Origin of the sequence: Sphingomonas hylomeconis (assembly GCF_025370105.1) — a bacterium.
GTDB classification, from domain to species: domain Bacteria; phylum Pseudomonadota; class Alphaproteobacteria; order Sphingomonadales; family Sphingomonadaceae; genus Sphingomonas; species Sphingomonas hylomeconis.
Window position 1 is genome coordinate 1 of record NZ_JANQBK010000014.1, and the last position, 57671, is coordinate 57671.

The 57671-nt window shown below is 65.1% G+C and carries 54 protein-coding genes (1 of these 54 running past the window's edge); 31 read left to right on the forward strand and 23 right to left on the reverse strand.

The annotated features are described in order from the left end of the window. Positions 1–235: 235 nt before the first annotated feature. Positions 236–2641: a TonB-dependent receptor gene (locus tag NV401_RS14315; RefSeq protein WP_315369617.1), complete on the reverse strand. Its 2406-nt coding sequence runs from the start codon at positions 2639–2641 to the stop codon at positions 236–238. Between the two features lie 421 nt (positions 2642–3062). Here NV401_RS14315 and NV401_RS14320 point away from each other — a divergent pair, with 421 nt between their 5' ends. From NV401_RS14320 to NV401_RS14370, 11 genes are all read left to right on the forward strand, one after another. After that, positions 3063–4388: a glycoside hydrolase family 1 protein gene (locus NV401_RS14320; RefSeq protein ID WP_261295271.1), complete on the forward strand. Its 1326-nt coding sequence runs from the start codon at positions 3063–3065 to the stop codon at positions 4386–4388. 108 nt (positions 4389–4496) lie between these two features. Continuing rightward, a complete protein-coding gene (locus tag NV401_RS14325) occupies positions 4497–5285 on the forward strand; it encodes a FadR/GntR family transcriptional regulator (protein ID WP_261295125.1) in 789 nt (262 codons plus the stop codon). 178 nt (positions 5286–5463) lie between these two features. Beyond that, positions 5464–8118: a glycoside hydrolase family 2 TIM barrel-domain containing protein gene (locus tag NV401_RS14330; RefSeq protein ID WP_261295126.1), complete on the forward strand. Its 2655-nt coding sequence runs from the start codon at positions 5464–5466 to the stop codon at positions 8116–8118. 25 nt (positions 8119–8143) lie between these two features. Beyond that, entirely contained in the window at positions 8144–9433 is a 1290-nt protein-coding gene (locus NV401_RS14335) for an MFS transporter (protein WP_261295127.1), read from the forward strand. 11 nt (positions 9434–9444) lie between these two features. After that, positions 9445–10614: a mannonate dehydratase gene (uxuA, locus tag NV401_RS14340; RefSeq protein WP_261295128.1), complete on the forward strand. Its 1170-nt coding sequence runs from the start codon at positions 9445–9447 to the stop codon at positions 10612–10614. Continuing rightward, positions 10611–12023 carry a glucuronate isomerase gene (uxaC, locus tag NV401_RS14345; protein WP_261295129.1) on the forward strand — a complete coding sequence of 471 codons (1413 nt, stop codon included), beginning with the start codon at positions 10611–10613 and terminating at the stop codon, positions 12021–12023. Before uxuA ends, uxaC begins: the two co-directional genes overlap by 4 nt. Further along, on the forward strand, positions 12020–13477 hold the full coding sequence (locus tag NV401_RS14350) for a mannitol dehydrogenase family protein (RefSeq protein WP_261295130.1): 1458 nt from the start codon (positions 12020–12022) through the stop codon (positions 13475–13477). The genes uxaC and NV401_RS14350 overlap by 4 nt, the downstream gene beginning before the upstream one ends. Next, positions 13474–14478 carry a sugar kinase gene (locus NV401_RS14355; protein WP_261295131.1) on the forward strand — a complete coding sequence of 335 codons (1005 nt, stop codon included), beginning with the start codon at positions 13474–13476 and terminating at the stop codon, positions 14476–14478. Before NV401_RS14350 ends, NV401_RS14355 begins: the two co-directional genes overlap by 4 nt. 77 nt (positions 14479–14555) lie before the next feature. Then, on the forward strand, positions 14556–15596 hold the full coding sequence (locus tag NV401_RS14360; RefSeq protein WP_261295132.1) for an amidohydrolase family protein: 1041 nt from the start codon (positions 14556–14558) through the stop codon (positions 15594–15596). A 103-nt stretch (positions 15597–15699) separates the two neighbouring features. Beyond that, positions 15700–18036 (forward strand): TonB-dependent receptor, encoded by a 2337-nt coding sequence (locus NV401_RS14365; RefSeq protein WP_261295133.1) that lies wholly within the window; start codon positions 15700–15702, stop codon positions 18034–18036. After that, on the forward strand, positions 18036–19238 hold the full coding sequence (locus tag NV401_RS14370; protein WP_261295134.1) for an MFS transporter: 1203 nt from the start codon (positions 18036–18038) through the stop codon (positions 19236–19238). The genes NV401_RS14365 and NV401_RS14370 overlap by 1 nt, the downstream gene beginning before the upstream one ends. On the opposite strand, the gene NV401_RS14375 is transcribed toward NV401_RS14370, so the two are convergent. Continuing rightward, positions 19235–20149 (reverse strand): LysR family transcriptional regulator, encoded by a 915-nt coding sequence (locus tag NV401_RS14375; protein WP_261295135.1) that lies wholly within the window; start codon positions 20147–20149, stop codon positions 19235–19237. The genes NV401_RS14370 and NV401_RS14375 overlap by 4 nt on opposite strands. 195 nt (positions 20150–20344) lie before the next feature. Between NV401_RS14375 and NV401_RS14380 the strand changes: the two genes are divergently transcribed. Continuing rightward, positions 20345–21523, forward strand: a complete 1179-nt coding sequence (locus NV401_RS14380; protein ID WP_261295136.1) for an MFS transporter — start codon at positions 20345–20347, stop codon at positions 21521–21523. A 10-nt stretch (positions 21524–21533) separates the two neighbouring features. Here NV401_RS14380 and NV401_RS14385 read toward each other — a convergent pair whose 3' ends face one another. Genes NV401_RS14385 through NV401_RS14405 form a run of 5 tightly spaced genes read right to left on the reverse strand, consistent with a single transcriptional unit; the run spans position 21534 to position 26459 of the window. Continuing rightward, positions 21534–22478 (reverse strand): fumarylacetoacetate hydrolase family protein, encoded by a 945-nt coding sequence (locus NV401_RS14385; protein WP_261295137.1) that lies wholly within the window; start codon positions 22476–22478, stop codon positions 21534–21536. Between the two features lie 4 nt (positions 22479–22482). After that, positions 22483–23262, reverse strand: a complete 780-nt coding sequence (locus NV401_RS14390; RefSeq protein WP_261295138.1) for a cyclase family protein — start codon at positions 23260–23262, stop codon at positions 22483–22485. Continuing rightward, the gene (locus tag NV401_RS14395) at positions 23259–24416 is read right to left on the reverse strand and encodes an alpha/beta hydrolase family protein (protein WP_261295139.1); all 1158 of its coding nucleotides are present in this window, start codon (positions 24414–24416) and stop codon (positions 23259–23261) included. The genes NV401_RS14390 and NV401_RS14395 overlap by 4 nt, the downstream gene beginning before the upstream one ends. A 2-nt stretch (positions 24417–24418) precedes the next feature. Next, positions 24419–25321: a VOC family protein gene (locus tag NV401_RS14400; RefSeq protein WP_261295140.1), complete on the reverse strand. Its 903-nt coding sequence runs from the start codon at positions 25319–25321 to the stop codon at positions 24419–24421. A gap of 22 nt (positions 25322–25343) precedes the next feature. Then, positions 25344–26459 (reverse strand): FAD-dependent oxidoreductase, encoded by a 1116-nt coding sequence (locus NV401_RS14405; RefSeq protein ID WP_261295141.1) that lies wholly within the window; start codon positions 26457–26459, stop codon positions 25344–25346. Positions 26460–26781: 322 nt separating this feature from the next. Here NV401_RS14405 and NV401_RS14410 point away from each other — a divergent pair, with 322 nt between their 5' ends. The 6 genes from NV401_RS14410 (at position 26782) to NV401_RS14435 (ending at position 30724) form a co-directional block, all read left to right on the forward strand. Beyond that, the gene (locus NV401_RS14410; protein WP_261295142.1) at positions 26782–27915 is read left to right on the forward strand and encodes a cobalamin-independent methionine synthase II family protein; all 1134 of its coding nucleotides are present in this window, start codon (positions 26782–26784) and stop codon (positions 27913–27915) included. A gap of 163 nt (positions 27916–28078) precedes the next feature. Further along, a complete protein-coding gene (locus NV401_RS14415) occupies positions 28079–28267 on the forward strand; it encodes a hypothetical protein (protein WP_261295143.1) in 189 nt (62 codons plus the stop codon). A gap of 10 nt (positions 28268–28277) precedes the next feature. Next, the gene (gene ligA, locus NV401_RS14420) at positions 28278–28691 is read left to right on the forward strand and encodes a protocatechuate 4,5-dioxygenase subunit alpha (RefSeq protein WP_261295144.1); all 414 of its coding nucleotides are present in this window, start codon (positions 28278–28280) and stop codon (positions 28689–28691) included. 1 nt (position 28692) lies between these two features. Then, entirely contained in the window at positions 28693–29532 is an 840-nt protein-coding gene (locus NV401_RS14425) for a class III extradiol dioxygenase subunit beta (protein WP_261295145.1), read from the forward strand. Further along, positions 29529–29939 carry a nuclear transport factor 2 family protein gene (locus tag NV401_RS14430; RefSeq protein ID WP_261295146.1) on the forward strand — a complete coding sequence of 137 codons (411 nt, stop codon included), beginning with the start codon at positions 29529–29531 and terminating at the stop codon, positions 29937–29939. The genes NV401_RS14425 and NV401_RS14430 overlap by 4 nt, the downstream gene beginning before the upstream one ends. Positions 29940–29974: 35 nt before the next feature. Further along, on the forward strand, positions 29975–30724 hold the full coding sequence (locus NV401_RS14435) for an IclR family transcriptional regulator (RefSeq protein ID WP_261295147.1): 750 nt from the start codon (positions 29975–29977) through the stop codon (positions 30722–30724). Between the two features lie 53 nt (positions 30725–30777). Here the strand turns inward: NV401_RS14435 and desA are convergent, their stop codons facing one another. Both desA and NV401_RS14445 read right to left on the reverse strand, forming a co-directional pair. Then, positions 30778–32175, reverse strand: a complete 1398-nt coding sequence (desA, locus tag NV401_RS14440) for a syringate O-demethylase (RefSeq protein ID WP_261295148.1) — start codon at positions 32173–32175, stop codon at positions 30778–30780. 28 nt (positions 32176–32203) lie between these two features. Next, positions 32204–32935, reverse strand: coding sequence for an alpha/beta fold hydrolase (locus NV401_RS14445; RefSeq protein WP_261295149.1), 732 nt, complete (start codon positions 32933–32935; stop codon positions 32204–32206). Positions 32936–33060: 125 nt separating this feature from the next. Here NV401_RS14445 and NV401_RS14450 point away from each other — a divergent pair, with 125 nt between their 5' ends. Genes NV401_RS14450 through NV401_RS14460 form a run of 3 tightly spaced genes read left to right on the forward strand, consistent with a single transcriptional unit; the run spans position 33061 to position 35312 of the window. Beyond that, a complete protein-coding gene (locus tag NV401_RS14450) occupies positions 33061–33942 on the forward strand; it encodes a methylenetetrahydrofolate reductase (protein ID WP_261295150.1) in 882 nt (293 codons plus the stop codon). Positions 33943–33975: 33 nt separating this feature from the next. Next, positions 33976–34836: a formyltetrahydrofolate deformylase gene (gene purU / locus NV401_RS14455; RefSeq protein WP_261295151.1), complete on the forward strand. Its 861-nt coding sequence runs from the start codon at positions 33976–33978 to the stop codon at positions 34834–34836. Positions 34837–34841: 5 nt separating this feature from the next. Next, the gene (locus NV401_RS14460; RefSeq protein WP_261295152.1) at positions 34842–35312 is read left to right on the forward strand and encodes a dihydroneopterin aldolase; all 471 of its coding nucleotides are present in this window, start codon (positions 34842–34844) and stop codon (positions 35310–35312) included. A gap of 193 nt (positions 35313–35505) precedes the next feature. On the opposite strand, the gene NV401_RS14465 is transcribed toward NV401_RS14460, so the two are convergent. The 6 genes from NV401_RS14465 to NV401_RS14490 form a co-directional block, all read right to left on the reverse strand. After that, positions 35506–35946: a Csu type fimbrial protein gene (locus NV401_RS14465; RefSeq protein ID WP_261295153.1), complete on the reverse strand. Its 441-nt coding sequence runs from the start codon at positions 35944–35946 to the stop codon at positions 35506–35508. Then, entirely contained in the window at positions 35943–38177 is a 2235-nt protein-coding gene (locus NV401_RS14470) for a fimbria/pilus outer membrane usher protein (protein ID WP_261295154.1), read from the reverse strand. Before NV401_RS14470 ends, NV401_RS14465 begins: the two co-directional genes overlap by 4 nt. A 27-nt stretch (positions 38178–38204) precedes the next feature. Continuing rightward, on the reverse strand, positions 38205–38969 hold the full coding sequence (locus NV401_RS14475) for a fimbrial biogenesis chaperone (protein ID WP_261295155.1): 765 nt from the start codon (positions 38967–38969) through the stop codon (positions 38205–38207). Positions 38970–38971: 2 nt separating this feature from the next. Beyond that, entirely contained in the window at positions 38972–39496 is a 525-nt protein-coding gene (locus NV401_RS14480; protein ID WP_261295156.1) for a Csu type fimbrial protein, read from the reverse strand. Between the two features lie 187 nt (positions 39497–39683). Further along, positions 39684–41288: a PAS domain-containing sensor histidine kinase gene (locus NV401_RS14485; protein ID WP_261295157.1), complete on the reverse strand. Its 1605-nt coding sequence runs from the start codon at positions 41286–41288 to the stop codon at positions 39684–39686. Next, positions 41273–42115 (reverse strand): response regulator transcription factor, encoded by an 843-nt coding sequence (locus NV401_RS14490; protein ID WP_261295158.1) that lies wholly within the window; start codon positions 42113–42115, stop codon positions 41273–41275. The genes NV401_RS14485 and NV401_RS14490 overlap by 16 nt, the downstream gene beginning before the upstream one ends. A gap of 272 nt (positions 42116–42387) precedes the next feature. Here NV401_RS14490 and NV401_RS14495 point away from each other — a divergent pair, with 272 nt between their 5' ends. Both NV401_RS14495 and NV401_RS14500 read left to right on the forward strand, forming a co-directional pair. Beyond that, positions 42388–43020, forward strand: a complete 633-nt coding sequence (locus NV401_RS14495; RefSeq protein ID WP_261295159.1) for a response regulator transcription factor — start codon at positions 42388–42390, stop codon at positions 43018–43020. A 199-nt stretch (positions 43021–43219) separates the two neighbouring features. Further along, on the forward strand, positions 43220–43852 hold the full coding sequence (locus tag NV401_RS14500) for a PilZ domain-containing protein (RefSeq protein ID WP_261295160.1): 633 nt from the start codon (positions 43220–43222) through the stop codon (positions 43850–43852). A gap of 55 nt (positions 43853–43907) precedes the next feature. On the opposite strand, the gene NV401_RS14505 is transcribed toward NV401_RS14500, so the two are convergent. The 3 genes from NV401_RS14505 to NV401_RS14515 form a co-directional block, all read right to left on the reverse strand. Beyond that, positions 43908–44075 (reverse strand): hypothetical protein, encoded by a 168-nt coding sequence (locus tag NV401_RS14505; RefSeq protein WP_261295161.1) that lies wholly within the window; start codon positions 44073–44075, stop codon positions 43908–43910. A gap of 115 nt (positions 44076–44190) precedes the next feature. Then, positions 44191–44964, reverse strand: coding sequence for a glutaminyl-peptide cyclotransferase (locus tag NV401_RS14510; protein WP_380815863.1), 774 nt, complete (start codon positions 44962–44964; stop codon positions 44191–44193). Beyond that, positions 44961–45539, reverse strand: a complete 579-nt coding sequence (locus NV401_RS14515) for a helix-turn-helix domain-containing protein (protein WP_261295162.1) — start codon at positions 45537–45539, stop codon at positions 44961–44963. The genes NV401_RS14510 and NV401_RS14515 overlap by 4 nt, the downstream gene beginning before the upstream one ends. Before the next feature lie 89 nt (positions 45540–45628). Here NV401_RS14515 and NV401_RS14520 point away from each other — a divergent pair, with 89 nt between their 5' ends. Both NV401_RS14520 and NV401_RS14525 read left to right on the forward strand, forming a co-directional pair. Beyond that, entirely contained in the window at positions 45629–46066 is a 438-nt protein-coding gene (locus tag NV401_RS14520; protein WP_261295163.1) for a DUF6456 domain-containing protein, read from the forward strand. Positions 46067–46113: 47 nt separating this feature from the next. After that, positions 46114–46659, forward strand: a complete 546-nt coding sequence (locus NV401_RS14525; protein WP_261295164.1) for an MOSC domain-containing protein — start codon at positions 46114–46116, stop codon at positions 46657–46659. Between the two features lie 22 nt (positions 46660–46681). On the opposite strand, the gene NV401_RS14530 is transcribed toward NV401_RS14525, so the two are convergent. Then, the gene (locus NV401_RS14530) at positions 46682–47572 is read right to left on the reverse strand and encodes a prephenate dehydratase (RefSeq protein WP_261295273.1); all 891 of its coding nucleotides are present in this window, start codon (positions 47570–47572) and stop codon (positions 46682–46684) included. 86 nt (positions 47573–47658) lie between these two features. Between NV401_RS14530 and NV401_RS14535 the strand changes: the two genes are divergently transcribed. After that, complete coding sequence (locus NV401_RS14535; protein ID WP_261295165.1) at positions 47659–48375, forward strand: c-type cytochrome; 717 nt, start codon at positions 47659–47661, stop codon at positions 48373–48375. Between the two features lie 45 nt (positions 48376–48420). On the opposite strand, the gene NV401_RS14540 is transcribed toward NV401_RS14535, so the two are convergent. Next, entirely contained in the window at positions 48421–49323 is a 903-nt protein-coding gene (locus NV401_RS14540) for an LOG family protein (RefSeq protein ID WP_261295166.1), read from the reverse strand. 183 nt (positions 49324–49506) lie between these two features. Next, positions 49507–50169 carry an extensin family protein gene (locus NV401_RS14545; protein WP_261295167.1) on the reverse strand — a complete coding sequence of 221 codons (663 nt, stop codon included), beginning with the start codon at positions 50167–50169 and terminating at the stop codon, positions 49507–49509. 182 nt (positions 50170–50351) lie between these two features. Between NV401_RS14545 and NV401_RS14550 the strand changes: the two genes are divergently transcribed. The 5 genes from NV401_RS14550 (at position 50352) to NV401_RS14570 (ending at position 56206) form a co-directional block, all read left to right on the forward strand. Beyond that, a complete protein-coding gene (locus NV401_RS14550; RefSeq protein WP_261295168.1) occupies positions 50352–51485 on the forward strand; it encodes a phosphoserine transaminase in 1134 nt (377 codons plus the stop codon). Positions 51486–51622: 137 nt separating this feature from the next. After that, positions 51623–53200 carry a phosphoglycerate dehydrogenase gene (serA, locus tag NV401_RS14555; RefSeq protein ID WP_261295169.1) on the forward strand — a complete coding sequence of 526 codons (1578 nt, stop codon included), beginning with the start codon at positions 51623–51625 and terminating at the stop codon, positions 53198–53200. Positions 53201–53260: 60 nt separating this feature from the next. Beyond that, complete coding sequence (locus tag NV401_RS14560) at positions 53261–53632, forward strand: endonuclease domain-containing protein (RefSeq protein ID WP_315369642.1); 372 nt, start codon at positions 53261–53263, stop codon at positions 53630–53632. 68 nt (positions 53633–53700) lie between these two features. Then, a complete protein-coding gene (locus NV401_RS14565; protein ID WP_261295170.1) occupies positions 53701–54807 on the forward strand; it encodes an ATP phosphoribosyltransferase regulatory subunit in 1107 nt (368 codons plus the stop codon). A gap of 109 nt (positions 54808–54916) precedes the next feature. Next, positions 54917–56206: an adenylosuccinate synthase gene (locus tag NV401_RS14570; protein ID WP_261295171.1), complete on the forward strand. Its 1290-nt coding sequence runs from the start codon at positions 54917–54919 to the stop codon at positions 56204–56206. Between the two features lie 47 nt (positions 56207–56253). Here the strand turns inward: NV401_RS14570 and NV401_RS14575 are convergent, their stop codons facing one another. Together NV401_RS14575 and aroC are read right to left on the reverse strand one after the other, a co-directional pair. Further along, positions 56254–56571, reverse strand: coding sequence for a hypothetical protein (locus tag NV401_RS14575; protein WP_261295172.1), 318 nt, complete (start codon positions 56569–56571; stop codon positions 56254–56256). Positions 56572–56680: 109 nt separating this feature from the next. After that, positions 56681–57671, reverse strand: the 3' portion of a protein-coding gene (gene aroC, locus NV401_RS14580; RefSeq protein ID WP_261295173.1) for a chorismate synthase. Its footprint extends 86 nt past the window's final position; the window shows 991 of its 1077 coding nt (coding positions 87–1077); its start codon lies beyond the right edge, outside the window; its stop codon occupies positions 56681–56683.

Genomic DNA, 57671 nt, shown 5'->3' on the forward strand with positions numbered 1-57671 from the left:
TCCCGCCGTTTCAGGCGGCCGCCGGCCGCGTCGCCGGCTTGCAAAACCAGCGCAAAACAGCCGCTTCTTCCGTTGCGAGCCGCATCAACCCTGTCGTGGCGAGCTTGCACCGATGAGCATGGCCCGGCGATCGATCGGTAACCGCGTCACGGGCATATCCCCCTTGGTACGTACATAACGCGTATCGTTGACGTTAGGCGGCACGGCTGATGCGCCGTGCCGCCTGTCGCGGTAACTAGAAGCGGAACTGTGCGGACAGGCCAATCGTCCGCACCGAATCCAGCCCGAACTGCTGGGTGTAGGACAGCATCGGTGTCGCCTGCCCGCGCGCGTTGCGAGCATTCGCGTCACCCGAATCCACGCCGATGGAGTTCGGCGTGATCTTGTTCGTGCAGTTCTTGCAGAACAACGCCAGCCGCAGTGCCGTACCGACCTTCGCCCCGACGCTGCCGCCGAAGATATCGACGGCACCGACGGTAGCGCCGGGCGCCTGGTTCACCACATAGTTGATGCTCGAGCGGTGATACCAGTTTCCTTCGATGAACGGCGCGACCGGGCCGTCGGTGGGGAGTTCGTACATCGCCTGGAAGCTGGAGGTGAAGGCTGGCGCGGCGGGGAGCCGGAGGCCGGACGCGTCGAACGTCTGAACCGTGGCCGAGCAACCGCGCGTGGTCTGCGTCGGATAGCATTGCGCGCCGGTGAAATCGTCGAACCTGGACGACAGGAACGATGCGCTTTCATTGATGCTGAATCCGGGGAACGGACGCAGGCCGACGGTAACTTCGACACCCTTCGAGGTGACCTTGGCCGCATTCTGCACGAGAAACGCCACCGTCGTGGGATTGAACGACTGGACCTGGAAATTGTCGAACTTCGTATAGAAGCCCGAGACGTTCACCGTCAGCCGTCGATCAAAGAAGCTCGTCTTGACGCCGATTTCGCCGGTGTTCGACGTTTCGCCGCGCACGATCACGTCGGATGTCGCGGTCGGGAAGGTATCGTTGAAGCCGGGCCCCTTATAGCCGCGGCCGTAGAAGCCGTACGCCATGATCACCGGGGTGACCTGATATTGCGCGCCAGCCTTCCAGCTGAAATCGGTGTTTTCATAGCTTGCGCCGAACGTGCCCCGCGGGCCTGCAAGCCGTGAGAAATAGTTCAGCTGGTTCTGGACGGTATCGATATCGATTTCGTCACGCGTGACGCGGCCGCCGGCAAAGGCGGTCAGACCATCGGTGATGGCGTAGGTTAGCTGACCGAAAGCGGCGTAGCTCTTGGTCTTCAGGACGTAATTGATATCGCTGCCGATCTGGGCGACGTTGCTGATCGTGCAACCTGGCGTCGTGCCGACAACTGCGCCAACGCAGAACGGCGCACCACGCACGACCGAATCGGGCGTGTAGCTGTTACCGGCCTGGTTGCGACGTAGCCCCAAATTCGATTGGAAATAGTACAGCCCGGCCTGCCCGCTCAGCGGGCCATCCGATGGCAGCGACAAGCGCAATTCATTGGAATATTGATTGTACTTTGCATGCGTTTCATTGCGGTTCAGGCCGTTCGACGACAGATAATCCGTGTCGATATTCTGGTCCTGCTTGTAATAGCGCCACGCGAAGATGTTGCTCAGTTCCCATCCGCCGGCGAAGCCGTAGGTCGCCTTGGCTTGTGCGCCCCCGGTCTCGAGGTCGCGATACTGATCGGCATCGCCACCGAACTTGAGATTTTCGGCGCCCGCGACGATCGCGTTATTGGCGAGCGGCGTATTGTTCAGGCTGTTCGTCGCAACCTGCCGATACGTATTGTCGCCGAGACCGGCAATGCCGTGGTTCTCGTTGTAATCGCCGATCAGGTAGAAGGACAGCGCGTCGGTCGGCTCCCAGAGATACTTGCCCTTGAACGAAAAAGATCGGGCATTGATGTCATGCCGCGTGCCTGCGCGCGGCGTGCCGACATAGGTCGTGCCGGGCTCCTGGTAGGAATAGAGCATGTTCAGGCGCAGCGCCGAGGTTGCGCTGACCGGAATATTGAGCGTCTCGCGCGCGATGATGCCCGGCGCATTGCGGTCCGCACCCGGCGTATCGCGCGAGGCGAATTCCAGATCCGTCGTGCTCGACAGTGCACCGATCACCGGCTGCGCGGTGACGATGTTGATCAACCCGGCAGAGGCGTTCTTGCCGAACAGCAGCCCCTGCGGACCGTTCAGTACTTCGACCCGCGCCAGATCGTTCAGCAATGGCGTATTGAGGATCGGGCGCCCGAGGTTCACTTCGTCGATCGCGGTGGCGACGCTGCTGTCGATCGTGCCGGCAAACGCGAGCGTTCCGACACCGCGTACCGAGAAGGTATTGTCGATGCCGACTTGCAGCGTCGGGGCGGCGCGGGAAATCTGTGTGAGGTCGTTCAGGTTGCGCGAGGTGAGCGTCTCCGCCGAAAGCGCCGTCAAGCTCACGGGTACGCGCTGGATGCTTTCGCTGCGGCGCTGCGCGGTAACGATGATGTCGTCGATGCCCGTAGCAGCCGTGTCGTCAACGGGTGCGTTCTCGGAGGTCGAGCCAGCCCGGGGCGTCTGAACAACGTCCTGCGCGAATGCCGGGTTTGCGACGACCGGCATCGCAGCGAGCAACAATGCTGCCTTGAGTCTCATGACCTCTCCTGTAATAGCCAATTTTTCTTAAATTAGCCGGTAACTGGTCAGGCCAGCGCGCTCAAATTGATTGTTCTTCTCGCTACCCATCAGTTTTATTTGTCCGTGGGGATAGCAGGAAGGAATAATACCCGTCCTGTGGCGTCCGGGCGGTGCCCTGCACAAGCCGTTCCGAGCGCTGATGCAGGGGAATGATCCGCCGCTGGTGCAGGGCGGCGACCGGACCTATTCGTAAAATCCATTGGTGACGATCCGCAACTTGAATTTCACCGAAATGCGAAAGCGGCCTACGCCGCCAGCTGTAGCGAGAGGCGGGCCGGCCATATTGGTCTGATCGGTTGCGGGGCGTTGAACGATCTGGCCCTGGCAAAGCCTCTCCCTGCTCGGTGAACACATTCGATATCGGAACCCGTATATGCCAATCCTCGATCGCCGAGACCTACTGGTACGCGGATCGGCTATTCCGGTCGCCGCCGTTGGGGCAGCACTGCTCGCCGATCCGCTCGGCGCCACCCCGCTGCGCAAACGTTTCGCAAAGGACTTCCTGTGGGGGGCCGCGACCGCCGCGTATCAGGTGGAGGGCAACAATATCGCGAGTGACGTCTGGACCGTTGAGCATGTAAAGCCGACCGCATTCCGCGAGCCGTCGGGCGACGCGAGCGACAGCTTCCATCGCTGGCCGCTAGACCTGGATATCGCGCGCAGCCTCCATCTTAACTGCTATCGCTTCTCGCTCGAATGGGCGCGGATCGAGCCGGAGCCGGGGCAGTTCTCGATTGCGATGCTCGATCACTACCGCGCGATGATCGACGGCTGCCGCGCGCGCGGGTTGAAAGCGGTGGTGACCTTCAACCACTTCACTTGCCCGCGCTGGTTCGCGATGCGCGGCGGTTGGACCAATCCGGAAGCGCCGCAGCTTTTTGCGCGCTTCTGCGATCGTGCCGCGCGCCATCTTGCGGCGGGGATGCACGCCGCGGCGACGCTCAACGAACCCAATCTGATGCGCTTGCTGCGCTACAAGCTGCCCCCCCAGGCACTCGCCGGTAGCGAAGCCGTCCAGGCCGCGGCCGCTGCTGCATCCGGATCGGATCGCTTCGTCGCGATGCTGATCGAAACGGCCGCGCAGACAGAAAAGGTGCTGCCGATCATGATCGCCGCGCACCGTGCCGGGCGAGCTGCGATCAAGGCGGTGCGCGGCGACCTGCCGGTCGGCGTTACGCTTGCGATCGAGGACGATCAGGCGGTTAGCACTTCGCCCGAACGCGATCGCAAACGCGCGGTGTGTTACGACGCGTGGCTGGAGGCTGCGCGTGGCGACGATTTCGTCGGGGTGCAGAATTACGAACGCGCGCGCTTCGGCGAGGCTGGCAAGTTACCCCCGCCGGCGGATGCCGTGCTGACGTCGGCTGGTACCGAGATCTATCCCGCGTCGGTCGCCGGCGCTGCGCGCTACGCGTGGGAGAAAGCGCGCGTACCGGTCCTGATCACCGAGCATGGCGTCGGCACGGACGACGACCGGCAGCGCGCCGCGCTGATCCCGGCGGCGCTCGGCCATCTGCACGATCTGATTGCCGAAGGCGTGCCGGTGATGGGATATATCCACTGGTCGTTGCTGGACAATTACGAGTGGGTGTTCGGCTTTGGCCCGAAATACGGGCTGGTCAGCGTCGATCGCGCGACCTTTAAACGCACGCTGAAGCCGAGTTCGGCCGTCTTCGCCGCGATCGCCCGCGCCAACACGGTGTGATGGCGCGTTAGGGCATTTCAGATCAGCAACGGTATCGGCCATTGTACTTTTTACCAAATCTGTCTGATATTGAATGGTGCGGAATGGATTGGTTGGCAGATGATTGGCGTGGCGAAGCAAAGAGGTAAGGCAGGTTCGACCCGACACGATCGTCCGGGGACCGAGCGGCTGTATCAGCGTCTGGCCCGCCGGATCTTCGATCAGCTGGCGTCCGGGGCGTTTGCGATCGGTGATCGATTGCCGGCGGAGCGCGAGCTGGCGATCGACTATGGGGCCAGCCGACCGGCGGTGCGCGAGGCGCTGATCGCGCTGGAAGTGCAGGGTTTCATCGAGGTGCGTGTGGGATCCGGCGCCTATGTGTGCCGGCTTCCCGGGCGGGACGAGCAGCCGGGATTCGCCATCACCGCGTTTGAGCTGACCGAGACCCGGCTGCTGTTCGAAGGCGAAGCGGCAGCGCTGGCGGCAAGCCAGATCACCGATGCCGAGATCGAGCATCTCGATCGCCTGGTGAAGGAGATCGCGGCCGAAAACCTGCATGACGACGTCACTGAAGAAGCCGATCGCAACTTTCACTTCGCGATCGCCGCCGCGACTCGGAACGCCGGGATTATCCGCGTGATCGAGGATCTCTGGCATCTGCGCACCACCTCGCCGGAATGTGCCCTGCTGCATGCCAAGGCGCGCAATGCCAAGGTGCGCCCGGTCGTGGCGGAGCATACCGCGATCCTGGAGGCGATGCGCGCGCGCGATCCGGCCGCCGCGCGCGCGGCGATGCGGTTGCATCTCAGCGCGGTGATGGATCACCTCCTGTTCCAAAGCGAGGAACTGGCGGTGCTGGAAGCGCGGCGGGCATCGGAGAATACGCGTCGGCGTTACGGGCTGGCCAAGCTGGGATAGCCGCGCACCAGCAGCGATCTGCGACGCCGACGCGTTTTTGACTGCCGAGGGACATCGCAACAGCGACCATCGGTAAGGCTTCGTTCCGCCCGCCCGCAAATATTGGTCAAGCCAGACCCGATTTGTACTGGTAAGACCGATTTTACTCCGATAGCTATAAAAAAAAAGGGAGAGGCGCGTGAAAACCGTTTTCAGTGTTGCGGCCGCGATCGCGGTGGCGACGGCATCGCCAGTGATGGCGCAAGCCGATCGATCGGTGGTCGGGCTGGCGCAAGGCTGGGAGTTTCAGCGCGGTGGCGAGGTCGATCCGGCCGCAGCGGCGCGCGCCGGCGGCACGTGGCAGCCGGTATCAGTGCCGCATACCTGGAACCGGGTCGGCTATTACATGCCCAACCCGCAAAGCCACATCAACCAGCCGGATACGATCGACAAATACCAGGGGGTGGGCTGGTACCGTTTGAACTTCACGCCAGCGGCCTCAGTGCGTGGCCGACGCGCCTGGCTGCAGTTCGACGCTGCCAGCCGAAGCGCGCAAGTGTGGCTGAACGGCCAGTTGCTGGGATCGCATCGCGGCGGCTTCTCGCGGTTCCGGCTCGATGCGACCAAGGCGTTGCGCCCGGGCCAGCCCAACGTCCTGCTGGTCAAGGTCGATAACAGCCAGCCGGATCTCGGCACCTCGACCGCTGAGATCCTGCCATTGGCGGGCGACTTCTTCGTGCACGGCGGATTGTATCGCCCGGTCAGCCTGATCGGCACCGACGCCATCCATGTCGATATGCTCGATTTCGGCGGCAGCGGGATTCTCGCGACGACGAAGGCCATCGCTGCCGGGCGCGCGGACGTGGATGTCCGGGTACGGCTGCGCAATGACGGCACCAGGCGCCAGTCGGTCGATGCCGTCGTCCGTCTGGTCGATGCGGCCGGCAGGACCGTCGCGACGACCACCCGCCGGATCGCACTCGACGCTGCCAAAACGACGGAGGCACATCAGACGTTGTCCGTCGCCGACCCGCATTTGTGGAACGGGACGGCCGATCCCTATCTGCACCGGCTGGTCGTCGAGATCGCTGCGTCGGGCAAGGTGCTCGATCGTGTCGAGCAACCGTTCGGCATTCGCGAGATGCGCGCCGATGCGGCGCAAGGGTTCCTGCTGAACGGAAAGCCGCTGCGCCTGCACGGCGTGGGCTATCACCAGGATCGCGAAGGCAAGGGCTGGGCGGTCACCCCGGGCGAGATCGAGCAGGATTTCGCGATCATGCGCGAAATGGGCGTCAACACGATCCGCCTGACGCATTACCAGCACGGGCAGGTGATCCACGATCTCGCCGATCGCTACGGTATCGTGCTGTGGGACGAGATTCCGCTCGTCTCGAAATGGACGCACGGCGATGCCATGACGGGCAGCCCCGCGCTGCTTGAAAATGCGCGCCAACAGGTGCGCGAAATGATCCGGCAGAACGCGAACCACCCGTCCGTCTTCACCTGGGGTATCGCCAACGAGGTCGATTTCGGCACGTCGATCCCCGCGTTCATCACGGCGAGCAGCGGCAAGGCGCCCGATCCGATGCCACTGCTGCGTGAACTGGAAACGCTGGCCAAGGCTGAGGATCCGTCCCGCGCCACTGCGCTGGCGACCTGTTGCGAACGCGATATCGGCCCGACCTCCGACGTGCCGATCACCGCGATCGCAGCCGATCTGGGCGGGGCGAATCGCTATTTCGGCTGGTACTACGGCGCACCGGCGGATCTGGGGCCGCATCTCGATGAATTGCGGGCCAAACGTCCCGCGCAACCGCTGTCGGTGACGGAATATGGTGCCGGCGGCGCAACGACGATCCACACCGATAACGTGCTCGGTGGCAAGGTCGATCAACGGGGGCGCAATCAGCCGGAGGAATTCGAGAGCTATATCCATGAACAGGCCTGGGCGACGCTGTCGGCCAAGCCGTATCTATGGGCTACATGGCTGTGGAACTCGTTCGATTTCGCCACGACCGTACGGCGCGAGGGCGACGCGGTGGATATCAATACCAAGGGGCTGGTCACCTACGATCGCAAGATCCGCAAGGATGCCTATTATTTCTACAAGGCGAATTGGACGACCGCGCCGACGATCCACATCAACGGCCGGCGATATACCGAGCGGGCATATCCGGCGACCGACGTGCGGATCTATTCGAACGCGCCGCGGACCGAACTGACGGTGAACGGCCGTCTGATCGGCAGCCTGGCCGATTGCGCGCAGAAGATCTGCGTGTGGCCCAAGGTCGCTCTTGCTGTCGGCACCAACCGGATCGTTGCGCGCGGCATTTTCGTAGGCGGCGCGCAGGAGGATACGGTGGAGTGGCAGCTATCGCCGGAAGCGGCGCGCTCGATCCGCATCGATAGCGGTGCCCTGGTCGCCGGCGAAAGCGCAAGCGGACAATATGGTTCGGATGATTTCTTCGAGGGCGGAAAGGTCGGTGAGCTCAACGCCTATTCCGGTTACGGACCACGCCCGGAAAAAAAGATCGTCACCGGCACCGGTGACGCCGCCATCGCTGAAACATATCGACAGGGGCGTTTCGGCTACAAGGTGCCCGTCGCGAACGGCCGCTACACAATCGCCATGACGTTCGTCGAACCATCGCTGGCGGCAGGCGCGCGGCAATTCGATGTGACGGCGAACGGCAAGCGCGTTCTGGCCGCGTTCGACATCGCCGCGACGGCGGGTGGGCCGTTGAAGGCGGTGACCCGCAGCGTGGCAGTTCAGGTGACCGACGGCGTGATCGACCTTGCGTTCGTCCCGGTTCGTGGTGACGCGATCGTCTCCTCGATCACGATTTCGCGATGAGCCCGTATCGGCGAGGAACCGCGTCATGGCGTTGAAGGTCGGCGGGCGCACCTGGCGGGACGTGCCGCTGCGGTGGCGATTGATCGGGTTGGTCACGCTGGGAACGATCCTCAATTACCTTGCCCGATCGACCCTCTCGGTCGCGGCACCGCAATTGAAGACCGAATTCGGCATGACGACCGAGGATTACAGCTGGGTCGTGCTGGCGTTCCAGGCGAGTTACACGGTGATGCAGACGGTGGCGGGTGGCGTGCTCGACGCGCTCGGTACGCGGCTGGGTTTCTTCCTGTTCGCGGTCGGCTGGGCGCTGGCCAACATGGCGCATGCGCTGGCCACCGGCTGGCCCAGCCTGGCGCTGTTCCGCGCGCTGCTGGGGGCGAGCGAGGCAGCGGCAATCCCGGCGGGTGCCAAGACGGTGTCCGAATGGTTCCCGCCGCGCGAACGGTCATTGGCGACCAGCGTGTTCCAGATGGGCACCAGCGTCGGCAACATGATCGCGCCGCCTTTGGTGGCGTTCTGCATCCTGGCGTGGAACTGGCAGGCGGCGTTCATCGTCACCGGCGGACTGAGCCTGGTCTGGGCGTTCCTGTGGTACTGGAGCTATCGCAGCCCGGCCGACCATCCGGCGCTGAGCGCAGCGGACCGTGCGGCCTTGATCGCCGATCGCGGCGAAGATGTCACCGGCAAGCCGGCGACACGCAAGGATCTGCTGAAAAGCCGTAGCTTCTGGGGGATCGCGGTGCCGCGCTTCCTCGCCGAACCGGCGTGGCAGACGTTCAACTTCTTTATCCCGCTCTACCTCGTCTCGGTGTGGCAGCTCGATCTGAAAAGCATCGCCTTATGGGCCTGGATGCCGTTTCTCGCCGCCGATTTCGGAAGCTTGGCCGCCGGCGTGCTGCCAAGCTGGCTGATGAAGCGCGGCGTTTCGCTGGTCGCGTCGCGAAAGATCACCATGACGATCGGGGCGCTGTGCATGATCGGGCCGGCCTGTATCGGCTTTGCGACGTCGCCCGGCATTGCCATCTTGCTGTTCTGCGTCGGTGGCTTTGCGCACCAGATGCTCAGCGGTGCGCTGATCACCTTGTGTGCCGACATGTTCGACAGCCGGACCGTCGGCACGGCCAGCGGGATGGCCGGCACCTCGGCATGGGTCGGCGGCATGCTGTTCACGTTGTTGATCGGGCAGAGCGCGGACGCCTGGGGTTATGATCCGCTCTTCGCCGCGCTGGCCGCGCTCGATCTGCTCGCTGCGGCGGTATTGTGGAGCCTGTTGCGCGCCACGCCGCGCGCCACCAATATCATTCAGGAAGGCTGATAGACGTGCTGATGACGCAAACCATGCGCTGGTTCGGGCCGAACGATCCCGTTCGTCTGCGCGACATTCGGCAGGCCGGGGCAACGGGCATCGTGACGGCGCTGCACGACGTGCCCAACGGTGAGGTCTGGCCGAAGGATGCAATTGCCGCGCGCAAGGCGGAGATCGAGGCAGCCGGGCTCGACTGGTCCGTGGTTGAAAGTCTGCCGGTGGACGAAGGGCTGAAGACACGCGCCGGCAACTGCGACCGGCTGATCGACCATTATCGGCAGAGCCTGACCAATCTCGCGGCCTGCGGGATCGATGTCGTCACCTATAATTTCATGCCGCTGCTGGATTGGACGCGGACCGATCTCGCCTGGGCATTGCCGGATGGCGCGCTGGCGCTGCGCTTCGAGGCGGTGGCCGTGGCGGCCTATGACCTGTTCATCCTGCGTCGTCCCGGCGCGGCAAGCAGCTACGATGATGCGACACGTGCCGCCGCCGAAGCGCGCTATGCCGCGATGGACGACGCCGCGCGCGCCGGGCTGGAACGCACGATTATCGCCGGCCTGCCGGGCAGCGAGGAGGGGTTCACCTCCGCCGAGTTCCGCCGCGCGATCGAGACCTATGCAGATGTCGATGCCGATCGCCTGCGCGACAATCACGTCGCGTTTCTGGAGGCGGTCTGCCCGTTGGCGGACGAACTCGGCATCCGCCTCGTCGTCCATCCGGACGATCCGCCCTTCCCGATCTTCGGCCTGCCGCGCGTCGTCAGCACGGAAGCGGATGTCACCGATCTTTTCGCGCGCGTCCCCAACGCCTCCAACGGGCTGTGCCTGTGCACCGGGTCGCTCGGTGTGCGTGCCGACAATGATCTGCCGGGGATGGTCGAGCGGCTGGGCGATCGTATCGGTTTCCTGCATCTGCGCTCGGTGCAGCGCGAGGCCGACGGTGCGTTCCACGAAGCGATCCATCTGGGGGGCGACGTGCAGATGTCCACGGTGGTCGCGGCGGTGCATCGTCTGTCCGTGCGGGAAGGCCGGAGCATTCCGATGCGCCCTGATCACGGCCACCAGATGCTCGACGATCTTCACCGGGTGACAAACCCCGGCTATTCGCTGCTGGGCCGAATGCGCGGCCTCGCCGAGTTGCGGGGGCTGGAACAGGGCATCGCGCACGTGATGGGGAATGCGGCATGACCCGAGCGTTGCACCTGCATCCCGACCGGCTGTTCCCGGCCGATCCGACGACGCGGGATATCGCGCGCCAGCTCTACGCGACGGTCGCCGATCTGCCGATCGTCAGCCCGCACGGCCATACCGATCCGGACTGGTTCGCCGACAATCATCACTGGACCGATGCGACATCGCTGCTGCTGGCGCCCGATCATTACCTCTATCGCATGCTGTACAGCCAGGGTGTGGATCTCGATGCACTGGCGATCCCGCGGCATGGCGCGGCTGCGGCGGCCGATCCGCGCGGCGCCTGGCGGCTGTTGGCCGAGCATTATCATCTGTTCCGCGGGACACCGTCGCGCATGTGGCTGGATCACGTCTTCGCCGACGTGTTCGGATTCGACGTCGCGTTCGAGCCGGCGACGGCCGATCTTTATTTCGACACGATCGGCGACAAGCTCGCGACCGAGGCATTCCGTCCGCGCGCGCTGTTCGACCGTTTTCGGATCGACTTCCTCGCGACGACCGAAGGCGCGCACGATAGCCTAAATGCGCACCACCGGATCCGCGAGAGCGGCTGGAACGGTCGCGTCGTGACGACCTATCGGCCGGACGGCGTGATCGACGTCGAGCACGAGCAGTTCGCCGGTGCGATGCGCCGCTTTGCCGACCTCACCGGCGAGGACGTGTACGGCTGGCACGGCTATCTTGCCGCGCATCGCAAGCGTCGCGCCGATTTTCGCGCGGCGGGCGCAACCGCGACGGATCATGGCCATCCGACCGCGGCGACGGCAAATCTGTCGACCGCCGAATGTGAAGCCTTGTTCGCGCGCATCACGGGCGATGCGTGGACCGCCGCCGACGCGGAGCTTTTCCGGGCGCAGATGTTGACCGAGATGGCCGGCATGAGCGTCGAGGACGGCATGGTGATGCAGATCCATCCCGGCTCGGTACGCAATCACAATGCAGGCGTGTTCGCGACCTACGGACGCGACAAGGGCGCGGACATTCCGGCGCGCACCGACTATGTTCATGCGCTGAAGCCGTTGCTCGATCGCTTTGGCACCTCGACCGATCTGTCGATCATTCTCTTCACGCTCGACGAAAGCGTCTATTCGCGCGAACTGGCGCCGCTCGCCGGCCATTATCCGTGCCTCAAGCTTGGACCCGCCTGGTGGTTCCACGATAGTCCGGAGGGGATGCGCCGGTTCCGCGAAACGACCACCGAAACCGCCGGCTTCTACAACACCGTTGGATTTAACGACGACACGCGCGCGTTCCTGTCGATTCCGGCACGCCACGATGTCGCGCGGCGGATCGACTGTGGTTTTCTCGCACGGCTGGTCGCCGAACATCGGCTGGAGGATTGGGAAGCCGCCGATCTCGCGCAGGAACTGACCAGCGGGCTGGTCCGCAAGGCGTACAAATTGTGAGACTGTCGCGCGCAAATCTGTCCGCACTGACGAACAATGTCGCGCGACCTGCCGCGCAGGGGGTGACAAACGGGCGTATCGTTCATCTGGGGATCGGCGCATTTCACCGCGCGCATCAGGCGATCTACACGCAGGACGGCAGCACCCCGGACGATGGCTGGCGTATCACCGGCGTGTCGTTGCGCTCGCCCGCGGTGCGCGATGCGCTGAACCCGCAGGATGGCCTCTATACCGTGACCGAGCAATCGAACGGCGTCGCGTCGACGCGTCTGGTCACGGTAATCGACAACGTTCTGGTGGCGCCCGAAAACCCTGAAGCCGTGATTGCTGTGCTTGCCGCGCACGACACGCATATCGTGACGCTGACCGTGACCGAAAAGGGCTATTACCGCGACACCGCTACCGGGCGGCTGCTCGTCAGCGATCCGGCGATCGAGAATGATGTGCGCGGCAATTCGCCGCAGACGATCTATGGCTTTCTAAGCGCGGCGTTGGCGCTGCGTCGCCGCGCCGGCGCAGGCGGACTGACGCTGATTTCCTGCGATAATCTGTCGGGCAACGGCACGTTGCTGCTGAATCTGCTGCTCGAGTTTCTCGACGGCCGCGACGACGGGCTGGCGGAGTGGGCGCGTGGGCATATCCGCGCACCCGACACGATGGTGGATCGCATCGTACCGGCGACGACGGCGGCGGACCGTGCGTTCGTGGCCAGCGCGATCGGGGTCGAGGATGCCGGCGCGATCATGACCGAGCCGTTTCGCCAGTGGGTGATCGAAGACAGTTTCGCCGGCCCGCGCCCGCAGTGGGAAAATGCCGGCGCGCAGATTGTCGCGGATGTCGCGCCGTTCGAACTCGCCAAGCTCCGCCTGCTCAATGCCAGCCATTCGACGCTCGCCTATGCCGGTCTGCAGTTGCAATACGACTATGTGCACCAGGCGATCGCAGACCCGGTGCTGCGCGACTTCGTCGTCGCGCAAATGGCCGAGGCCGTGCCCACCCTGATCGCCGCGCCCGGCCTTGATGCGAGGGCATATATCACCGCGATCCTGGCGCGGTTCGCCAATGCCGATCTGCATCACCGGCTCGATCAGATTGCGATGGATGGCTCGCAGAAGCTGCCGCAACGCTGGGTGGCGACGGTTACGGAGCGGTTTGCTGCCGGGCAGGCAAGCCCCTGCCATCTGCTGAGCGTGGCCGCCTGGATCGCCTACACCGCCGATGCGCCGGCGATCGCGGACGATCCGTTGCAGGCGCGCTATGCCGCGATCTGGGCCGAGGCGGCGGGCGATGTTCCGCTGGCCGTACAGCGGCTGGTCGGCGAACTCGGCCTGTTCGGGCCCGAGCTGCGCCAATGCCCGGCATTCATCGCGACATTGGCCGGGGCGGTCGCGGCGTGGCAACAGGACGGCCCCGGTGTCGCGCTTCGGGCTGCAACAAAGGCGGATGGCGGATGACCGGTACGATATTGTGTTTCGGCGAGATGCTGCTGCGGCTGACCGCGCCGGATCGTGGGCACCTGTTTCAGGAATCGCGGCTTGATGCGCATTTCGGCGGGGCGGAGGCGAACGTCGCCGTCGCACTGGCCCGGATCGGCAGCGCATCGGCGCTGATCACGACATTGCCGCATGGCTCGATCGGCGACGCGGCGCTGGAGACGGTGCGCGCCGCTGGCGTTGACGTATCGCGGGTCGTGCGGACGGATGGTCGGCTCGGGCTGTACTTCATGTCTCCGCCCAGCGGGCCGCGCGGCGCGCATATCGTGTATGATCGGCTGGACAGCTGCTTCGCCCGGACGCCATCCGCCCGTTATGACTGGCCGCGCGCGCTCGAGGGTATCGAATGGCTGCATCTGTCGGGGATCATCCCCGCGATCGGACCGGAAGCCGCGCGCCTGTCGCTCGATGCGATCGCGGCGGCACGCAGGGCGGGCGTAAAGGTGTCGTTCGACGGAAACTTCCGCGCGAGCATGTGGGCACGCTGGTGTGACGATCCGCAGCAGATCCTGCTCGACCACGTCGCTGGCGCCGATCTGCTGATCGGGAGCCACCGGGATATCTCCTTGTTGCTCGGCACGGATTACAGGGGCGACACGCCGGCCGACCGGCGCGACGCAAGCGAGGCGGCATTTGCGCGGTTCGGTAATCTCGGCTGGATCGCCTCGACCGCGCGTCGCGTCATCGATGCTGATACGCACCATCTGTCGGCCCGCGTCGATCGGCGCGACGACAGTTTCGAAACCGCATCGATCCCGGTAACCCAGATCGTCGATCGGATCGGCACCGGCGATGCGTTTGCTGCGGGCGTCATTTCGCGTCTCGATCTCGGATGCGACCCGGCGGCGACCTGCGGACTGGCCATGGCGGCGCTGAAGCACGCAACCTCGGGCGATCAAAGTCGCACCACCGCCACCGATCTGGCATCGTTCACGGCGGAACCCGCCGACGTCAGGCGATAAGGCCGGTATTTCCCGAGGGCGATGCGCTTTCTCTGAGCCAGGCTGGAGATCGCGAGCATGGAATGGAGCGTAGCGACATGACTTCCGATCGACAGTCGCAGACCCAAGTGGTGCGTCGCAATGGCCGCCACTTCACGCTCGACATGCATTGTCATTTTGCGGTCGCCGCTGCCGATGTGCTGGTTCAGGCAAGCTATCCCGGGCCACCCCCCGGCATCCACGATTTCACCAGCCCGCAGACCGCTGCGGTCAACCGCGCGCAATTCGCAGCGATCGGCTGCAAATTACACGGGGTCGACGAACGCCTTGCCGATATGGACCGGCTCGGGATCGACATGCAGGCGATCTCGCCGAGCCCGGGCCAGTATTATTATTTCACCGATAGTGATGTCGGGCGATCCGCCGCCCGGTTGGTCAACGACGGCATCGCCGAGGCGGTTGCTGCCCATCCGGATAGGCTGGTCGGGATGGGCACGGTGCCGCTGCAGGATGTCGATCAGGCGATCATCGAAATGCGACGCTGCGTCAGCAAGCTCGATCTGCGCGGGATCGAGATCAGCTCGAATGTCAACGGTCGCGATCTTCACGATCCTGTGTTCCGCCCGTTCTTCGCCGCCGCCGAGGAACTTGGCGTCTTGCTGTTCCTTCACCCGCTCGGCTTTACCCACGCCAACCGGATGAGCGAATATTATTTCAACAATCTGATCGGCAACCCGCTCGAATCGACGCTGGCGGTCGGGCACCTGATCTTCGGCGGCGTATTGGATCGGTATCCTGGCCTGCGCATCTGTGTCGCGCATGGCGGCGGCTATATGCCCAGCTATTGGGGGCGGATGGATCATGGATGGCGCGCGCGCGCGGATTGCCGGGAGGATTGTCGGCATCTGCCGTCGAGCTATCTGAAGAAACTGTGGTTCGACACGTTGGTGTTCGATCCCAAGCAGCTCGATGCCATGGTGCAGGCGTGGGGCGCCGATCGACTGTGCATGGGCAGCGATTATCCGTTCGACATGGCCGAGCCTGATCCCGTCGGCTTTCATGATGATCTGTCGCCGGAGGACCGGGTGCGTATTGTGGGGGCGAACGCCGCCGCGCTGCTCGGCATTGCGCCAAGCTGATCACCGCTTCATCACCGAAGCTTATCGCCGAGCATCACGTATATCGATTTTTCCTACCGATCACGACTGCCTATGCCGCTCCCAAATATAAGAGGAGGGGATTATGAAGAAAGCACTGCTCGGCGGCATCGCCGTAACCGCATTCTTGTTGCCGGGACTGGCACTCGCGCAGACGACGCAAGACGACGCCCAGGCATCAACTACGCAGAGTGACGCGGCGGCCGCCCCGCAAAGTACGGCCGGCGACGAAGGTATCAGCGACATCATCGTCACGGCGCAACGGCGATCCGAATCGCTGCAACGCGCGGCAATTGCCGCCAATGCGGTGAGCGGTGAAGACCTTGTTCGCGCCGGCGTGTCCGATGCGGCGCAGCTTACCAAGCTGATCCCCGCGCTGACGGTCCAGCCGGTCGGCATCTCGTCCAGCTTCTTCATTCGCGGCGTTGGCGCGACCGCGATCAACTCGTTTCAGGAAAACGCGGTCGCCTTCTCGGTTGGTGGCGTGTTCTACGCGCGCCCCACCGCACCGGCCGGATCGTTCTTCGATTTGGACCGGATCGAAGTGCTGAAAGGGCCGCAGGGCACCTTATACGGGCGCAACGCTACCGGCGGCGCCATCAACCTGATCCCACGCCGCCCGCGGCTCGGCGAATTCAGCGGCGACATGACCGCGGAATATGGCAATTACGATTCCAAGAAGATCCAGGGCGGGCTTAACATCCCGATCGGCAAGATCGCCGCGTTGCGCCTCGCCGCCCAGGTGGTCGATCGTGATGGCTATTATTCCGATGGCTATGACGACGAGAAGGTCGAGACGTTCCGTGGTTCGCTGCTGATCGAGCCGAGCGACCGCTTCTCAATGCTGTTCAGCGCCGATTACACGCACCAGGGCGGAAAGGGCGTCGGCGCGGCGCTGGTCGCCTCGCCGGTCACGCCCAATGTGCCCAATCTGCGCGACCGTGTCGGTGCCGCCGATCCCCAGATCACCGCGTTGCTGCAGCAGCTGACGGTCAACACGTTCCGCTTCGTGCCGCCATTCTCGTTCCTGTCGCCCGATGCGCTCCGCAATGCCGTTACGGTGCCGCGCGGCGATGGTTTCCAGGACAGCACGTTCTGGGGCACCTCGCTCACCACCACCGGCGATCTCGGCTTCGCATCGCTGACCACGATCCTCGCCTATCGCAAGAGCAAGCCTGACATCCTGACCTACGCACCGGGCTTTCCCGGGCGCTTCACGGAGGATGACGATCAGATGTCGGCCGAGGTGCGGCTCGCCTCGCAGGGCGGCGGGGCGCTGCAATATGTGCTCGGCGCGTTCTTCTTCCACGAGCAGCAGGACGGGTATAACAATTACAACCAGGGCATCCTTGCCAACACCGAATATTTCCCGCGGCTGAAGACCACCAGCAAGGCGGTGTTCGGCCAGCTGACGTATTCCGTTGCGGACACGTTCCGGATCGTTGGCGGCGGGCGCTATACCAAGGAAATGAAGACGCTGACCGGCTCGACCCGGAATACCAGCTTCTTCGTGCCCAATCCGCCGAGCGTGCCGATCAACGGCGATCTCGATTTCAGCAAATTCACCTGGAAGGCGGGGATCGAATGGGATGTCGCGCCGCGCTCGCTGATCTACGCCAACGTCGCGACCGGGTTCAAGGCAGGCGGATTCTACCCCTCCGCCGGCACCAACACCTATCGTCCCGAGACGCTCACCGCCTATACGCTGGGCTCCAAAAACCGCTTCCTGAACAACAAGCTGCAGATCAATCTGGAGGCATTCTACTGGAAATATAACGATCAGCAGATCAGCTATGTCGGCCCGATCGAGGCCACCCCGGGCAACTTCGCGCAGGCCGGCGTGACGGTGAATGCGGGCCGTGCGCGAATGTACGGTGCCGAGGTGGACGTGCTGTTCCAGCCGACCGCGGCGGACACGTTCGGTGCCACCGTGCAGTATCTCAACGCGCGCTATCAAAGCCTGGTCTACAACGCGATCTCCACCAGCGGCGCACCGCTCGTCACGTCGTGCCAGGTCAGCAACGACACGCGCGTCGCGGCCCCGCCGACCCGGTTGTTCGTCGTCGATTGCTCGGGCAAGCCCGGCGTCTTTTCGCCCAAATGGACTGCCAACGTGAATTACGAGCACCGCTTCCAGCTCGGCGATTACGGGCTGACCGCCGGCGCCCGCACGCGCCTGGAAAGCGCCGCGTGGCTTAACCTCGACTATCTCGATTACCAGCGTCGCGACGGATCGATGACGTCGGATGCGTATCTGACGCTCAGTGCACCGGGCGATGCCTGGTCGCTCACCGGGTTCGTCAACAACATCGAGGACAATGCCGTGTTCGCCGGCGGGCTGACCCGCCCGATCATCAACGCGACGTTGCTCACGCTGCGCCCACCACGCACGTACGGTGCCCGGATCGGCTTCCGCTTCTGATGCCACACGCCGGAGAGTTTCGCCGCGGCTGGCCGATCGTGCTGGTCGCGGCATCCGGCGTCGGGCTCGGCATCGCCGGCCTGCTGACCTACACCGCCGGAATCTTCGCCAAGGACCTGGAAATTGCGATCGGCCTGTCGCGCACCGGGCTGGGCTGGGCGTTCTTCCTGTCGACGGTGACGCTGGCGATGGCATTGCCGTTCGTCGGCTGGCTGATCGATCGGTTCGGCGCGCGCGGCCCCGCAGCGTTCGGATCCGTGGCGTTATCCGGCGGGTTCCTCGCGCTCGGCACCGTCGTCCATTCGATCCCCGCCTATCTGGCGGTAATGGCGGCGATCGGCTTCCTGGCCGCCTGTTCGGCACCGGTGGCCTATACCCGCGCGGTTAGCGCCGCCTTCGATCGATCGCGCGGGCTCGCACTGGGGCTGACGCAACTCGGCATCGGGCTTTCGGCGATGATCCTGCCGCCGATCCTGGCCGGCATCGTCGCCACCAATGGCTGGCAGATCGGCTATCTGGCACTCTCCGCCATCGCCCTTGCCGGCGTCATCCCGGCATTGTCGCTACCGGGCAAGCCGCGCACTGCGGCGCCCGCCGCCAACGTGGCGGTCGCCGCTGCGTTACGCTCGCGCGATTTCATCATGCTGCTCGCGGCGTTCGGCACGATGGCATTGTCGTTTGCCGGGCTGCTGCCGCACTTCGTACCGATGCTGCGGGAGGCCGGCATGGCGCCGCGCGACGCCGGGCTGGTTGCCGGCGCGATCGGCGCATCGGTGATCGTCAGCCGGGTCGTGGTCGGCTGGCTCGCCGATCGCTTACGCGCCGCGCGGCTCGCCGCCGCCTGCTGCGCTCTATGCGCCGCGGGTTGCCTGACGCTCGCCGCCCAGGGTGTGACGTTCGCCTGGATCGGCGCGATCGCGCTTGGCACCGCGATGGGCGCCGAGGCCGATCTGATCGGTTACATGACCGCACGGCGTTTCGGGATCGCCGGCTATGGGCGGCTGTATGCGATCCAATATGCCAGTTTCATGCTGATGGCCGGGTTCGGGCCGCTCTGGGTCGGCGCAATGGCGGATTATACCGGGAGCTACGATGTCCCGTTGATGATGGCCGCAGCCGGGCTGGTCGTGGCGCTCGTCCTGTTTCTGCGCCTGTCGGACATCAGGCACGACGCAGACGAGGCGGATCAGCGGGCACGCTAAGCCGCCACCGGTTCCGCGGCGACGCGCTGGAACTCGCCGATCAGCCAGGCGATGCCGGCATCGTCGGCGCGGGCGGTATGATATTGCACCACCTCGCGCAGCAGCGGCATATCGAACGGCAACGGCTGCACGCGCAGCGGAAACGCAGTGCAATAGGCCGTCGCCAGCCGCTCCTGCAGCACCGCGATGCGCAACGTGTGCGGCAACATCATCGGCACGCCGGAAAAGGTCGACGACGTCACTTCGATCCGGCGCCGATCGCGATAGGGCAGCAGATGGCGTTCGGCGAACGACATCTCCCGCCCGCTACCGATGCTCACCGCGATATGACCCAGGCTGAGGAACGTCTCCAGGTCCAGCGGCGTGGCCATCGCGGGGTTCTCGGACCAGCCGACCACCACATGCCGTTCCTCAAGCAATTGCTGCACCGGATGCGACGGCGAGGCATATTGTTCGGGCGTGATCATCATGTCGATATAGCCGGACTCGAACTGCACGATGCTCAGCGGCCCGGTCGGCCCGACATCCACGCTGACGTTCGGCGCGCGCGCATGCATGTTCCGCAGCACCGGCGTGATCAGCACCGTCTGCATGTAATCCGAGGCATTGATGCGGAACCGCCGACGCGCGGTGGCCGGTTCGAAGCTGCTCGACGTATCGATCAGCCGGTCCGCCGTCGCCAGCAGATCGCGGGCGATCGGCCATAGCGACTCGGCATAGGCGGTCGGCACCATCCGCCGCCCGACCGATACCAGCAAGTCGTCCTTGAAATACTCGCGCAGCCGCGCCAGCCCGGCGCTGACCGCCGGCTGGCTGAGGTTCAGCCGCTCGGCGGTGCGCGATACGCTGCGCTCCTCGAGCAGGATGTCCAGCGCCATGACGAGATTGAGATCGAGGCCCTTGAATCGCATCCGCAGTCAATCTCACATCAACGATGGTGATGGAAGTTGATTGCTACAATCTATTTTCCCGAATGCTCACGCGCCTCTATGCTGCCGTCAAAACGGGGGTGGATGCATGATATTAGGCTGTCGCACGACACGCGCGCTCGACGTCCGTCCCGGGCGCCGACGCCCGCTTCGCCACCGGGCATCGTCATGACGGTCATGACCGCGTCACCCATGGCCGCGCGCCAGGCGACGACGCGCCACGGCGTCGTATTGATGGCCGCCGCCGTGATGCCGGCCATGGCGATCATCTCGCTGGTCCCCGTATTGCCCCTGCTGCTGCGCGAATTCGCCGCGGTGCCAGGCGCAGCGTTCCTCGTGCCGATCGCGCTGACCATCCCGGCGCTCTGCGTGGCGATCTTCTCGCCCGCCGCCGGCTGGCTGAGTGACCGGGTCGGGCGCAAATGGGTCCAGGTGACGGCGTTGGTGCTGTACGGCCTGATCGGGCTGATGCCGCTGTATCTCACCAGCCTGACATGGATCGTCGTGTCGCGCGTCCTGCTCGGGCTGATGGAGGCGGCGATCACCACCGTCGCCACCACGCTGATCGGCGACTATTACGATGGCGAGCGTCGCGAACGCTGGATCGCGATCCAGACGGCGGTCGTCAGCCTCAGTGCGATCGTGCTGATCGCCGCGGGCGGCATCCTCGGCGAGATGCTGGGATCGCGCGGGCCTTTCCTGCTGTATCTGCTCGCGCTGCCGATCGGGCTGTTTTCCGCGATGATCCTGTTCGAGCCACCGGCCACGCGCACCACCGCGCAGCAGACGCTCTTCCCGTTCGCGCGCGTGCTGCCGATCGTCGCGATCACGCTCGGCGCGGCATTGCTGTTCTATACGATGCTGATCCAGATCGGACCGATCATGGAGATCGTCGGCGTCACATCCCCCGCGGCGATCGGCGGCGCGGGTGCCGCGGCCAATTTCGGTGTGGTGATCGGCGCGCTGATTTTCCGGCGCGGCGCCCAGCAAAACCGTACATTGCTGCTGGCGGCGGGCTTTGCGCTGGCCGCGATCGGCTATGTCGGCGTGTCGCAATCCAGCGGCTTCTGGATTGTCGCGATGTTCGCCGTGATCAGCTGTGTCGGTGGCGGAATCCTGCTGCCGACGTTGCTGACCTGGGTGATGCAGGTGCTGCCGCCCGCCGCGCGTGGCCGTGGCACCGGGTTGTGGACCGGCACCTTCTTCCTCGCGCAGTTCATGGCACCATTGATCGCCGTCGCCCTCACCGAACTCACCGGGGGGCTGAAGCCCGCGCTGCTGATCTTCGGGATCGGTGCCGCAGGTGCCGCGGCGATCGCCGGCGTTGCGTCGAGACGCCGGCCGGCGACCGCCTGATATCGCAGGATCAGCCCTGCACGACCCGTTGCTCGATCGCGCCGAACGGCGCGCTGCCATCTGTCAGCCGCGCTTCCATCCGCACCGTATCGCCGAAGCGCATGAACGCGGTGCCGGGGGCGCCGTCATCGACGATCTCGATCCCGCGGCGCTCGGCAATGCAGGTGGATCCGATCTCGCGGAAATTGGCATTCGACACGGTGCCGGAGCCGATGATCGTCCCGGCCGGCAAGGCGCGCGTGCGCGCGGCATGCGCGATCAGTTCGTGGAACCCGAAGGACATCGCCGCCCCGTTCGGCGCTCCGAATCGCTGGCCGTTCCAATCGACCAGCAGATCCAGGCAAACACGGCCGTCGCGCCATTGATCGCCGAGCTCGTCGGGGGTGACCGCGATGCCCGCGGCGCTGCACGCCGGCTTGGCCTGCACCCAGCCGAAACCTGTCTTCATTTCCGGCCCGGCCAGCGCGCGCAGCGACCAGTCGTTGATCTGCACGATCAGCCGGATATGCCCCAGGGCGTCGGATGCCGTCGTGCCCATCGGCACGGCATCGACGATCACGCCGAACTCGCCCTCGAAATCGATGCCGAGTTCTTCCGACGGCACCGGAATATCGTCATGCGGGCCATAAAACCGATCGGACATGCCCTGGTACATCAGTGGCAGGCCGGCACGCTCGGGCTTGTTGCCGAACACCAAATCCATCAGTTGCCCGTGGCTGTCGAACGCCGACCCATCCAGCCACTGCCACGCCCGCGGCAGCGGTGCACACAGCGACGCCGGATCGATCGCGGTGGGGAACGCCGAAACCTCGGCCAGCGCCGCTGCGTGCGTCGCCCAATTCTCGATCAGCGCTTGCAACGTGCCCACCGGCGCCGGCGCGCAACTGCGGCCATCCGGGGAAACCACGACAAGTCGGCCATCCGGCGTACCATCGCGCAACGTGGCTAGTTTCATCGTCTCAGTCCTCGAAGATCGCGACAGCGCGTGTCCAGCCGGCCGAACCGCGCTTCACCTTTGCGGGAAAGCAGGAAACCGTGAAACCGTAATCTGGCAGCTGATCGAGATTGGTGAGCTTTTCCATGTGGCAATAGCCAATGTCGCGACCGGCCTTGTGGCCTTCCCAGATCAGCGACGTATCGCCTGTTTCCGCCACCTTGCGTGCGGTATGCGCGAACGGCGCATCCCAGCTCCACGCATCGGTGCCGGTAACCCGCACGCCGCGCGTGGTGAGGTACATCGTGGCCTCGTAACCGATGCCGCAGCCGGATCCGAGAAAGTCCGGTCCCCCCAGCGCCGCGCCGGCGGCCGTGTTGACCAGCACGATATCCAGCGGCTGCACGTCATAGCCGATGCGTGCCAGTTCCGCCTCGATGTCCGCCGCCGTGGCGACATAGCCGTCGGCGAAATGCCGGAAATCGAGCTTCACGCCAGGCCGGAAGCACCAATCCAGCGGCACCTCGTCGATCGTGATCGCCGGCTTCCCGCCATCCATCGTCGGATGGTAATGCCACGGTGCATCGAGATGCGTGCCGTTATGCGTCGTCAGCGTCAGCTTTTCCGATGCCGCGAAGCCGAGACCGCCCGGCAGCTCCTCCGCCTTCAGGCCGGGGAAGAACATCTGCATCTCCGCGACCGTCTCTTCGTGCGTCTGGTACGTGATGCTCGGCCGCATGAACGGCGGGTCGGTGATCACGTCCGGATCCAGCGTGATCGACAGGTCGAGGAAGCGCCGGCTCATGCGCTGTGCCCGCCCAGCGTGTCGGCGAACCAGTCGGCGATGTAATCGCGGCCGAAGCTCATATTGTCCGCGCCGACATGCTCCACGCCGCCTTCGCGCGCGGTAAACAGCTTCAGTTCGCGACGCGGGGAATTGACCAGCTGTTCGTAGCAATCATGCGCATATTGCACACTGATCTGGCGATCATTGGCACCGTGCGTCACCAGGAACGGTACGGTTATGCGGTCCATATGGCCGTTCAGGTTCATGTCCGCCGATTTGGCGAGAAACTCGTCCATGTCCTGGGCGCCGAATGCCCACATCACATGCGCCCAGTAATGCGGCACCGGATTCTCGCCTTCGCGCTTCATTCGTTTGTCCTGAACTTCGCGCCAATTGTGATTGGCACCCCAGACCGCGCCACTGGCGAAGCGTGGTTCGTAGGCCACCGCGCGCGGTGCGAAGTGACCGCCGAGCGAAATGCCCGTCATGCCGATCCGTGCCGCATCCACGTCGTCACGCGCCTCGAGCCAGTCGACCGCTTTCGACGCCCAATTTTCGCTGTGCGGATCGACCGGCAAATTCTGCAGCCGCAGCGCTTCGCCGGTGCCGGGCTGATCGACGCACAAGGTGGAAATACCGCGTCGCGCCAGTGCCTCGGGCAGGCGCGACCAGTATAGCAGTTCCTTGCAGCTATCGAGGCCGTTGCAATAGACCACGACAGGATGCGGACCCGCACCCGGTGCGCGGGTGTAGAATGCCGGCATCGTGCCTTCGGCCAGCGGAATCTCGACCCGTTCGCGCGGCAGGCTGCTGAGCTTGGTCGATCGCTCGAACGCGGCGAGTGCCTTGGCATAGGTATCGCGCCGGCCAGGATGGCCATGCCCCTGCATCCGCTCCGCGACCAGCAGGTACAGCGACGCCCGCTCGAGCTTGTTCGAGGCCGAGAAACCACGACCCCGCGCGTCGTCCTCGTCGGCCAGCTCGATCAGCCGGTCGGCCATCGCGACCCATTGCGCCATGAATTGCGGCGTTCCGGCATCCGCGCCGCTTGCGGCGGCATCGCGGATCGGCTGGCACATATCGACGATCTCGCCGATCTGCGCGCCGCTCTCCAGCGCCATCGCGACCGACAGGTTCCAGATATAGTTCGGGAAATATTCGAACAAAGCCATGCTTATATTCCCGCCGGCTGGAACAGGCCTGGATCGGCCTTCGGATGCGGCATGGTCTGCGGACCACCGATGCCGACGCCCCACTGATCCATGATCTGCGGGCCGGGCACATGGACCTGGGCCTCATGGCCGTGGAAATCCACATCCTCGAGCTCGGACGTATATTCCACTGCAAAGCCACCCGGCGTGGTGAAATAGCTGAACGTGTTGTTGCCCGCAGTATGGCGGCCCGGACCCCACAGGATCTCCGTGCCCTTCTTCTTCAGGCGATTGATGCCGCGCATCATGTCGTCGATCGTCAGCACGTCATAGGCGACGTGGTTCAGGCATGGCGGACCGGGGAGGAAAGCGATGCGGTGATGCGCTTCGTTGCAGCGCAGGAACGCCATGAAGTCGCCCAGCCAGTCGCTCAGCTTGAAGCCCAGCACATCGATGAAGAACTGCACCATCGCCTTGTGATCGGGCGAATGCAGCACGATGTGGCTGATCTTCTGCGGCACCGCATCCCAGCGCACCATCTGGCGATGATCGCCACGTGCGACATCGCTGGAGACTTCGAACGGCAAGCCGTCCGGCGTGAAGAAGCGGAAGCCGTAACCGCCGCCCGGCGACGTCAATTCCTGCGGCGCGAAGATCACCTTGCAACCGGCCGCCACGACCTTGTCGTGCAGCGCCTCCACATCGGCGCGGGTGTCGGCGGCAAGCGCGATGACATCCACGCGGCTCACCGTGTCCTGGCGCAACCGCACGACATGATGCTCGTCATGCCCCTGCGCCTTGAAATAGGCCATGCCGTCGTCCGCCGCGACGGGCTGCAGGCCCCAGGTATCGGCATAGAAGGCACGCTCGGCCTCCATGTCGGGCATGGCATAGCCAACATAACGGATGTCAGTTACTCGACTCATCGGAAAATCCTCGGTTTACTAATTAGATCGGTTGCGACACGGCGGCGAACATCTCGCGCGTGGCCACCGCGTTATCGACGGGTTCGGACAGGCCCAGCTGGCCGCGGCAGATCGCCAGGCTCGACTGGACGATATACGCGCAGCGGTCGTAGCGACGCTCGCGATAGGCGGTGAACGCCGCGTCCGGCGTATCGTGGCGTGAAAGCTCCTCGGCCAGCACGATCGAATCCTCGATCGCCATGCCGGCGCCCTGGCCGAGGTGCGGCGTCGTCGCGTGGATCGCATCGCCCAGCATCACGACGCGGCCCTTGTGCCACGGTCCCTCCATGATCACCGTTTCCAGCGGACGATACACCACGCCCTGATCGTCGGTGATCCCCGCGGCCAGCGCGCGCACCGCCGGTGGCGCATTCTCCAGCTTGTCGCGCATCCGGGCGGCAAGCCCGTCGCGTGCGTAACGGGTGTTGCCGGGCTCCGGCGTCGTCACGAAGATGTACATCTGGTCCGCACTCATCGGCACCAGCCCGATGCCGATCGGCCCGTTATATGCCTGCAGCGCATCCAGATCCGCCGGGCGCGGCAGATTGTATCGCCACACCGCCTGTCCGGTATAGGCCGGCAGCGGCGCATCGGGGAAGAAGGTCGCGCGGGTCTGCGAATAGACGCCGTCCGCACCGACCACGATGTCGAAATCCTGCACGCCATCGTCGGACAGCGTGACCCGGACCCGGTCGCCGAGATCGTCGATCTGGCGCGCCGTCACGCCCAGCTTCACCTCGACGCCGTCCGCCAGCACCCGGTCGACCAGCACCTTGTGCAGTGCCGGCCGGGCGATACCCACATTTGCGGGATAGCCTTCGACGAGATTGGGCGACGGCACCCGCGCCACCTTGACGCCGGTCGGCGTAAAAATCTCGACGAAATCGAAGCCGTACGCGGCCCCGAGATAGGAATCGATCAGCCCGAGATCGCTCATCGCCCGGATCACGTTCGATTGCTGGATGATTCCGACGCCATAGACCGACCAGTTCGGATTCTGTTCGATGACGGTGACGGCATGCCCGTCCCGGCGCAGCGCGATCGCTGCCGTCAGGCCCCCGATGCCGCCACCGATGACCAGTATGTTGAGGTTCCTCATTTCGCACCAAGCGGCGTTACGCCGGGCGATCGTTCGGCAAGGGTTCGGAACCCTGAAGCGCGAAGTGACAATGCATATCCCCTACCAAAGTCGGTGCGCGTTGCGCTTTATGATTTTCTACCAACCGATGATCGATGCAGGAAATGAGTTTATCGGATGCGGTGCTATAACTTCCACTAATCCATTGCATTGGGGGTGGCTTGGTGCCGATATCCCATCCGCGGATCGAAACCGTCGGGTATCGGCGCCGAACTGGGCTAATCCGGGCTCAGCGAACGTACACGAGCCATATCGTCCACGCCGTGAAACTTGAGGAAGCCAGATGACTGCAATTGCCACCAGCCATGTCGGCAGCCTGCCGCGCGGCCCCGAACTGACCCCGCTGCTGCTCGCGCGCGATGCGGGTGAACCCTATGATGCGGAAGCATTCGATATCGTCGTGCAGACGGCGGTTGATGCCGCGGTCGCCGCGCAGGTCGCGGCCGGCGTGACGATCGTCAGTGACGGCGAACTCGGCAAGGTCGGCTATTCGACCTATATCATCGAGCGGCTTTCCGGGTTTGGCGGGCATAGCGAGCGCAAGCCGGCGCTGGATCTCGCGCCGCTGCCCGAATTGCGCCAGAAGCTTGCCGGGATCATGGGCGCGCAGGAATTCACCCGCGCGACCTGCATCGGGCCGGTCAAGCTGGTCGATCTGCAGCCGCTGCACGACGACATCCGACGCTTCCGGGAGGCGCTCGATCGGCATGGTAAAGGCACGCGCGCCTTCCTGAATTCAGCATCACCAGGGCTGATCACCGCCTTCCAGGCAAACGCCTTCTATCCCAGCCACGATGCGTATCTTGCCGATTTGGTGGAAGCGATGCGCCCGGAATATGAAGCGATCGCCGGTGCCGGGTTCGAACTGCAGCTCGATTGCCCCGATCTCGCCATGTCGCGCCACACGGGCTACCAAGACATGGACGAGCCGGAATTCCTCCGCACGATCGAGGCGAACGTCGAGGCGCTCAACGCTGCCACCGCCAATATCCCGGCGGATCGCATGCGCATGCATATCTGCTGGGGCAACTACGAAGGTCCGCACGATCACGACATTCCGCTGGAGCGGATCATCGATATCGTGCTGAAGGCGCGACCATCGACGATCCTGTTCGAGGCCGCCAATCCGCGCCACGAGCATGAATGGAAGGTGTGGCGCGATGCTAAATTGCCCGATGACACGATCCTCGCGCCGGGGCTGATCGATACCTGTTCCAACTATATCGAGCATCCCGAGCTGGTCGCGCAACGTATCGAACGGTTCGCCGCCATCGTCGGCGCCGACCGCGTCGTGGCGAGCACCGATTGCGGGTTCGGCACGTTTGCCGGCTATGGCAAGATCGATCCGGCGGTGACCTGGGCCAAATTGAGATCGTTGCGCGAAGGCGCGGACATCGCGGCAGCCCGGCTGGGCTGAACCTCCGTACGATTGCGCCGATCGGCCTTGCCATCGTAACCTACCCGGGATAGTAATTCGCATAAGCGAATAATTCGCATATTGGAAAAGCTGGGAGGGGCGGTGCATTTCGACCGCATCAGTTTGGGCGATATCTTATGCTGCATAGTGGGCCATGTGCGGCATGGCTGACGGGTTTGCGCACGCAAGCGGCTTCGCCTCCTTGGTTCTCTTCATGGCCGGTGCGTCAAGCGAGCGCGTGTTCGATGCATCTCGGCCGTTGAAGACGGCCTCGCTGTCCGCCGACCGCGTGATTCACGCACCCAATCTATTGCCACGTACCTACGGGCTGTCGCTCGGTTACGACTTCTAGGAGGATCACGATGAGCGATGTGACGCCCGGTCTGGGCTATAATCCGGAGGATCTGGCCGATATTCCCGGTACCACGATCTTCACCACGGCCAGTTCACGCCGGGCATATCATCTGCACCGCTTCTGCCATTCGCTGGGCAAGGCTGATGCGCGCGAAGCGTTCAAGGCGGACGAAGAAGGCTACCTATCCAACTATACGATGACCGAGGAACAGCGCGTCGCCATCCTGGCGCGCGACTATAATCAGCTGATCCAGCTCGGCAGCAATTTCTACTTCCTGATGAAACTGGCCAGCACCGACGGCTGGAGTGCGCAACGGGCAGTGAGCACGATGAGCGGGATGAGCACCGAGGACTATGCCGCAATGATGATTGCAGGCGGACGCTCGCCGGAAGGCAATCGATCGATCAAGGGAAAATACTGATATGGCACGCATCACGGCCGGCGTCGCGACCAGCCACGTGCCGGCGATCGGCGCGGCAATCGATCTGGGCAAGACGCGCGAGGAATATTGGCAGCCGGTATTCGCCGGTTACGAGGCCAGCCGCGCATGGGAGCGCGAGGCGAAGCCCGATGTGGTGATCCTGGTGTTTAACGATCACGCGACCAGCCTCATGCTGGACGTCGTGCCGACCTTCGCGATCGGTTGCGCCGATTCCTATAAGCCAGCCGATGAAGGGTGGGGGCCGCGCGCCGTGCCCGTCGTGCAAGGGCATCCCGAACTTGCCGCGCATATCGCACAAAGCCTGATCATCGACGAATTCGACATGACCATCCTGAACGAGATGGATGTCGATCACGGCATGACCGTACCGTTGTCGCTGCTGTTCGGAGAGGTCGATACCTGGCCGACGCGGGTCGTGCCGGTGGTGGTCAACGTCACGCAGTTCCCGCCGCCATCGGGCGATCGCTGCTGGCGGCTGGGCGAGGCGATCGCCCGCGCGGTGGCGAGTTTTCCCGAAGACCTCAACGTTCAGGTGTGGGGCACCGGCGGGATGAGCCACCAGTTGCAGGGCGCGCGCGCCGGGCTGATCAACCGCGAGTTCGACAACACGTTTCTCGACAATCTTGTCGCCGATCCGCAGGCGCTGCGCCGCATCACGCATTACGATTATCTGCGTGAGGCAGGCTCGGAGGGTATCGAACTGATCATGTGGCTGATCATGCGCGGCGCGCTGGGGCCGAACGTGACGCAACTGCATCGCTTCTATCATGTGCCGGCGTCGAATACCGCGGTGGGTCACGTGGTGCTGGAAGCGGCGTGAATGACGGCGTGATGACGGACGCGGTGCGCCGCGCGATCGAACAGGATTGCGCGCGGCTCGTGAACCTCTACGCCAATCTGAATGACGCAGGCGATTGGGTCGGCGTAGCGTTGCTCTATGCCGAGCAAGGCACGATGACGCGACCGACTGCGCCTGATGCCCCGATCGTCGGGCGTGCGGCGATCCTTGCGGCGTTTCAGGCGCGCCCGGCGCGCGTGTCGCGGCACATCGTCGGCAATATCGTCATCGACGTGGAAAGCGACAGCAGCGCGAGCGGCGAAAGCGCGATGCTGCTGTTCACCGGTACGGCAGCGCCGCTGGTCGGATCGTTCCACGATCGCTTCGTACGCACCGATGACGGGTGGCGTTTCGCCGAGCGGCGCGGATCAATCGTGTTCGATCGATGATCTGGTCGCGGCGTTCGTCCGCGGTATAAGCAGGCATGGCAGACACTTCCGCGCCGGCGACGGTCAAATCGGCAATCCGTACGCTCGATATCATCGAATATGTCGTCGCGCGGGCGCGGCCACTGATGGCGCAGGAGATCGCAAATGCGCTGGCCATCCCGGTCAGCAGCCTGTCCTATCTGCTCGTCACGCTAACCGAGCGCGGCTATCTGTTGCGCCAGGGGCGTCGCTACAGCGCCGGGCCGGGGCTGGAGCGGTTGCAGGCGCATGCCCCCGCTTTCACGTTGACGGAGACGGTCGCGCCGCTAGTGCGCACGCTGCGCATCCAGCTAAACGAGACATCCTCCTTCTTCGTCCGCCGCGGCTGGCAGGTCGAGGCGCTGGCGACCGAACCCAGCGAACATGCGCTGCGCTATGCCGTGCAGACCGGCGCGAATGCCCCGCTGCACGGCTTCTCGGCCGGCAAGGCGCTGCTGGCGGCGATGCTGGACGACGAGCTTGATCGCTATTTCGCGGAAAGCGAGCGCCGTGCCTTTACCGAGACGACGATCGTATCGGAGTCCGAACTCCGCGCCGATATCGCGCGGATTCGCGAGAGCGGCATCGCGCGGACGCGCGAGGAACATACGCCGGGCATCTATGGGCTGGGCCGGGTCGCCCGCATCGACGGCGAGGTGGTTGGTGCGTTCAGCGTTGCGATCCCGACGGTGCGGTTCGATGCCGAAGTCGAGCGACGCGCGACCGCTCTACTGATCAAGACCGCCGACCTGCTGGCACTGGGATAGCAAAACGGGGGACATTCCTGTCCCCCGCCGAGCTTTACGATATGATCGCCCGATCAGACCGGCTGGCGGGTGCGCCAGCTGTCCGCATAGGCATCGCGGGCGACTTCCGAATACGGCACCGACGCGACGGTTGCGTGAATTTCCGTCTGGACGTGCTTCTCGACCGTCGGCTTGCGCGTGCCGCCATCGGGTTCGCCCCACAGCAACGTGACCTTGGTGCCGGGCTCGGCATATTTGGCGTCGAGCATGGCAAGCGTCAGCATCTTGCCCTCGTTCGCGCTGTAGCCGATCCAGGTCGAAACGCCGACGATCTCGCCGTCCACCAGCACCGAATCGTACGGATGCATGGAATAGACCGCCGAGGGGAATTCCATGTATTTCGCGCGGTCGCCCTTCTGCAGCGCCGAACTGATGACGCGCAGCGCATCTTCGCTATCCAGCGCCAGCGTCACCTTCTTGCGGTGTGGCTGATCGGCCATCTTTTCCAACGCCTCGCGGCCGATGAAATCATGGTCGAACTTGACGAACGGTCCGTAGCCGAGGTCCCACGGTGTCAGGTAATAGCCTTCGACGCTGTCCGGCACGAAGCTCCCGCCGATCGATGCCTTGGCTTCGTAGGAATTGGCGCCGAGCCATTCGCGGTAGGGCTTCAGCGCTTCGCCGGTATAGGTGGCGGGCAGTGGGGAGGGGATCCAACCCGATTCAAGCGTGTTCGACGAATAGGTGCGGCCGCCGACCAGTGCCAAGCCGAAATCCTTCCCCGCAGCGATCAGTGCCTGCCGTACCGTTTCGCCATCCGCCCACGGGCCGAACAGTTCGTAGCCGGGCTGGCCGGCCATGCCGTGACGCAGTGCGCGCACCGTGCAGCCGGCGATCTCGATCGTCGTCATGTTGAAGAACTTCAGGTCCGGCGGGGTCTGCCCCATCGCCTGTTCCAGCGTCTTCATGGCGTTCGGCCCCTGTAGCTGGAAACGATACGACTTGCGGTTTTCCGGATCGGGGCGGACGGCGGTGCGCTCGTCACGCTCGGCCTTTACGTCCCACTTGCCGCTCTGCGCGTGATATTCGACCCATTCGATCACCGGCGCACGACCGACCAGATTGAAGCGATTCTCTTCGAGATAGAACAGGATCACGTCGCCGATGACATAGCCATCGGGCGTGACCGGCACGAACTGCTTGGCGCGGTCCGGCACGAAGCCCTTGAAGCTGTTCACGCCGAGATGGTTGAGCATCGCGAACGCATCCGGGCCCGAAACTTCGAGATCCACCATGTGGTAAGACTGATTGAACAGCACGCAGGTCTTGGACCAAGCCATCTGCTCGTCACGCCAGTTCGAATATTCCGCCGGGACGCCGGGATAAGCGTTGGGGCCGGTCCGCTGGTTGCGCAGTAGCTCGACGATGTCGCCGCTGTCGGAAAGAATGCTTTCCAGGCTTTTGTCAGTCACGAAATCTGCTCCTCTTTCAATTTCATCGTTATCGGTCGGAAACGGGGTCGGTATAAGGGCGTAGGGCCAGCCAGTCGGCGATCGCATCGTTGACGGCATCGGGCGCCTCGGCAGGGAGCATATGGCCGGCGCCGGGAATAACGCGCAGCCCCGCACCCGGGATCGCCGCGGCGATCTGCTCGTGTTGCGCAGGCGGGCTCCAGGCATCCTCGGTGCCGACCATAACGAGCGTCGGGCAGCGGATCGTCGGCAGCAAAGATGCGACCTCCGGGCGACCGAGCAAAGCGGCGATCTGCGCCGCGAATGTATCGACGCCGGCATCGACGCACATCTCGTGCAACGGCCCGATCAGCGCCATATCGTCGGCGCGGTCGGGCGCGACCATTCCCGGCAGCCAGTGATCGACCAGAGTCTCTGCCCCCCACGTGCGGCCGAGCTGCAGCAGAGCGTGCCGCTTTGGTGCTTCGCCGGGGCGCCGTTCGTGCACGCCCGTGCTGACCAGCGCCAGTCGCTCGATCCTATCGGGCGCAAGTCGCATCATCTCCAGCGCGACCCGCCCACCCATCGAATGGCCGAGCAACGATATTCGCGGCGGGGCGGCGTCCAGCGCGATCCGCGCCATCTTCACCAGATCATCAACCTCGCCAAACCCGTCGATCGCCACGGCGTTCGGAAAACGGTCGCGTTGCGCGGCGAACATGCGTGCGTCGCACAGCAGCCCGGGAAGCATCAGCAATGGTGCTACCGCAGTGCCCTGCATACCCACTCCGTTATTCGCGTCTCTGAAATATTCTTGTATACGAATTCTTTATCGTCCGTTATCTCTGTGGCAAGCAAAAAGAACGTGTTCGTCGAAAGCAGCCGGAACGGCGGGAGTGGAGGATCATGCATATCAGCAACGCGCTACACCCTGCCTGGGAGCAGCCGGTGCCCGGGGTGTTGACCGATGGCTATTCGCTCGAGATGACCGCCAAGGATGTGGATGCCTTGCGCGCCGCGGCGCCCCGCATCGCACCGGACACGCCGGTTGCGATCACGTTCCTGCCGGGCGAGACGATGGCGGCGCGCATCGATGCTGCAGTACTGGTGCGGTCGCTGGGGTTCGAGCCGATGCCGCATCTCTCCGCGCGGCGCATCGCCTCGCATGAAGAACTCGAAACGATCGTCGCGCGTACCACCGCGGAAGCGGGGGCCACGCGGATGTTCCTGGTGGCCGGTGATCCGCCGGTACCTGCCGGGCCATTTTCCGATACGCTGTCGCTGCTACGCACCGGGCTGTTCGAGCGCCACGGCATCAAGGCGATCGGCATTGCCGGGCATCCCGACGGCCATCCGGCAATGACCGGCGAGGAGCTGTGGCGTACGCTGGTGGAGAAGCAGGCCGAGATCCACAGTCGCGACATGGCGATGCTTATCGTCACGCAATTCGGCTTCGATGCCGATCCGTTCCTTGCCTGGCTCGGCGAACTGCGTCGCCGCGGCATCGATGTGCCGGTGCGGATCGGAGTGCCTGGGCCTGCGGGCATCAAGACGCTGTTACGGTTCGCGGCACATTGCGGCGTGGGCGCCTCCGCCAGCGTGATGGCGAAATATGGTGTGTCACTGTCGCGCCTGCTCGGTGCGGCAGGGCCCGACAAGCTGGTCGCCGCTTTCGCTGCCGGCCTTACCCCGGCGCATGGCCCGGTGCGGCTCCATTTCTATCCCTTTGGCGGGCTGGAACGCACGGTCGACTGGATCGGTGAATATGGCATGCGCCGCGCGCGCTGAGGCGCCGATATGATGAGATCCCAGGAGGACGGTTTGACGGATATTTGCACTTTGACGCTGTCGTGCGACGATCGGCCGGGGTTGGTCGCGACGGTGGCGACGTTCCTGGCGTCGCACGGCGGCAACATCCTGGACGCGCAGCAGTTCGATGATCTGCAGACCAAACGCTTCTTCATGCGCGTGGTATTCGCGCTGGCCGATCCGGCAATCACGATCGATACGATCCGTGAAGGCTTCGCGGCGGTCGGCGCGGAATACGGAATGTACTGGACTCTGCGCGGCGCGGCCGACCGGCAGCGGGTGCTGCTGCTCGTGTCGAAGTTCGATCATTGCTTGGGCGATCTGCTGTATCGGCGGCGCATCGGCGAGCTCGACATGGATGTGGTCGGCATCGTCTCCAATCATCCGCAGACCGCGCTGCAGACGACGATGATCGGCGACATCCCCTATCACTATCTGCCGGTGACGCGTGATACCAAGCCCCAGCAGGAAGCGCAGATCAAGGCGATCGTCACCGATACCGGAACGGATCTAGTGGTGCTGGCGCGCTACATGCAGATCCTGTCCGACGACATGGCCGGGTTCCTGTCAGGCCGCTGCATCAACATCCATCACAGTTTCCTTCCCGGCTTCAAGGGCGCCAAACCTTACCATCAGGCGCACGAGCGCGGCGTGAAGATGATCGGCGCCACCGCGCATTACGTCACCGCCGATCTCGATGAGGGGCCGATCATCGCACAGGATGTCGAGCCGATCAGCCATGCCGACACCGCCGATGACCTGGTTCGCAAGGGGCGCGATATCGAACGGCGCGTGTTGGCCGCAGCGGTGACCTATCACCTCGGCGATCGCGTGCTGCTCAACGGCTCGCGCACCGTGGTCTTCCGGAACTGATCGCGTTGCCGCGGATCGAGGACAAGGCGGCTGGGCGGACGCGCGGCAACGAGACCGTCCTGCGCGGCGCGTTTCCGCAGGTCGCATTCCTGTGCGTCGGCATTCGCGAGCTGACGGTGATGGCCGATATCGGCGTACATCCCCACGAGATCGGCCGGCGTCAGCCGCTGGTCGTCACGGCGGTGCTGTGGATCGATCCGGTCGCGAACGACACGATCGATGCCACGATTGACTACCGCGATATCGCTGCGGCGGCCGAGACGCTGGCCGCCCAACGCATCGCGCTGATCGAGACGTTTGCGCATCGGCTGGCGGAGGCCTGTCTGGTGTTGCCGACCGTGCGTCGGGCGCAGGTGACGATCGACAAGCCGCAGGCTTTGCCGTCCGGAGTTGCATCGGTGACGACGATGCTTGACCGTGTGGCGCCGCCGGTCGCGGCGGGGGCGCAGAGTTGCATGGTGGGGGAAGATGCCTAGCCGGCTCGGAAGCGCCGCCTAGCCGCACAGCCATCCGCGCGGTTGGACTACAGCGGGGGGCGTCGCTGCGTCGCGCTCGGCGGTCTCGGCTTGGTCGAGCTGGAGTCGGGGCATATCGCGCTGTTGTGCGAGCGGCATGGCATTCTCTGCGTATCGCAGGACTTGCACGGCTGCCGGCCCTGTATCGGGGCGGCTAGTAGCTTATCGTCACCGTGATCGTGTCGTTATAGCTACCGGCAGTCACTTGCTGACGCTTCAAGATCTTTCCATAGACCGGCTGACTGATCGAGGTCCCTTGCACGGTGACCGTCTGAGATCCCCCCATGCCATCTCCCCAGATCGTGTTGCGCTGGGGATCGGCATATAGTCCGTAGATCAGCTGACTGATCCCGTTGGTCATCATGCGGTCGAGCGATGGTCCGCTCCGCGCAAGGATCACGGTCGCGGTGACCGGCTCGTCGCAGGCGAGCTGGATGCTGCCGGTGCCGTTGGTATCGACATCGCGCAACGGATCATAAGCACCGAAGCTTATTCCGGGGGACGTGACCGAGCAACTTGCAGCGAGCGCGGACGGGCCGACGACGCCTGCGATCACCGCAACGGTACCGCGGAGCAGAATATTCCAATCGATCACGGCATTGTCCTGACACAGGTAAAGGGCCCCAGCCGTGGTTGCGCGGCGTTGCCCGGCGGAAGCGCCACGTCGAAGCTGCAGGCGGCGTCGGGCAGGCGCACGGTAACCCGGTTGCGATCGTCGAGCATCGACAGGTAGATTTCGCCGGCCGCCCCCGACACGGTTTCCTCGCCGCTTGCCGTCTCGACCTGCAGGCCCGTCGGCAACACCGAGCCGTCCTCGAGCCGCACGGTCAGCAAGGCATCGCGGCGCCCCAGCACAGGGAAATCGACCCGCACGCCCGCGCGCCGGGGCGGGCGTACGATCTGCTGGTTTGACCGGATTTGCGCGGTCATGGGCACGTCATCGCTGTCGATACTGATCGGGTTGTCGTCGAAGGTGCGCAGATTTGGGATGATCATCATCCCGTTGGAACCGGTCCGGCCAACCAGCTGGTTATCGGCGTAAACTCCCACGCCTGGATAATTTCCGACGCGCACTGCAGCGAAGCTCTGGGTGAGGGGGCGCGCTGCGAATACGGTGCCGTCGACGATGCCCACCGACCCTGCGGCGGAAACGTGCGCCGCGCTTGTCTGATCGCTCCAGCTGCCATCGATGGTGTAGGTCCCGAATCCGGTCTGCAGCGCGAGTTCGCCGTCGAGGCGATCGATTTCGCCGACCTCCCCACCCAATCGGTATCCGATACCATTCCCTATCGGCAGGTTGCGCTGAACGGTGACGGTGGCCGATTGCCGACCGCCGTTCGTTCCGATGCCGGCTGTCCCGGCGGTGTTGCGGCCCAGCGGCATTGCAAACATCACCTGCGCGGTCGTTTCAGCGACTGCACCCCAGGTTTTTGTAGCGATCAGGCTGAGCGAACCGAAGCGCGTCACGCGGATCTGGGTATTGAGACTGGCAATATTCAACGTGGGCGAATCGCGGTAGCTGCGGCTGGTGAAAGAGCCGCCCAACGACCCGAAGGGCGTCGGCATGCCGATATAGGCCATGATCGAACGCCGCGGACTGCGCAGCGATGTGCCATAGCTGACATAGTCGTCGGACAGCAGCTCGGCCATGGCGCCGTACGAAATGCGCGGCGTATTGCGGGCAACCCCGAGCGAAACCATTGTCCCGGTTCCATCTGGCGACTGACTGGTGGCCGCGCCGAGTTTTACCAGTGCAGCCCCGGGGACGACGAAATCGGCTCCGATCCCGGCCTGCTGCACTGCACCGGTGATCTCGATATGGCCTTCACCGGTGACGCCGCTCGAAATACCGTAGCGATAGCTGCCTGCGGCAAAGAACGGCCCATAGTCGAAGCTTCGCGTGCCGAAATTGTGCCGCGCAAAGCCGGCCTCGACCGAATAATCGTCGAGGCCGGCGCGCAGGAGCGTCGGTGCGGTATAATAGGATTGCGTAACTGTCGTTTCCTGCCCGAGAATATCCCGGACGACGAGGCTCACCTGGCCCGAGCCGCTGATCACCGGCACGTCGTTGATCGCGAATGGGCCGGGGCTGATATCGTGCCGCCCGGTCAGTACGTTATCGACATAGAGGTCGGCAACGGAGGGCAAGGTGGCACTGCCGCTGAGCGACGGCAGCGGGAGCGTCACGAAGCCCGGCTGCGTTTCGAAGCTGCGACCGAACTGCACCCCCCCGAAGCGGAACGGCGTACCGCCAATCCCGCCGCGACCAATGCTGTCGCCGATCCGTAGCGATCGCAGGCGATCGGGGTCGTCGACCGTCCAGCTTGATTCGAGGCGAACCAGCGGCGCCGTGCGGTTCGCCGACTGCCCCACGAAGGTGCTCGTGCCGGAGCCATAGGGCGAAAAGACGCCGGCTTCGAAATATCCGCTCAGGGCGGGGCCGTCGGCAGTGCGGCTCGCCAACAAATTATAGTTGAGAAAGCCGCCCCAGCCGCTGCGCGCCATGGTGCCGTTGGGCGCGTGTCCGAGCCGCACCGCACTCTTTGGCAGCCGCGCCGGCGGAATGGAGAGCGTCAAGGTCTGCGACGATTCCTCCACCGTGAAATTCAGGCCACTGGCGGCCAGTGCGACATGGGGCTGATGGTTGAGATCGACGATCGGCAATCCGTCGATCGATATGCCCCAGCGCCGCAACGCTTCCACCGCGACGAATACGTCGCCCTTGCCGCGCAGCACGAGTACGTCGCCGTGCGCGACGCCGTTCATCGAAACCGCCAACCACGCGGGCTGCAAAGCGTCCACCACTGCCGCCTGGACGTCTGCCATCGGGGCTGCAAACATAATGGATCCGGCCTAGCGCCGCACCAGCGTTATCATGGCCTGCGTCACAACGCCGTCGCCGCTGGTTACGCTCAGGTCCAGCGGTGCATCCAAACCGAGCTTAGGATGTTTGCCGATAGACCAGCGTTTGCTTCCGCCGGGCAGCACCGCGCCGAAATGCGACGAGAGCCGGATCGTCTTATGTGCCGCATCGATCGCTCCGATGGCGACCACGGTATCGTAGCGCGCTCCATCGTTGTCGGCCCGAAGGGTGATGTTGCCGGTCGCGTCGCGCGAGCCAGACCAACGCAGCGCTGCCTTGGCGCCCGGCGCCGGCATTACGTACAAGGGAAGATTGAGCCGCAGCGCGATCCGGACCTGGCTGGCTTTGGTCGCCGGCGGGAGAATATCCTCGATAATAACACGATACGCGCCCGAAAGCCGCCCAGTGCGCGGTCCGATGCGCAGCAATTGCGTTCCACCGGCAGGTACCGTCATAATCGGCGGCGATGCGATCAACTCGTCGGTCGGCTCGTAGACATCGGCGCCGTCGTGCTGTGTCCAGCGATACAGCCGGACCTGAACCGAAACCGGCGTCTGTTCATTGTTGCGAAGAGTCAGCACTGCGTTCCGGCCGCCGGCGGGTACTTCCAGCACGACCGGGCTGACCTGGAAACTACTGGCTTGTACGGCGGGCGCCAGCAACAGCGCCGCCAGCGTAAACAGGATCTTGTCGAAGGTGGCCGTGCGATCACGACCACCCCCGCTCGTCAGACCCGAAAGGTGACGGCTCCGCACGATCAGTACGTCAGCGTGACGGTGACTTGATCGGCATAGCTACCAGCATGCGCCGTTTGCTGGTTCGGCATGATGCTGGCGTAGATCGGCTTCGGCTGGGCGAGACCATTTCCGGTGTCGGCGATTTCTTCGGTCTCGCCGGTGCCGTCACCCCATGCAACGGTGTGCGCATCATCCTTGTACAAGCCGTAGTTCAAGACATCGCCATTGGGGCCTGCCATCTGGCGCGTCGCGACCGTCGCATCCGCTCCCTGGCCCTTGTCCGCAGCCGCGCTCCAGCCCGCACCGAAGGTGCACGTAACCGAAATGCCGCCCGTGCCGTCGCGCGCGGCGGTGCTGGTGGTGTCGATGCCGCCGAAGGCGATCGCGCTTGCCGAGACCGTGCAATTCTTGGTGACGGTGGCGCCGACGTCCAACGTCGAGGTTTTGGTCTGCGCCGATGCCGGGGCTGCAATCGTTGCCGCGCCGACCATAGCGGTGAGCACGGCGACGCGCAGCGACCATGGTGAGGTGTTAGGAACACCCATAGTATTTCTCCTGTATTGATCGATGATACGGAGCGGCGTCAGGTTGGCCCCACCCCGTATCGGCCAGTGGCCGGATGATCGAATAACGAAAAGATCGGGCGATTACCGCCTAACGCATTAACCTGATGGCAACATCTGTCGGGGAGTACGGTCGGCCGCTGCGATTTGTGCAATGCGGGCGATACCCTCATCCGGCCGCTGTTTGCCGATTTTGCGGTTCGGGTTCGACCCTCGGCATGGTGAAAAGGAAGGTCGCGCCCCCTTCCGGATTCTGCTGCGCACGAATGCCACCGCCAAGCGATTCGATGATCATCTGGCAGATCGACAGGCCAAGGCCGACGCCGTTGGGCTTGGTGGTGACAAACGGTGCAAACAGGCCTTCGGGCTTGCTACCACCAAAACCCGGGCCATTGTCGGCGATGGTGACCTCGACGAACTCCTGTGCCGCCGTGACGGTAACTCGGATCATGGGCTCCCGGGTCGCGCGTAGCGCGTCGACCGCGTTGCGGAAGATGTTGAGGAAGACCTGTCGCATCTGGATGCGGTCACCGATCACATCGAAATCGTGCAGCTCGGGCGCGATCGCGATATCCACGTTGTTCCACGCCGTGTCGAGGCACGTCAGCGAGCGGGCATCATTCGCCGCTTCCCACAGATTCTGCGCCGACAGCCGTCCCTCTCCCTGTGACACCAGTTCGCTCATGCGATGGACGATCGTGCCCGCTTCAAGTGCGCTGGTGGCAGCCGCATCCATCGCCATCAAAATACTGTCATGCGATGCCGGATTGCCCTGATGGAGCAGGCGTCGCGCGCCGCGGATAAAGTTCGCCAGCGAAGTTAGCGGCTGGTTGAGTTCGTGCGACAACATCGCCGATAGCGCGGCGGCGGCACCCAATCTCGAGCTATCGACCATCTCGAGCTGCAGCCGTTCGATCCGCTGCCGGGTCGCGCGTTCTTCGGTAAGGTCGGCCAACGCGCCCGTGACCCTAATTGCCCGCCCTGTGGCATCGCGAGCGATAAAGGCGCGCGATTGCATATGGACGTAGTCGCCGTCGACCCGACGGAGACGAAAGTCGCACACCCAGCGTTCGCCAGCTGGACAGGCACAGAACGACGCCGAAGTCCGCGCGATATCGTCGGGATGAATCTTCTCGCGCCACCATGACGCGGAACTCGTTATCTCTTCTACGTCATAGCCGAGAAAGCTGGTGATCAGATCGCCAAACGTCACCAGCCGGGTCTGGAGATCCACCTCCCAGATGACGTCGCGCGTCGCCAGCGCGGCGGTGCGGAAGCGCGCTTCGCTAGCCTGCGCTGCGGCGCGCGCGCGGAAGAGTTCGTCGATATCGCTCAACAAGCCTCGCCAGCGCGGCGCGGTGCCGTCCTCCGGGTAGTATTTTTCGGCCGCGCAGCGAAACCAGCGATAGGAGCCGTCTGCCATCCGTGTTCGGTGATCATAGACGTACGCCTCGGCACCGCGCGTGGCGTTCGCCCAGGCATCTGCCAGGCCGGCCCGATCCTCGGGGTGGATTCGACTGAGGAACTTATAGCCCATCGCATCGGATAGGCGCGCGCCACACCATTCGCCCCAAAGCGGCGCGATGCTGATTACCGCCCCATGTTCGTCGGCGATGAAGGGAATTTGCCGGTTGATCCGGATCGTAAATCGATAAAGTTCGTCGAGTTCTGCGCAATTCTGGAGCAAGATGGAATCTTGCCCGACGCTTTCGCCGTCGCGGGAATTGGCTCGCGCCGTTTCGCCGCCGTTCCAGCCTGTCAATTGCGCTTCCATTCATGATCAGGACGCAATGGCTGCAGTCCGGCGCTTTCGCCGATAGCGATCGCGTGGTGAATATCGGTAGCGCCCAGCCGTTCTTTCAGTGCCACGCGGATTTGCCGCACGCGCGTTTCCTCGAGCCGCAGTAGCCTTGCCAGCCCGGCCGTCCGGATGCCCGCGATCAGCCCCCGGAGCACGGTCACCTGCTGCGCCGAAAGCTGCTCAACGGCGTGCTGCGCGCTGATCTCCGCGCCACCGCCAAGCCGTTCGAAACTCGTTTCGAGCGCCCTGCACAGCGCGTCTTCGTCGAACGGCTTTTCAAGCAACGCATGGGGGCCGATCTCTTCGGTCAGGTGCCTGCGCGACGCGTTCGTGGCCGCGGTCATCAGGATGATCGGCATAGTTCGACCGATCTGCCTCAGCTGGTGCATGACCTGCAGACCGCCGACCTGCGGCATAACCTGATCGATCAGCACGCAGCCATCGGGAAGTTCGGCGATCTCGGCGAGAAATTCGCCCCCATCCTCGAAGGATCGGCACGTCACCCCGACGGTGGCGAGCAGGAATTCAATCGATTCGCGGACCGATTGGTCGTCATCGACGAGATAGACCGGCCGCGCTGCGCTGCCGACCGGGCCAATCGCTGCTTTGGCCCATAGCGCGAGATGGTCGCTGGAGCCCATGCTCTGGTCGTCGAAAATGCGCTGCCCGCTCGGAGCCGGGCCGTCATGCCGCCGCGCGCGCGACAAGGCGGCGCCGCCGGGCGGCTTGATCGATGTCGGTTTAGACGAAGCCATTGTCGCGCCCTTTGTTTCACGCAGCGTTAGCGACGAACTAATCAACGTCGTTAATTCACACTCCGACAAGCCGACACTACGACAGCGGGAAACCCTCCGATGACGTATACGGAAAACTAAAGTCTTTATTTTGCAAATAGTTCCGTGAGGCCCTGCTCGGGATTGGCCATCGCCGCTCGCCGTTTAGCCCCCCGCAGCATCCTGTGGTTAGCGGCGGTGTGGGAAGGCAAGCGCATCGAGAGCCGCTGCCGCTCCACCCTTGAGCCTGCCCGGTAACCATCGTATGCCCCCATTTTCAGTGTCTTGCGAGGCTCGCCATGACGACCGCGACGCCCGTCTATATCGTGGATGACGATGCGACGCTTCGTCGCTCGACTTGGTTCATGCTATCGGCGGCAGGGTTCGAGCCCCGCGCTTTTGCCGGCGGCGCCGATTTTCTGAGTGAACTCCCCAACCTTCCGCTCGGCGCCGTCCTCCTGGATCTCCAGATGCCCGAAATCGGCGGCTTCGAGGTTCTGGAAGCGGTGATGCGGAGCGGTACCGCATTCCCTGTAATAATGATCACGGGCCATGGCGGCGTCCCCGGGGCGGTCCGCGCAATGAAGCTTGGGGCGGTCGATTTTATCGAAAAGCCCTATGTCGATGACGACCTGATCGCGCTGATCGATCGCGCCGTCGCGGCGTCGTGGCAGACGGAATCGGCCAGGGAGGGCATCAGAGTCGCGCAACGCAAGCTGGAGCAGCTATCGCGGCGCGAACGCGAGGTGCTGGAGTTGATGGTCGAGGGGCTGCCCAACAAACTGATTGCCTACCGCTTGCAGGTCAGCGTCAGAACGGTTGAAATGCACCGCGCGAGCGTGATGGAACGGCTAGGGCAATCCAGCTTTTCGGCCGCAATCCGACTGGCGATCACCGCCGGGATCCAGCCAGGGCCATTTGCGGAAGCATAATGGAACGCGCGACGTCGCTAGGGTGTCGCGCCCGGCATGGGCTGCGGCCGGGCGCGCTTGGCGGGGATTCGATGGCGGGGGAAGTCCGTCAGCGAAACGCGCGGCAAAACGTTAACAAAGTCTTGCGCCGCGCGCCGCATTTTCCACGGCTGGAGTCTGGTGCACGCTAACGGCACGGCTCCTCGCAAGGGGGAACATCATGCAGGATGAACTTTGCGACGGTATCGAAACGTCAGCGGTGGATGGATCGGCTTCGGAACGACGCGGCCACGACAACCGCAATACGCAGCGATTGCGCACCGTCTTTCGCGTGGCGCGGGTATTTACGGGCGAGCGATATGGGCTGGCGCGGGTGTTGAATGTTTCTGATGAAGGGATGATGCTCACCACCCAGCTGGATTTATCGCTCGATACCGTCTTATCGGTCGATCTGTCGGAAACCTGCACGCTCAAGGGACGCGTGGTGTGGCATCATTCGGGGCGATGCGGACTGAAATTGTTCGCGCCGATCGACAGCGCCGCGCTGCTCAAGCGCCTGTACGACGAACAACGGAGCGACCGCGCGCGTCAGATGCGCGTGCGGTTCGACAAGGCGGTCGTCGTCCAGAGCGACCTTGGCATCCAGATCATGCGCGCGCGCGGCGTTTCCCAGCGTGGCATCAAGCTCGTCCATGATGGGCGTTTCCGGCCGGGCATGACGGTAAAGGTCGCCATCGCGCCCGGAATCGAGCGGCGTGGCGTCGTTCGCTGGTCGCAGGACGGCATTGCGGGGTGCATGTTGACCGAGCTGATCAGCGTCGAGGAGCTGGGATCGATGACCGATCCGCGATAGTCCCCGGGCACCGGCGCTGCGCGGCGCCATGCGATGCGCGCCACCTCGCTCCCGCTCAGTAGCACCGGCCCGGCAGCCGCGCCGCCGCCGCCTCGCGGGTCAGTTCGCTGATCTGCGGTTCGTGCATGCCGAACAGATCGGCATGCCAGACATTGCCGGCGCGCCAGACCATGCCGATATCCGTGCCGTCGCGGTGTACCGTATAGGTGTCGTCGCGCGGCATGGGCGTATAGTGATAGGAAGCCATAGCCGCAGGGAACTGCCCAGCGGGCAAAAAGCTCCGTACGGCCAATATGTTAGCGATGAACCGAGCAATTTTGCCGGCACATCCGGCACACTCACCCGGCCGGTAGCGCTATCTCGTACAGGTGCGGCCAGTTCTTCCCGGTGACGTACAATTTGCGCGTGACGCGATCGTAAGCGATCCCGTTGGCGACCGCATCGCTGTCGCTGGTGCCGGCCAGCGCGACCAGCGCCGAGAGATCGATCACGCCGCGCACGACGCCGGTCACCGGATCGATCCGCGCGATTGCCGGGGTCATCCAGATATTGGCGAGAATCTCGCCATTCACATATTCGAGCTCGTTGATCTGGCGCAGCGGCTGGCCGGCATAGGTCACGCTGAGGCGCCGTACGACGCGCATCGTTTTGGGATCGAGGAAGCGCAGTACCGGCGTGCCGTCCGACAGGATGATGTGGCGGCCGTCATCGGTCATCGCCCAGCCCTCGCCATCATAGCGGAACGTGCCGACCTGTTTCAGCGTGGGCACCGACCAGCGGAACCCGGTGCCGCCATGCCACACCACGCTCCTGAGCTCGTTCTTCCACGCGACGATGCCTTCACCGAACAGGGCCGGTGGGAGAGAGACCTGCCGCAGCACCTTGCCGGTCTGCAGATCGACCTGGCGGATATGCGACGCGCCCTCGCGCCCGGTGCTCTCGTAGAGCTTGCGATCGGTGATCAGCAGCCCTTCGGTAAAAGCGCCGGTGTCATGCGGATAGGTCGCGACGAGCCTGGGCTGGACGACCGGTGGGCGCGGCGGCGTCTGCTGCGCGGGCGCGGTGGCGCCAAGCACCAGCACGGCGGCGAGCGCGAGCGTACGGGCGATCACAGCGCGCGCACCAGGCGAATGGCGGGGGCGACCCAGGGCGGATCGGCGACCACCTGCTGGCGGCTGCCCGCGCCGAGCGGCAGCAGATGCAGCTTACCGCCCTGATCGCCTGGGGCCTCGCGGCCGATCAGCCGCGCGAACAGGAAGCGGCCGGCGGGGCGGGGAACGAGCACGTCGCGGTTGAGCGCGCGGCCGAATTCCGCGGGCGCGAGCGTCTCGCACCATAATTCGTCGCCAGCACGATAATCGCCCACGCCCTGCGCCACGGTGACCGCGACCAGCCCCGGCGCGGGCGCCGGCGGGGCGAGCGTCTGCGCGCGCCTGGGGGCATGCGCGCCGCTCGTATCGAGCACCGCCGCGACCGGAATATCCGCGCGCGTCGGCAGCTTGACGAGATCGGCGGCGGTGACGCCAAGGGCATCGGCAATGCGATTGAGCCAGCCGACCGAGACGGTCCGCGTGCCTGTCTCGAGCCGGCCGATGGTCTGTGCGGTGGTCGGCGGGCTGCACGCCCGGGCGACATCGTCGAGCGTCAGCCCCTTGGCGCGGCGGACTTCGCGGATCGCGGTGATCATGCCATATTCCTAACCAGATCGGTTTTCGCTCTGTCCTACAAACATGCCGTTGTGGCAAGCGGTGATTCGCGGCGGACAGGGAGAGCAGGATGCGGCAGCTGGCGGAACGGACGGTGGCGGGGAGCGCGCGGCGCGTGACGGTCAATCTGGCGGAATCGCCGCTCAGCTGGCTGAGATCGCGCGGCCTGGTCGATGCGCGGCAATATGAAGCGGGCGAGCGGCTGCGCGGCGACTATGAAACCGCCGCGATCGCGCCCGCGGTCACGATGCGCTGGGCGCCGCGCGTCGGCGGCAGCAGGGGGAGCGCGGCGCTCGACCCGACGCACGCGCAGATCGCCGCGAAACGGCGCTTCGATGCTGCGATCGGCGCGGTCGGGCCGGGGTTGAGCGACGTGCTGTGGCGCGTGGTGTGCGCCGGCGAGGGACTGCCGGCGGCGGAAAAGGCGCTGGGCTGGCCAGTGCGGTGCGGCCGCGTGGTATTGACGCTGGCGCTCGACCGGCTGGCCGGCCATTACGGCCTGCGCTGAGCGCGCGACGGGGCAGGCGTGACGGGATGGCTATGACGGGAGCAGGCATGACGACGGCACGGGTCATCGCGGTGGCGGCCGACGCCGACCATCGTTTCGGCAAGACCAGCCGCGCGGAGATCGCGTTGGTCGAAGGGCTCGGTGTGGCCGGGGACGCGCATCTCGGCGTCACCGTGCAGCATCTGTCGCACAAGAAGAAGGATCCCGATCGCGCCAACCTTCGCCAGGTCCACCTGATCCACGGCGAATTGCTCGACGAACTGGCAGACAAGGGCTTTGCGGTGGCGCCGGGGGAGCTGGGCGAGAATGTCACGGTGCGCGGCATCGACCTGCTGGGGCTGCCCGAAGGCGCGGTGCTGGCGCTGGGCGAGTCGGCGCAGGTGCGGGTGACGGGCCTGCGCAATCCGTGCGTGCAGATCGACCGGTTCCAGAAAGGGTTGATGGCGGCGACCCTGGACCGGGCGCCGGACGGATCGCTGGTGCGCAAGTGCGGCGTGATGGCAGTGGTCGAGACGGGCGGCGTGGTGCGTGCCGGGGACGCGGTGCGCGTGGCCACGGTGCCCGATCTGTTCGTGGCTTTGCCCGTGGTTTGAGCGATGGCGCGCGCCGGCGCGCTCAGCCGCGCGCGCGTGCCTGGCGGTAGGTACCGAGCGTGCGCAGCCATTTCGAGTGGAAGCCGAGCTCCTCCAGCGCGCGATCGAATCCCGGCTGGCCGGGCCGCCCTTCGACATCGGCGAAGAATTCGGTCGCCGCGAACGTGCCGCCGCGCTGATAGCTTTCCAGCTTGGTCATGTTGACGCCATTGGTCGCGAAGCCGCCCATCGCCTTGTACAGCGCGGCGGGCACGTTGCGCACCTCGAACATCAATGTCGTCATCCACGGGCCGTCGCCCACCGCGGCGTGCCCCGCGCGCGCCAGCACGACGAAGCGCGTGGTGTTGTGATCGGCATCGGCGAGGCCGCCGGCGAGCAGATTGAGCCCATAGATCGCCGCTGCGCCCGGGGGGGCGAGCGCCGCCACCTTGGGATCGCCGAGTTCCGCCACGACCGCCGCCGCGCCCGCCGTATCGGGATAGGCGATCGGCGAAATGCCGTGTTCGCGCAGCCAGTGGCGGCACTGGCCGAGCGCCTGCGGATGACTCATCGCCTCGCGGACCTCGTCGCGCGTGCCGACGCCCATCAGTGCGTGGCGGATGCCGAGGAAATGCTCGCCGGTGATCACCAGACCCGATTCGGGCAGCAGGAAGTGCATGTCGGCGACGCGGCCGTGAAGCGAATTTTCGATCGGGATGATCGCGCAGTCGGCCCGGCCCTCGCGCACCGCATCGATCGCGTCGGCAAAGTCGAAACAGGGCAGGGGCAGGCCATCGGGGAAGGCTTCGAGTGCCGCCACATGGCTGTTTGCGCCGGGCGCGCCCTGGAAAGCGACGGCGCGCGTCGGGTCCGCGGCGGCGGCCTCGGTCATCCGGGCCACGATCGGGCGAGCGGGTGCGGCGAAGTTTTCCATGAAGCCGGTGCGCTTAAGCGCCGCTTGCGGTGCGGGCAACGCGAATCTAAAGGGAGCGGACTTTTGCGAACAGGCTGGGGCTGAGGATGGACAATCGGACGAACACGATCGCGGGCTGGGTGCTGGCTGGTTGCGGCGCGGCATTGGGGCTTTCGATCGTCGGCGGCATGATCTTCCACGATGGCCCGCCGGAAAAGTTCGGCTTCCCGATCGAGGCTGCGGAAGAGACCGGCGCCGCCGGGGCGGCCGAAGTGCCGATCGCCACGCTGCTCGCCACTGCGGACGTCGCCAAGGGCGCGGAAGTGTTCAAGAAATGCGCTGCCTGCCACACGATCACGCAGGGCGGTCCGAACGGTATCGGCCCGAACCTGTACGCGACGATGGGCGAGGCGATCGCGCAGGGCAAGGCAGGCTTCGCCTTCTCGGACGCGCTGAAGTCTAAGGGCGGCAAGTGGGACTTCGAGCAGATGAGCGCGTGGCTCACCTCGCCGCGCAAGTTCGCGCCCGGCACCAAGATGACCTTTGCCGGCATCGGCAACGGGCAGGACCGCGCAAACGTGATCGCCTATCTCAACGCGCAGGGCTCGAACCTGCCGCTGCCGGCGGCACCGGCGGCCGGCGCAGCGCCGACCCCGGGCCCTGCACCGGCGAGCGAAGGCCCCGCCGGCGCCCCCGCCAATCCGGGTGGCAAGGCCGATCCGACCACCGACGATCTCGCCAACAAGGCGACGCCGGCCACCGGCGCGCCTTCGGTCGATCCGGCCGCGGCGGTGCGTGGCGCGAAGGAAGACGCCAAGAAGTGATCCGCTGACCGTCACCCCGGAACAGCTCCGGGGTGACGGCGGGCGTCACTCTACCGTGGCGTCGTCTTCGTCGCCCGGCTCGGCATAGAAGGTCTGCACGACCTCCCACGCTTCGTCCGCCGTCTCGACGAACGTGAAGAGCCCGAGGTCGCGCGGCGAGATCACGCCTTCCTCGACCAGCGCCTCGAAATTCACCACCCGGTTCCAGAATTCCTTGCCGAACAGCAGCACGGGAATCGGTTTGATCTTGCCGGTCTGGATCAGGGTGAGCAGTTCGAACAGCTCGTCGAACGTGCCGAAGCCGCCGGGGAAGGCGGCGAGCGCGCGCGCGTGGAGCAGGAAATGCATCTTGCGCAGCGCGAAATAGTGGAACTGCATCGACAGCGACGGCGTGACGTACGGGTTCGGCGCCTGTTCGTGCGGCAGCACGATGTTCAGCCCGATCGATTCCTGCCCGGCATCGTGCGCGCCGCGATTCGCCGCTTCCATGATCGACGGACCGCCGCCCGAGCAGACGACGAAGTGGCGCTTGCCTTCCTCGTCGAGCGGGCATTCGCTGACCTTATAGGCAAGCTCGCGCGCGACATCGTAATATTTCGACTTGGCGACGAGGCTCTCGGCGATGCGGATCGCCTGTTCGGTGCCGCCCTCGGCGCTGCGGGCGAGATCGAGCAATGCCTGCGCCTTGCTCGGTTCGGGGATGCGCGCCGAGCCGTACATCACGAAGGTGGAGGCGATGTTCGCTTCCTGCAGGATCAATTCCGGCTTGAGCAGTTCGAGCTGGAAGCGGATCGGGCGGAGATCCTCGCGCAGTAGGAAATCCATGTCCTGGAAGGCGAGGCGGAAGCTCGGGCTCTCGGTTTGGGGGGTATGGACACCGGCGCTGGCGGTCTCGGCATCCTGGCGGGCGCGCGGAAAGACGCGCGAGGGAACGTGAGTTTCGGTCATTGGTGGCGCCTAGGGGATTTTTGGGCCGGTTTGAACCCCCCGGGGCAGCGCCAGTGGGCCGCGTTGCGCTCCTCATTGGCGTCATCCTGAACTCGATTCAGGATCCATCGCGCCTCAGAGTCGATCGTCCGAGGGGAGGGCTGGATCCTGACTTTCGTCAGGATGACGGCAGGGGGGAGCAGTTCAGCGGCAGAATGTCGCGCGATCGTCCTCGAGATGGAGATGGTTGTAATGCGCCGCATTGTAATCCGGGCTGAGCACGGTGCCGAAGCGCCGGCAGGCGGATTTGCGGATCGTCTGCAGGAAATCGCGCACCGCCGGATCGGCGGAACGCCAATCGCGCTCGATGCTGATCCGCCGCCCGTCGCGCAGGATGAAGGCCGAGACGTCGATGGCATTGCCGCTGGCATGGCCCGACAGCCGCGCCGGGCGGCCGGCCTGGCCGACGACGTTGCGGCAGGCATAAGTGCCCATCGTCTCGACCCGCACCACGTCGCTGCCGAGCATCTGGCGCGCGGCGGGGGCGATGGCGTTGCGCGCCCAGCCGACGAAGCCGCGCGCGACGCCGCAGCGCATGCCCTTGATGCCCGCGACGGGCAGGCCGATGTCGATCAGCTGGACCGCGCCGATCAGGGTGCATCCGCCGCCATAATCGCGATCGGGCAGCGGCGAGAAGCGGATGCCTTCGCGCGACAGATCGGCGAAGCAGGCGCGCGTCTCCTGCGAGGTCGGCAGGTTGAGCGTGACCGGTTTCGATCCCGCCGGGCGCGGCGGCGGGCGGCGATCGTCGCCGCCGCCGCAGGCCGACAGCGCCAGAGCAAGGAGAAGGAGGGCGATGCGCGTCACCCGGTCGCTATCTCCCTCGCGTGGTTAACCGCGGCCTAACGCGCCGGACGGTTTGGGACGAGTGGAGCCGGGGTGCGACCAAGCGAACGGGCTTTCGTTTGACATCGATCGGCCAGTCGTTAGGAGCGGCGCCGGGCCACGCGGTCCCAACGCCGCGCGTGCTCTCTGTGAGGAGAGACTACATGACTGACTTACCTGCCGCCCCGGCGATCAAGCCGGCGCGTCCGCATTTTTCTTCCGGCCCGTGTGCGAAACCGCCCGGCTGGTCCCCCGACAAACTGGCCACCGACGTGCTCGGTCGCTCGCACCGCTCGAAGATCGGCAAGACGCGTCTGGCCTATTCGATCGATCTGATGCGCGAATTGCTCAGGCTGCCCGACACGCACCGCATCGGCATCGTGCCGGGGTCGGACACCGGCGCGTTCGAGATGGCGATGTGGACGATGCTGGGCGCGCGCCCCGTCACCACGCTGGCGTGGGAGAGCTTCGGCGAGGGCTGGGTGACCGATGCGGTCAAGCAGCTCAAGATCGACCCCACCGTGATCCGCGCCGATTATGGCCAGTTGCCCGATCTCACCGCCGTCGACTGGTCGAACGACGTGCTGTTCACCTGGAACGGCACCACCAGCGGCGTGCGCGTGCCGAATGCCGACTGGATCCCGGCCGACCGCGAGGGCCTGTCCTTCGCTGACGCCACCTCGGGCGTGTTCGCTTATGACATCGACTGGGCCAAGATCGATGTCGCCACGTTCAGCTGGCAGAAGGTGCTGGGCGGCGAGGGCGCGCACGGCGTCCTGATCCTCGGGCCGCGCGCGGTCGAGCGGCTGGAAAGCTATACGCCGGCCTGGCCGCTGCCCAAGGTGTTCCGCCTGGTCTCCAAGGGCAAGCTGACCGAGGGCGTGTTCAAGGGCGAGACGATCAACACGCCGTCGATGCTCGCGGTCGAGGATGCGATCTTCGCGCTGGAATGGGCGAAATCGGTCGGCGGTGCCGACGGGCTGATCGCGCGCAGCGACGCCAATGCCGCGGCGCTCGACAAGATCGTGGCGGAGCGGGACTGGCTCGGCCATCTCGCGGCCGATCCGGCGACGCGCTCGAAGACCAGCGTGTGCCTGACGGTCGCGGGCGCGGACGAGGCGGCGATCAAGGCGTTCGCCGGGCTGCTCGAGAAGGAAAAGGCGGCGTATGACATCGCGGGCTACCGCGATGCACCGCCGGGCCTGCGCATCTGGTGCGGTGCGACCGTCGACACCGCGGATATCGTCGCGCTCGGGCCGTGGCTCGACTGGGCCTATGCGAGCGTGAAGGCCGCGTAACTGCTTCTCCCTCTCCCCGCTTGCGGGGAGAGGGGCAGTCCAGCACGCCACCTCCCCCGAATTCCCCACTTCCCCTCTCCCCGACCCTCTCCCCGACCCTCTCCCCTGAAGGGGAGAGGGAGCAGAAGGAAAAAGCCATGCCAAAAGTCCTTATCAGCGACGCGATGGACCCCAAAGCCGCGCAGATCTTCCGCGAGCGCGGTGTCGAGGTTGACGAGATCACCGGCAAGACGCCCGAGGAAGTCATCGCAATCATCGGCCAGTATGACGGCCTGGCGATCCGCAGCTCGACCAAGGTGACCAAGGCGATCCTCGCCGCCGCGACCAACCTCAAGGTCATCGGCCGCGCCGGGATCGGCGTCGACAATGTCGATATCCCCGCCGCCAGCGCACAGGGCGTGGTGGTGATGAACACGCCGTTCGGCAATTCGATCACCACGGCGGAGCACGCCATCGCGCTGATGTTCGCGCTCGCCCGCCAGCTGCCCGAGGCGGATGCCTCGACCCAGGCCGGCAAGTGGGAGAAGAACCGCTTCATGGGCGTCGAGCTGACCAGCAAGACGCTGGGGCTGATCGGCGCGGGCAATATCGGCTCCATCGTCGCCGATCGTGCGCTGGGGCTCAAGATGAAGGTCGTTGCGTTCGATCCGTTCCTGTCGCCCGAGCGCGCGCTGGAGCTGGGCATCGAGAAGGTCGAGCTGGACGACCTGCTCGCCCGCGCCGATTTCATTACTTTGCACACGCCGCTGACCGACCAGACGCGCAACATCCTGTCGGCGGAGAATCTCGCCAAGACCAAGCCGGGCGTGCGCATCATCAATTGCGCGCGCGGCGGACTGATCGACGAGGTCGCGCTCAAGGCCGGGCTCGATTCGGGGCATATCGGCGGTGCGGCACTCGACGTGTTCGTATCCGAGCCGGCGAAGGAATCGCCGCTGTTCGGCACGCCCAACTTCATCTCGACGCCGCATCTTGGCGCGTCGACCAGCGAAGCGCAGGTCAATGTCGCGATCCAGGTCGCCGAGCAGATGGCGGATTACCTGATGACCGGCGGCGTGACCAACGCGCTCAACGTGCCGTCGCTGTCGGCCGAGGAAGCACCGCGGCTCAAGCCGTATATGGCGCTGGCCGAGAAACTGGGCTCGCTGGTCGGGCAGCTGACGCACGGCGCGATCGGGCGGATCTCGATCCACAGCGAGGGCGCCGCGGCCGATCTCAACCAGAAGCCGATGGTGTCCGCCGTGCTGGCGGGCTTCCTGCGCACGCAGACCGACACGGTCAACATGGTTAACGCGCCGCTGCTCGCCAAGGAGCGCGGCATCGAGGTGCGTGAAGTGCGCACCGAGCGCGAGGGCGATTACCACACGCTGCTGCGCGTCTCGGTCAAGACCGATGCCGGCGAGCGTTCGGTGGCGGGCACGCTGTTCGGCGATGCCGCGCCGCGGCTGGTCGAACTGTTCGGGATCAAGGTCGAGGCGGATCTCGCCGGGCATATGCTGTATGTCGTCAACGAGGATGCGCCGGGCTTTATCGGGCGGCTGGGGTCGCTGCTCGGCGAGCAGGGCGTGAACATCGGGACGTTCCATCTCGGGCGGCGTTCGGCAGGCGGTGAGGCCATCCTGCTGCTGTCGGTCGACGAACCGGTCACGGCGGACCTGCTCGGCAAGGTTCGCGCGCTGGCCGGCGTGCGCACGGCGATGGGATTGTCGTTCTGAGTTGACGAGCGCACCTTCTTCTCCCTCTCCCCTTTGGGGAGAGGGTCGGGGAGAGGGGCCGTGCCAAGAACGCACCAAGAGCTGTTGGCGCGCGCCAAATGGATGCGCAGCAACCCCACGCCGGCTGAAGCCCGCCTCTGGTACAATCTCCGCGCCAACCGCTTCGAGGCGGTGAAGTTCAGCCACCAGGTCGTCATCTTCCCCTATATCGCCGACTTCGTTGCCCGCTCACAAAAGTTCGTTATCGAGGTTGACGGCGACACCCACGCAGACGACGGGGCTTACGACACCCGCCGCACCGCGTGGCTGGAACACCAAGGGTACCGCGTGATCCGCTTCACCAACGCCGACGTGATGAACAATCTTGACGGCGTCCTTGAAACGATCAGCGTTGCGCTCGGCACTGCCCCTCTCCCCGACCCTCTCCCCTGAGGGGAGAGGGAGAAGGGCGACACATGACCGGCCCTCTCCCCGCAGGGGTAGAGGGAGAAGGACGACGAATGACTGCTCTGCTTCCCGAAGGTTTTCGCGACCGCCTGCCACCGTTCGCCGATGCTGCTGCGCGGCTCGAGGCGGCGATTTTGGGGGCGGCCTATGCGCATGGCTATGAACGCACCGATCCCGCGCTGGCCGAATTCGAGTCCGGTCTCTCCGGACGCCTGAAGGCCGCCCGCGCGCAGGATGCGGTGCGCTTCGTTGATCCGGTGAGCCAGGCGACGCTGGCGATTCGCCCCGACATGACCGCGCAGATCGGCCGCATCGCGGCGACGCGCATGGGGCATCACCCGCGGCCGGTGCGATTGTCCTATGCCGGCCCGGTGCTCAAGCTGCGCGCCTCTCAGCTCAGCCCCGAACGTGAACTGCGCCAGATCGGCTGCGAGCTGATCGGGCTCGATACGGTCGCCGCGGCGGTCGAGATCGTGCAGGTCGCGGTCGCAGCGCTGGAGGCGGCGGGCGTCACCGGCGTGTCGATCGACTTCACCTTGCCCGATCTGGTCGCGACGCTCGCCGCCGGGCCGCTGCCGCTCGACGCCGCGCTGATCCCCCAGGTGCGCGACCGGCTCGATGCCAAGGATGCCGGCGGCGTGGCGGACGTGGCACCGGCCTATCTGCCGCTGATCGAGGCGGCCGGTCCGTTCGACGCGGCGCACGACCGGCTCTGCGCGCTGGACGCCAAGGGCGCGCTGACCTCGCGGCTCGACGGGCTGTGGCGCATCGCCGAGAGCGTGCGCGGCCGCGTTGCGCTGACGCTCGATCCGACCGAGCGGCACGGCTTCGAATATCAGACCTGGCTCGGCTTCTCGATCTTCGCGGACGGCGTGCGCGGCGAGATCGGCCGCGGCGGCAGCTATACGATCGTGCACGAGAATGGCGCGGAAGAAGCGGCGATCGGTTTCTCGCTCTATGCCGACGCGATCGTCGCGGCAGGGATCGGCGACATCGAACGCAAGCGGCTGTTCGTGCCGCTGGGCACCGAGGCGGGGATCGCGGCACGGATGCGCGGCGAGGGCTGGGTGACCGTCGCGGCGCTGGAAGCGGGCGATACGCCGGAAGCGCAGCTGTGCACGCACCTGTTGCGCGACGGCGTGGCGACCCCGCTGGGTTGACAGCAGCGCGGGCGCCCGGCAGAGGCGCGCTCGCAGTTTAATCTCCCTCGCGTGCCGAGCCCTGTCGAAGGGCGCGCGGGGTTAGCCGGCAGGCGGAGGACTGTACCAAGTGGCCAATGTAGCAGTGATCGGCGCCCAATGGGGCGATGAGGGCAAGGGCAAGATCGTCGACTGGCTCGCCGAGCGCGCCGATGTCGTGGTGCGCTTCCAGGGCGGGCACAATGCCGGCCATACGCTGGTCGTCGGCGAGAAGGTCTACAAGCTGTCATTGCTGCCGTCGGGGATCGTGCGCGGTACGCCTTCGGTGATCGGCAATGGCGTGGTGCTCGATCCTTGGGCGCTGAAGGCCGAGATCGAGAAACTGACGGCGCAGGGCGTGGCGATCACGCCCGACACGCTGATGATCGCCGACAATTGCGCGCTGATCCTGCCGTTCCACCGCGATCTCGATTCGCTGCGCGAGGACGCCTCGGGCGCGGGCAAGATCGGCACGACGCGGCGCGGGATCGGCCCGGCTTATGAAGACAAGGTCGGGCGGCGGGCGATCCGGGTGTGCGACCTGGCGCATCTCGATGCGCTCGACGCGCAGCTCGACCGGCTGACCGCGCATCACGATGCGCTGCGCGCCGGGTTCGGCGAGCCGCCGATCGATCGTGAAGCCTTGGTCGAGGAACTGCGCGGGATTGCCGCCTATGTGCTGCAATTCGCCAAGCCGGTGTGGCGCGATCTCAATGCGCTGCGCGCGGCGGGCAAGCGCATCCTGTTCGAAGGCGCACAGGGCGTGTTGCTCGATGTCGATCACGGCACCTATCCGTTCGTCACCTCGTCCAACACGATCTCGGGCACGGCGGCGGGCGGCTCGGGCCTCGGGCCGAGCGCGGTCGGCTTCGTGCTGGGGATCACCAAAGCCTATACCACGCGGGTCGGCTCCGGGCCGTTCCCGACCGAGCTGGAGGACGAGACCGGCGAGCGACTGGGGCAGCGCGGGCATGAATTCGGCACGGTCACCGGGCGCAAGCGGCGCTGCGGCTGGTTCGATGCGGTGCTGGTGCGGCAATCGGCAGCGGTCGGCGGGATCACCGGCATTGCGCTGACCAAGATCGACGTGCTCGATGGGTTCGACGAGATCCGCATTTGCACCGGCTATACGCTGGACGGCGAGACGCTGGACTATTTCCCGTCGCATGCGGCCGACCAGGCCAAGGTCGTGCCGGTCTATGAGACGATGAAGGGCTGGCATGAATCGACCGCCGGCGCGCGTAGCTGGGCCGATCTGCCGGGGCAGGCGATCAAATATATTCGCCGGATCGAGGAATTGATCCGCTGCCCGGTGGCATTGGTTTCGACCAGCCCGGAGCGCGAGGATACGATCCTGGTGCGTGATCCCTTCGCCGACTGATACGAAAAGGGCCGCGACTTGCGTCGCGGCCCGTTTGTTACCGGCTGTTAGCGCGGCTTCTTCTTCTTGCTCTTCTTGCCATCGGTCGTCGCCGGATCCGGCGCCGTCGTGGTCGTCGTCGTCGCGGAGTCGACGGTGGTCGTGTCGGCCATCGGCGCCGCCGGATCGACCGGAGTGGTCGTCGTCGTGCTGTCGGTGGTCGTCGTCGTGGTATCGCCGGGCATCGGCGCGGCGGGCGGCGTCTGGGTTGGCGCCGTCTGACCCATCGTCTGGCCCGGGGTCGCCGGGGCAGGCGTCGTGGTCTGCGCAAGTGCTGCAGTCGAAAGGCCAAGTGCGGCAACGCCGATCAGGGTCTTGATATGCATAAATAATCTCCTGCCTGTTTAATCAGGTCAGGGTAAGAACGTACTACTTGCCTAAAAGACGCTCGGTCTGTCCCTCGCACCTAACCGTTCGCCTGCTTGTCGCCGCTATTCAGCCGCATTGTGCTCGATGCAGCAGTTTCTGGTCGGCCAGGACCAGCGCCATCATCGCCTCGACTACCGGCGCGCCGCGAATACCGACGCAGGGATCGTGACGGCCCTTGGTCCTGATCTCGGTCGCGGCACCATCGCGGTCGATCGTCTCGACCGGCGTCAGGATCGAGCTGGTCGGCTTGAACGCGACGCGCACCGTCACCGGCTGACCGGTCGAGATGCCGCCGGCGATGCCGCCGGCATGGTTGGCGAGGAATTCGGGACCGTCGGCGCCGGCGCCCCCCGGGCGCATCGCGTCGGCATTGTCCTCGCCGCGCAGGGAGGCGGCGGCAAAGCCGTCGCCGATCTCGACGCCCTTCACCGCGTTGATGCTCATGCAGGCGGCGGCCAGTTCGCTGTCGAGCTTGGCGTAGAGCGGCGCGCCCCAGCCGGCGGGCACGCCTGTCGCCTCGCAGGCGATCACCGCGCCGAGCGACGAGCCCGATTTGCGGGCCGCGTCGATCAGCGCTTCCCAGCGCTCGGCCGCGGCGGCATCGGGGCAGAAGAACGGGTTCCGGTCGATCTGCGCGGGATCGAAATTGGCCGGATCGATCGCGTCGCCGCCGATCGCCTCGACCCAGGCACGGATGCTGACCTCGGGGATCACCAGCCGCGCCACCGCGCCCGCGGCGACGCGTGCGGCGGTCTCGCGCGCGGAAGAACGACCGCCGCCGCGATAATCGCGAAAGCCGTATTTCGCGTCATAGGCGTAATCAGCATGGCCCGGGCGATACGCCTTGGCCACCTCCGAATAGTCCTTCGAGCGCTGGTCGACATTCTCGATCATCAGGCTGATCGGCGTGCCCGTGGTGCGGCCCTCGAACACGCCGGAGAGGATGCGGACCTGATCCGGCTCCTGGCGCTGCGTGGTGAAGCGCGACGTGCCGGGGCGGCGCTTGTCGAGCAGCGGCTGGATATCGGCTTCGCTGAGCGCAAGCCCCGGCGGGCAG

What these genes read in the sequence shown, in the direction of transcription:
- NV401_RS14315 (WP_315369617.1), bottom strand. Translation starts at nt 2,641, where the DNA reads ATGAGACTCAAGGCAGCATTGTTGCTCGCTGCGATGCCGGTCGTCGCA.
- NV401_RS14335 (WP_261295127.1), top strand. Translation starts at nt 8,144, where the DNA reads ATGGCGTTGAAGGTCGGCGGGCGCACCTGGCGGGACGTGCCGCTGCGG.
- uxuA (WP_261295128.1), top strand. Translation starts at nt 9,445, where the DNA reads ATGACGCAAACCATGCGCTGGTTCGGGCCGAACGATCCCGTTCGTCTG.
- uxaC (WP_261295129.1), top strand. Translation starts at nt 10,611, where the DNA reads ATGACCCGAGCGTTGCACCTGCATCCCGACCGGCTGTTCCCGGCCGAT.
- NV401_RS14355 (WP_261295131.1), top strand. Translation starts at nt 13,474, where the DNA reads ATGACCGGTACGATATTGTGTTTCGGCGAGATGCTGCTGCGGCTGACC.
- NV401_RS14360 (WP_261295132.1), top strand. Translation starts at nt 14,556, where the DNA reads ATGACTTCCGATCGACAGTCGCAGACCCAAGTGGTGCGTCGCAATGGC.
- NV401_RS14365 (WP_261295133.1), top strand. Translation starts at nt 15,700, where the DNA reads ATGAAGAAAGCACTGCTCGGCGGCATCGCCGTAACCGCATTCTTGTTG.
- NV401_RS14370 (WP_261295134.1), top strand. Translation starts at nt 18,036, where the DNA reads ATGCCACACGCCGGAGAGTTTCGCCGCGGCTGGCCGATCGTGCTGGTC.
- NV401_RS14375 (WP_261295135.1), bottom strand. Translation starts at nt 20,149, where the DNA reads ATGCGATTCAAGGGCCTCGATCTCAATCTCGTCATGGCGCTGGACATC.
- NV401_RS14380 (WP_261295136.1), top strand. Translation starts at nt 20,345, where the DNA reads ATGACCGCGTCACCCATGGCCGCGCGCCAGGCGACGACGCGCCACGGC.
- NV401_RS14385 (WP_261295137.1), bottom strand. Translation starts at nt 22,478, where the DNA reads ATGAAACTAGCCACGTTGCGCGATGGTACGCCGGATGGCCGACTTGTC.
- NV401_RS14390 (WP_261295138.1), bottom strand. Translation starts at nt 23,262, where the DNA reads ATGAGCCGGCGCTTCCTCGACCTGTCGATCACGCTGGATCCGGACGTG.
- NV401_RS14395 (WP_261295139.1), bottom strand. Translation starts at nt 24,416, where the DNA reads ATGGCTTTGTTCGAATATTTCCCGAACTATATCTGGAACCTGTCGGTC.
- NV401_RS14400 (WP_261295140.1), bottom strand. Translation starts at nt 25,321, where the DNA reads ATGAGTCGAGTAACTGACATCCGTTATGTTGGCTATGCCATGCCCGAC.
- NV401_RS14405 (WP_261295141.1), bottom strand. Translation starts at nt 26,459, where the DNA reads ATGAGGAACCTCAACATACTGGTCATCGGTGGCGGCATCGGGGGCCTG.
- NV401_RS14410 (WP_261295142.1), top strand. Translation starts at nt 26,782, where the DNA reads ATGACTGCAATTGCCACCAGCCATGTCGGCAGCCTGCCGCGCGGCCCC.
- NV401_RS14415 (WP_261295143.1), top strand. Translation starts at nt 28,079, where the DNA reads ATGGCTGACGGGTTTGCGCACGCAAGCGGCTTCGCCTCCTTGGTTCTC.
- ligA (WP_261295144.1), top strand. Translation starts at nt 28,278, where the DNA reads ATGAGCGATGTGACGCCCGGTCTGGGCTATAATCCGGAGGATCTGGCC.
- NV401_RS14425 (WP_261295145.1), top strand. Translation starts at nt 28,693, where the DNA reads ATGGCACGCATCACGGCCGGCGTCGCGACCAGCCACGTGCCGGCGATC.
- NV401_RS14435 (WP_261295147.1), top strand. Translation starts at nt 29,975, where the DNA reads ATGGCAGACACTTCCGCGCCGGCGACGGTCAAATCGGCAATCCGTACG.
- NV401_RS14445 (WP_261295149.1), bottom strand. Translation starts at nt 32,935, where the DNA reads ATGCAGGGCACTGCGGTAGCACCATTGCTGATGCTTCCCGGGCTGCTG.
- NV401_RS14450 (WP_261295150.1), top strand. Translation starts at nt 33,061, where the DNA reads ATGCATATCAGCAACGCGCTACACCCTGCCTGGGAGCAGCCGGTGCCC.
- NV401_RS14470 (WP_261295154.1), bottom strand. Translation starts at nt 38,177, where the DNA reads ATGGCAGACGTCCAGGCGGCAGTGGTGGACGCTTTGCAGCCCGCGTGG.
- NV401_RS14480 (WP_261295156.1), bottom strand. Translation starts at nt 39,496, where the DNA reads ATGGGTGTTCCTAACACCTCACCATGGTCGCTGCGCGTCGCCGTGCTC.
- NV401_RS14485 (WP_261295157.1), bottom strand. Translation starts at nt 41,288, where the DNA reads ATGGAAGCGCAATTGACAGGCTGGAACGGCGGCGAAACGGCGCGAGCC.
- NV401_RS14495 (WP_261295159.1), top strand. Translation starts at nt 42,388, where the DNA reads ATGACGACCGCGACGCCCGTCTATATCGTGGATGACGATGCGACGCTT.
- NV401_RS14500 (WP_261295160.1), top strand. Translation starts at nt 43,220, where the DNA reads ATGCAGGATGAACTTTGCGACGGTATCGAAACGTCAGCGGTGGATGGA.
- NV401_RS14505 (WP_261295161.1), bottom strand. Translation starts at nt 44,075, where the DNA reads ATGCCGCGCGACGACACCTATACGGTACACCGCGACGGCACGGATATC.
- NV401_RS14515 (WP_261295162.1), bottom strand. Translation starts at nt 45,539, where the DNA reads ATGATCACCGCGATCCGCGAAGTCCGCCGCGCCAAGGGGCTGACGCTC.
- NV401_RS14520 (WP_261295163.1), top strand. Translation starts at nt 45,629, where the DNA reads ATGCGGCAGCTGGCGGAACGGACGGTGGCGGGGAGCGCGCGGCGCGTG.
- NV401_RS14525 (WP_261295164.1), top strand. Translation starts at nt 46,114, where the DNA reads ATGACGACGGCACGGGTCATCGCGGTGGCGGCCGACGCCGACCATCGT.
- NV401_RS14530 (WP_261295273.1), bottom strand. Translation starts at nt 47,572, where the DNA reads ATGGAAAACTTCGCCGCACCCGCTCGCCCGATCGTGGCCCGGATGACC.
- NV401_RS14535 (WP_261295165.1), top strand. Translation starts at nt 47,659, where the DNA reads ATGGACAATCGGACGAACACGATCGCGGGCTGGGTGCTGGCTGGTTGC.
- NV401_RS14540 (WP_261295166.1), bottom strand. Translation starts at nt 49,323, where the DNA reads ATGACCGAAACTCACGTTCCCTCGCGCGTCTTTCCGCGCGCCCGCCAG.
- NV401_RS14550 (WP_261295168.1), top strand. Translation starts at nt 50,352, where the DNA reads ATGACTGACTTACCTGCCGCCCCGGCGATCAAGCCGGCGCGTCCGCAT.
- serA (WP_261295169.1), top strand. Translation starts at nt 51,623, where the DNA reads ATGCCAAAAGTCCTTATCAGCGACGCGATGGACCCCAAAGCCGCGCAG.
- NV401_RS14565 (WP_261295170.1), top strand. Translation starts at nt 53,701, where the DNA reads ATGACTGCTCTGCTTCCCGAAGGTTTTCGCGACCGCCTGCCACCGTTC.
- NV401_RS14575 (WP_261295172.1), bottom strand. Translation starts at nt 56,571, where the DNA reads ATGCATATCAAGACCCTGATCGGCGTTGCCGCACTTGGCCTTTCGACT.